We start from the raw sequence: 57,671 nt of genomic DNA on the forward strand, positions 1-57,671 counted from the left end.
GAGAGGACGTTTAGACGCAAGAAGGACGCTGAAGAGCTTAGTTGCGGATTTGAGGATAATTAATAATTAATAATTAAAAATTAGAGGAAGGGGGTCATCAAGTTCCCCACCCAGCCTACGAATTTCTTCCATCCGGAACGCTTTTTCCAGACTTCGGGAGTGAGCAGTGTACTGTTTTGCACGTCCCGTTCGAACATGGCATTCAGCTCATTGGTGATCTTGGGGTCGAAGATGAAAGCGTTTGTCTCGTAGTCATAGCGCAGGCTGCGGCTGTTGAGATTGGCAGTACCCACCGTGCAGAAAGTGCTGTCTACCATCATTATCTTGGAATGGTGGAAGCCGCCGTTGAAGAGATATATCTTGGCTCCTTTCTTCATCAGCTTGTGTGCTATGTAGAATGAGGCATCCGGAGTAAAGGCTATGTCCGACACGGCAGGTATCATGATTTCCACTTCAGTACCTTTTTTCAGTGCGTTCTTGATTGCCTTGCGGATTGATTTGGTCGGAACGAAATAAGGATTCACGATTCGGATGCTCTTCTGTGCGGCTTGTATGGAAGCTGCATAGGCATGGCTGATGGAGCGTGGTGTTTCGCGTGGCGTGCGGTCCACGATGGCTATTTCTTCGGCAATACTGTCGGGCAGTTGCTGAGTATCCGGGAAGTAGGCAGGTCCACCTACGTGTTGTCCCGTTTCCCGGTTCCACATGGTCAGGAAGATGCCCTGCAGATAGCGCACGGCATCTCCTTCAAGATGTATGTGCATATCGTGCCATTTACCGATTTTAGGCAATCCGTTGATGTAGTAGTCGGCAATGTTCATGCCGCCGGTATAACCTATCTTTCCGTCAATCACTACTATTTTCCGATGGTCGCGGTGTATGGCATGATTCACCCAGGGAAAAGTGATAGGATCGAACTTAACGATTTCGATGCCTTGGGCGCGGATGGATTTCAGATGGCGTTCTTTCAATGGTTGGTTGTTGGACCAGTTGCCGAAGGCATCGAACATGGCGCGGACTTCAACTCCCTCCTTGACTTTCTCTGCCAGAAGGCTGAACAAGGCATTGGCTATGGAGTCGTTGCGGAAGTTGAAGTATTCCAAATGGATATGATGCCGGGCATGGCGGATATTCTCGAAGAGATCGACGAACTTGTCATGGCCGGTCATCAGCAATTTCACTTCATTGTTATAAGTGACGGGGGCGCCCATTTCCTTCAAGTAATTCATGACAATGGAATCGCTTGTTGCTTGCGCCCCGGCATTCCCAATAGAAAAAACGAATAATATGATGAATAGAATTTTTCTCAAAACTTTCTCCTCTTAGTTAGTTTTATGAGGGGACAAAGATACGATTTATCATTGAAAAACAACTATGCCATAGATGAAATCTTGCGGTAACCGAAATAGAGCAATACCACTCCGGCAATGATTAACGACTTGGGGTCAAGCTCCGAAGCTCCGCTCCGGATGGCAGTATCGAAGGTTTCGCGCAAGGTGTCCAGTATCAGCTGCACTCCGTCGAGGGAGACGAACAGTACGAGGGCCAGAGTAAAGCAGAATGCTGTCCATATCTGCGCCAAGTGGCGGCTACGGTCGGGCAGATGTCGCAGTACGCGGCGGCTGAACCCGTTATCGGCTATTTCCTGCCGGTGTTCGGCAAAGAATGAAGTCAGGAGTTTATCATCATTTTCCATCATAACCATTTTGTTTTAAGTAGGAAGCCATTTTGTCTTTCGCCCGCGAGAGGTGGCTTTTTACCGTTCCCGCCGGACATCCGGTGATACCTGCAATCTTTTCGATGCTTTGGTCTTCCATGTAGAAGAGCGTGATGCAGGTGCGTTCCATTTCCTTCAGTGTGGCCAGGGCACGGTAAATGTCCATGTGCTGTCCCACGTCCTGCTGCAGTGTGCTGCATTGAGCGTCCACTCGGTACGTATCCAAATCGTCCGTTTCTTTCCGGCTGCGAATATAATCATAAAAAACGTTATAGGCAATACGGTAGAGCCAGGTTGAGAAGCTGGACAGATTCTTGAACGAAGCGATGTTTGTATAGGCCTTGATAAACGTATCTTGTGCCAGGTCGTCACTCAACTCGCTGTCGCCGCAGGTCTGGTGCAGGAAGAACCGCCGCACGGGCGACTGGTACTTCTTTACCAACTGGTCGAAGGCCCTGGTGTTGTGAAACACCACGACCTGTGCGACTAACGATATGTCACCCATCTGACTCATTTTTCTTCGTTCTTCTTCTGTTGGCTGTAGAAAATCACCAATTGTCCGAAGCCGGTGAACATGACGAGTAAGCCGATACATCCGAGACCGAATTCTCCGGTAATGGCCCAAAGGAAGATGAACAGGCCGATGCCGACGAATATGTTGTTGATGCCTTTGCTGCGGATATCCGTTGCTGCGGCTTCTTTGAAGAAGTTTTCAGGCAGTTGCTGTCCGCTGGCCAGGGCCTGTTCCGCCAGGCGGTACTTGGCTTTCCGGTTTTTATAGCGGAAGAAGAATACTACGAATATGATGAGTAGCGGCAGTCCGAATACAAAGACGATGGCTGTTACGGCAATCACGGTCTCCGAGGTCTTGCTCCCGAGGTCGAACCCGTTCCAGTCCATACTGCTGTGGTGGGTTCTCCATTTTTCCGGAGCATCGCTACTGCCGGTACCGTTTTCATAAGTCATGATGCTGAGTGTGTCTGTTACGGTTTCTCCATTGATGACAGTGTCTCTCAATTCGATGACTCTTTTCTTGTTCCCCTGACCGTCGTTCTCTGTTACGGTTCTGTTTGCGCCTTGCACCAGTGTGCAGAACATCATGGCGAGCATTAATCCAAAAATGATACGTTTCATAATCTATGGTCTTTTAATTTGTTTCTTTGTTGGTTAGACGTGTCGTCACCTTTATAAAGTTGCAAAGAGAAGATATTTTTTTTAGAAAACCGGAAATAAGGCGATATTTTTCCGTGAAAATGTCTTATTGTCTTTTTTCCGGAATAACAAGAAGTAGGTATTTGCGACTGTAAATAGAGGTAAATATACAAACCGGGTTGTTTCTTATTGTAAATACTGTTATCTTTGCGCATCTGTTTTTATTGGGAAGTCTTGATGAAGTTGAGGAATATAATGAAGTGTTTCCTCCCTCTGCTGTTCATTGCCTATCTGGGAGGAATTACGCTGTTTACCCACTCGCATGTGGTGAATGGTGTTATCATTGTGCATTCCCATCCATTCAAGGGCCAGCATGAGCATACAGAGGTGCAGTTGGAAACCATTTTCTATCTAGCCTCTTTCGTCTCTTCTTCCCTTCCGTTGCTTCCGGTTGCCGCGACGGTTTTCCTTGTTTTGTTGTGTGTACTGAGCATTCTTACCACGGAATGCATCAAGTGTGTAAAGCTTCGTGGCGGTATTTGCCTGCGTGCTCCCCCTTCTTTTTTTCAAATCCGATAGATTAAGGCAATTCCGTTGTGGGATTGCGTCAACCTCATTGATTAACATATTATTTTAGAAGTACATGAAAAAATATATATTTTTTGTGGTGGGAGCAGTATGTCTGTTACTCTCATCAACCGTTTATGCCGAAGATTTGAAGAGTACCGATGCCAATATTGTCGGTCATGTAATAGAAAAAAGTACAAGGGAACATTTGCCTTATATGACAGTTTCGCTGAAAGGCACCACCATCGGGACCATGACCGATGCCACCGGTCACTATTTCCTAAAGAATCTGCCTGAAGGTGAGTTCACGTTGTCCGTCAGTGCCGTAGGTTATAAGTCGCAGGAGCGCAAAGTCGTTCTGAAACGTGGTAAGACCTTGGAAGAGAACTTTGAGTTGGAAGAAGACATGGTGGCACTGGACGGGGTGGTAGTCACAGCCAACCGCAATGAGACTGCCCGGCGCTTGGCACCCACTTTGGTCAAAGTGGTCACTCCTAAACTGTTTGAGCAGACAAACTCGCATACTTTGTCGCAAGGACTGGCCTTTCAGCCAGGTGTGCGGGTGGAGACCGATTGCCAGAATTGCGGTTATTCACAAGTGCGCATCAACGGGCTGGATGGGAAATATACCCAAATATTGATAGACTCACGTCCCATCTTTTCCTCTCTGGCCGGTGTGTATGGGTTGGAACAGATTCCCGCCAACATGATAGAGCGTGTGGAAGTGGTGCGTGGAGGTGGTTCAGCCTTGTTCGGTTCTTCGGCCATTGCCGGGACGGTGAATATCATTACGAAGGAACCGATTCGCAATTCCGGTTCTTTCTCGCATACCATTTCCAATTTCGACGGTTCCGGCTCGTTCGACAACAACACGACCCTGAATCTTTCCTTGGTTTCTTCGGACAGTAAGATGGGGGCTTATGTGTACGGCCAGAGCAGGCATCGTTCGGCATGGGACTCCAACGGAGACGGTTTTTCCGAATTACCGAAGCTGAAGAACCAGACTGTCGGTCTGAATGCTTACTACCGGACAAGTGCCTATTCCAAGCTGAGCCTTGAATACCATCATATGGAGGAATTCCGCCGTGGTGGAAGTGGCTTCAGCCTTCCCCCTCATATAGCCGAGGATGCCGGATTGAACGGTACCGGGGCGCCCGGACTGGTGGAACAGCTGAAACATTCCATCAACACGGGTGGGCTCAAGTTCACGGCTTTCTCCAAAAACCAGAAACATACGTTCAGTACCTATGCTTCGGCTCAGCACATCGTGCGCAATAGTTATTACAGCGCTTATGGAATGACTACGGACTTTACCGGTGTGCTGGGTGCCCAGTATATTTATCATTTTGACAAGTGTCTGTTTATGCCTGCCGATTTGACCGGAGGCATTGAGTTCAATCACGACAATCTGCATGACAAGGCAACGGACGTACAGAAGTATCGTGATGCTGCTTTGGCCGAAGATCCTACGGCAACGGGTGACCGCTTGCAACAACTGATTGAGAAATATACCCCCGCCCCGTTGAACCAAGTGGTGAATATAGCAAGCGTCTATGCCCAGAATGAGTGGAAGAACGAACAGTGGAGTTTCCTGATTGGCGGGCGCGTAGATAAAAACAGCATCATGGACAAGGCTGTTTTCAGTCCCCGTGCCAATATCCGTTACAATCCTACTCAGGATGTGAATATCCGTTTCAGTTATGCTGAGGGATTCCGTGCTCCACAAGCGTTTGATGAAGATCTGCATATCAGTAATGTGGGTGGAGAGTTGGTTTCCATTGTCCGCGCCAAAGGATTGAAGGAAGAGCGTTCGCGCAGCTTCAATGCTTCGGTAGATTGGTACCACTATTTCGGAGATTTCCAGGCAAACCTACTGGTGGAAGGCTTCTACACGAAACTTTCCGACCCGTTTGTCCTGACGCCTCCGGTGAAAGACCCGGATGGTAGCGCTTATCTGATACAGACCCGTATCAATGGTTCGGGAGCTAAAGTGTATGGCGGCACATTGGAAGGAAAGGTTGCCTATAAGGATAAGGTTCAGTTGCAGGCAGGGCTGACGCTTCAACGAAGTATCTATGACTCTCCCGAAGAATGGAGTGCGGATGAGGAGCACTTGTCGGAGAAAGAACGTTACAGCGACAAGATACTGCGTACTCCCGACGTCTACGGCTACTTTACAGCTACCTATATGCCGGTTAAAGCCTTCTCAATAGCTTTGAACGGCAATTATACCGGGCGGATGTACGTTCCCCATTTGCTTTCGGAGGTGAACGGTGAGGCGGATGTATTGGTAAAGAGTCCGGACTTCTTTGAGCTTGGAACAAAGATAGCTTACGACTTTGATTTTCAAGGGTTCTGTTTGCAGCTCAATGCCGGTGTACAGAATATATTCAATTCTTATCAGAAAGATTTTGATAAAGGAGCGAGCCGCGATTCCGGTTATATCTACGGACCGGGTGCACCGCGTTCCTATTTTGCAGGGGTGAAACTCAGTTTTTAAAAAGAGTATTGAACCGTGCTTTTTGTTTAGCCCCGTAGATTGGTGAAACGTATTTTGCACTATCTTTGCTGCCATAAAACAGTTCAAAGCATGAAGCTACCCTCATCTTTCACCGATTATACACGCGCCCTCTTGGGTGTGGAAGAATATGAAAAGCTGGCTGCCGCCCTGGAAGGGGAGCAGCCGGTCAGTATCCGACTGAATGAAGATAAATTACCGGAATCTTCATTCAGTCTTTTTCGTTCCTCTTTTAGGCATGTCCCTTGGTCTACTGCCGGATACTATCTGGACAAGCGGCTGACATTCACTTTTGACCCGCTGTTTCATGCAGGCTGCTACTATGTGCAGGAGGCTTCGTCTATGTTTGTGGAGCAGGCTTTGAGGCGGTATGTGGGCGAAGGACCGGTGGTGATGCTTGACCTCTGTGCGGCTCCCGGCGGGAAATCCACGCATGCCCGTAGCGTGTTGCCCGCAGGCAGTCTGCTGGTGGCCAATGAGGTAATCCGCAACCGCTCGCAGGTATTGGCGGAGAATCTTACGAAGTGGGGGCATTCCGGTGTGGTGGTCACTAATAATGACCCGGCAGATTTTTCTTCCTTGACGGACTTCTTCGACGTCATATTGACGGATGTCCCCTGCTCTGGCGAGGGGATGTTCCGTAAAGACCCCGTTGCGGTAAGTGAGTGGAGTGGGGAGAATGTGGAAATCTGCTGGCAGCGCCAGCGTCGCATCGTTACGGATATCTGGCCTTGCTTGAAGTCCGGAGGCATTCTCATCTACAGTACTTGTACCTATAATACAAAGGAAAACGAAGAGAACATCCGTTGGATACGGGATGAATTCGGGGCGGAGGTATTGCCGTTGGAAATTTCTACTGACTGGAATATTACGGGTAATCTATTGTCGGGAGAGGACTTTCCCGCCTATCGTTTCCTGCCCCATCGGACGAAGGGGGAAGGATTCTTTTTGGCAGTTCTCCGCAAACCGGGCGTGAGCGATGGGAATACCTGGGCCGGGCAGGTGAAATCCTGGGAAAAAGGAAGAAAACCTCAAGGAAAAGGAGCGAAAACTCCGGGTGTTTCCAAAGAACAGCTTTCGGCACTGCATGAGTGGTTTGCGGTTCCGGATAATTACGAATTTATCGTCAATGGCAACAACGTCAGCGCTTTCCCTAAAGCGTATCTCTCCGAACTGTCGGCTTTGCGTTCGTCACTCCGTATCGTGCAGGCTGGGGTAGATGTTGCCGAGTTGAAAGGAAAAGACTGGATGCCTGCTCATGGGCTCGCCATGAGTATAGCACTGAATCCGGATGCCTTTGCCCATGAAGAGATAGGCCGCGAGCAGGCCATCAGCTATCTGCGCAAGGAGGCTGTTGTCCTTTCGGAGACTGCTCCGCGCGGCATTGTCTTGCTCACCTACAAACAGATACCTCTAGGATTTGTCAAGAATATAGGTAACCGTGCCAATAATCTTTATCCCCAGGAATGGCGCATACGCAGCGGATATTTGCCGGAAGGGGTGCTGGAATTGGCAACAATAACCGGGTGAAATCAATCACGTTACTGCAAAGCTGCTGTATATATTTTGCAGTAGCACTGCAGAGCTGTTGCAGTGACACTGCAAATATATATGCAGCGCGACTGCAACACATATGCAGTGGTGCTGCAACACATATGCAGTGCGACTGCAAAAAATATGCAGAACTTTGCAGTATGATAATAGAGTAGGAATGTACTATTTTTTATTGTTTCTTCAATGCAGTATTTTGTTTGTTCAAGCATTTTCTATATATAGATAACTGTTTTAAAACTAATACTATTTGCTTATGCTTAAAAAAACGATTACTGCCTTAAGCCTACTTTGTATCCTTGCAGCCTGCCAGAGTGACGACAACTCTTCACCACAACCCAAGCCTCGCAAAGACATTGCCTTGACCCGTGCCGAGCAGGAGATGATGGATTTAGGAACGGATTTCGCTTTCCGTTTCTTTAATCAGGTTTGTAAAACTGAGGTGGAAAAGCCCAATCTGTTCATCTCTCCTTTGAGCGCTTCGCTCTGTCTGTCTATGATTGCCAATGGAGCGTTGGGAAACACACTATCTGAGATGACAGATGTCCTGGGCTTTTCGGGCTATTCGTTGGAAGAAATGAACAACTATAATAAGAAGCTGGTGGAGGCGTTGCTCGATTTGGACAATACCACACAGTTGGGAATTGCCAATTCCATCTGGATAAAGAAAGGGTTCGGTGTTCATGACGACTTTGTAAGCGTAAACAAAAAGATGTATGACGCGCAAGTGCAGGAGCTGGATTTTGCCTCTCCCAAGGCTCCGGACATTATAAACGGCTGGTGTGCCGGGAAAACGAATAATTGCATCCCCAAAGTCTTGAATGAGATTCCGGAGACGGCGCGTCTTTATCTGTTGAATGCGCTTTATTTCAAGGGGATTTGGAAGAATCAATTCAAAAAATCGGATACGGCAGAAGAGGCTTTTACGAATGCTGACGGAAGCAAATCGACTGTACACATGATGAATCTTCGTGACGAGAGATTCAACTATGCCGAGAATGAGTATTTCTCAATGGCAGAGTTGCCTTACGGCAATGAGGCTTTCAGTATGGTGGTGCTCTTGCCGGCAGAGGGAAAATCGTTGGATGAGTGCCTGCCGCAGCTGAATGACGAGCGCTGGGGGGAATGGAACAGTAGTTTATCAAGCTCTGCCTTGAACCTTAAGTTACCCCGGTTTGAAATGGAATATGATAAAGAACTCATTGACGATATGATGGCAATGGGAATGCAGGAGGCTTTTACTCCATCGGCCGATTTTTCCGGAATGGCGGATGAGGATTTGTTTATCAGTTTGCTGCAACAGTTCACTTATGTGAAAGTGAATGAAGAGGGGACGGAAGCTGCGGCTGTAACTGTCGGAGGAATGGACGTGGCCGCTCCCGGACCAAGTACGGTAATTCCGTTCTATGTGGACCGTCCTTTCATCTTTCTGATAAAGGAGAAGAGTACGGGAGTTATTCTGTTTATGGGTAAAGTCACAAAACTATAACTACAATATATTGAAATAGAAAGAGCTGTCTGTCAACCGCAGACAGCTCTTTCTATTTATAACCGGCTCTTGTATATCTGTGCCATTGCCTTCTGATACTGGTTTTCCAGTTGCAGGAGGTTTGTCTTGCTTTGATAGACAACCGATATTTCAACGAAGTATTCAATCATACTGATTTGTCCTCCCATAAGTGCTTGTTTCAGTAAAGAAAGGTCTTGCTGTTGATGGAAGGTGCGCTCGTATTCCTCCATGGAAGCGTGCAGGTTCTTGGCCTCTTCATAGAGTTGCCACAAGGCAGAGCTGGCTTGCAGTGCGGCGTTCTCCTTTTGGTAGTCAATGTTGAGCGCTTGTGTCTTGGCTATCTTGACCTTATTGCGGTTTTCGAAAAGCGGGAAAGAGAAGCCTACTACTACACCGTTTAGCGGATGCCCCGATTCGGTATTTCTACGGTAACCCAGTTCCAGTTTGGGCAGCCAGCCTTGCTTGCTTGCCGAAATCTGTTTCCGGGCGGCAGAACTTTCACCCTGCAAGGATTGCAGGGTGGGGTCTGAAGCCAGCAGTTCGTCGGCCAGCGGGTGGAAGTCGGCCGGCAACGGCACTGCCGGGTATTCTGTCAATCCGAGTGTTTGGGCGTCGGGTGTGGTATCGGGTCTGGGACGTCCCGGTGTGAGCGGCTGGTTTCCGTTGAGGACAAGCAGCTCTTTCAGTTTATTGTTAAGTGCCGTCTGGTTCATGCGGGCTTCCGTGCGTACATTCAGCAACTCCAGATTAATCTTGTTGGTTTCCAGTGCATTGGCATCTCCCGTTTCCAAACGCCGGGTGTACATGGCCGACAGTTCCTCCGCATTCTTCAACCGTTCGTCGAGCAGGGCTTGCTGGCGTTGCAACATGATGATGTCCAAGCATACTTCCTTCGCTTGCAACAATATCTGCTGGCGGAAGGCGGTGGCTTGTGCATCCAGTGCATTTGTCTTGAGTCGGTTCATCTTCCCTCGGGTGGCGTAAAGCGTGGGGAAGTCGAAGCTTTGCGAGATGACCATTTCGCCGACTGTCTCGTCACTGTTCTTGGAGTCCCAAAGGTGGGCGTATGACAGTGTAGGGTCGGGGAGGTTGTTGTTTGTCTTGTTCTCCAGTTTTTGTGAGGAAATGAGGTGGGAGTTAGCCTGCAATTCCTTGTTGTTGGCCTCTATCTGCTGGAGCACGGCATCAATGCCGGACGTTTGTGCGCTCATCCCCGCAAAAGCGAGGATGGCGGCGCTGAATATGAAAAATCTTTTATTCATTGTCTGACGTTTTAGGTTGTTGGTTATGGTGCATCATCAGGTAAACAATCGGAATGATGAAACCGTTCAGGAACGTGGATGTTAAAAGGCCGCCCAAGATAACCTTTGCCATCGGGCTTTGTATCTCGTTGCCCGGCAGGTCGCCACTGAGAGCCAGCGGGATAAGTGCCAGTGCACTGGATAGGGCGGTCATCAGGATTGGATTCAGACGGTCGAGCGAACCGCGGATAACGCTGTCGTAGACGCCATAGCCTTCTTCCTGCTGCAAGTGGTTGTAATGGCTGATGAGCAGCATTCCGTTTCGGGTGGCGATACCGAACAGTGAGATGAAACCGATGATGGCGGGGATACTCACTTCTCCCGTTGTGATGAGCAGGGCGAATACACCGCCTATCAATGCCAGCGGCAGATTGATAAGGATGATGGCACTCTCCTTCACACTGCGGAATTCATGGTAGAGGAGCAGGAATATCACCACGATGGACATGAACGAAGTAAGTGCCAGCGTGCGGCTTGCTGCCTGCTCGCTTTCGAATTGTCCGCCGTATTCGATGTGGTATCCTTCCGGCAGTTTGATTTGTGCGTCTACCTGGGCTTGTATATCATTGACTACACTTCGCAGGTCGCGGTCGGCCACGTTGGCGGAGATGACGATTTTACGCTTTACATTCTCGCGGCTGATGGTGTTCGGACCCATGGCCGAGCGGATTTCCGCTACATAGTTCAGTGGAATTTTCTGTCCGTCGCCCGTATCAATCATCAAGTTGCGTATTTTTTCCATTTCGTCGCGTAGGTTGTCTTTCACGCGTACGGTCAGGTCGAAGCTCTTTCCCTTTTCGTAAACTTGGGAAACGGCTTCACCGGCCAGGCAGACATTGACAAACTCCGAAAATTCGGGCAGTGAAATGCCGTATTTGGCAAGCATTTCCCGTTTGGGTGAAATGACAAGTTGCGGACGCTCAATCTGCTGTTCCACGTTCAGGTCGGCAATACCGGGAATCCCCTGGATGGCACTCTTGATTTCATTGCCCAGAGTGAACATGCGGTTCAGGTCGTCGCCGAACAGTTTGATGGCGATGTTCGCCTTTGTACCGGATAGCATGGCGTCTATACGGTGGCTGATAGGCTGGCCTATTTCCACGTTTGCCCCTACAATGGTACCCAGTTTTTCGCGGACTTCTGCCACGAGCTCGCTGCGCGAGCGGTCTTTCAACTCAAACGGTGCCTCGATCTCAGAGACGTTTACTCCCAGAGCGTGTTCGTCCAGCTCTGCACGTCCCGTTTTACGGGCCACGGTCTGTATTTCGGGGATGGAAAGCAGCAGCTCCTCGGCACGGTGCCCCATCTTGTCGCTTTCTTCCAGGGAAATGCCTGGAAGCGAGGAGATATTGATGGTGAACGAACCTTCATTGAAAGGCGGCAGGAACGAGCGGCCCAGGGTGAAGAAACAGCCGAGCGCTACTACAAATAGTCCGATAGTACCTCCCAGTACCCCTTTCTTATGCCCCAATACGAAAGTCAGTGCAGAACCATACCATTGCTTCATCTTGCGTGCTACGGCAGAATCGCTGTTTTCGTTGTTTTGTTTTTTCGTTTTCTCTTTTCCCAATAGATAGGAGCAAAGTACCGGCGTTACGGTCAGTGCCACAACAGTTGAAGCCGCCAATGCCACAATGAACGCAATACCCAGTGGTACCAACATCCTACCTTCCATACCACTAAGGAAGAACAGTGGTACGAAGCTGACAATGATAATCAGCGTTGAATTGAGGATAGGCATACGCACTTCTTTCGAAGCATTGAACACCACTTCCAGAATAGGAAGTTGCTCGCCGGCAGGTTTCAGTCGGTTTTCGTGCAAACGCTTGTAGACATTCTCCACGTCCACGATGGCATCATCCACCAGCGAACCGATGGCGATAGCCATACCTCCCAGGCTCATGGTATTTATCGTAAAGCCCATATAGTGCAGGGCAAGGATGGAGGCAATCAGTGACAACGGCAGTGTCACCAGCGAGATGACTGTGGTACGTATGTTGGCAAGGAACAGGAAAAGCACGATGACAACGAAAATACCTCCCTCCAACAACGACTTCTGAACGTTTCCGATGGAACTTTCGATGAAACGGCTTTGACGGAAGATGTCTGTGGAAACCTTTACGTCCGCCGGTAGATTCTTCTGCAGGTCTTGCAGGGAAGCTTCCAGTTTGTCTGTAAGCTCCAGCGTGCTTGTGGCGGGTTGCTTGGTGACTGTCAGCAGTACGGCATGCTTACCGCGTTCCGAGGCGGTACCCAGTTTAGGAAGTTTGGCTCCGACTTGAACGTCGGCAATATCTTCCAGCAGGATAGGGGCGCCGGAGACTCCGTTGCTCCGCACCACGGCCTTGGCTATCTGGTCTACCTTGTCGGTAGAAAGTACGCCGCGTACGATATATTCATTGCCATATTCATAGAGCACTCCACCATTGGCATTCAGGTTCATTTCGCGGGTGATGTTCATCACTTCGCTCAATGTTACGCCGTAATGGCGCATCCGTTCCGGGTCCAGCTGCACTTGATATTCCTTGATGTCGCCACCCAGTACGGCAACTTGTGCCACACCGCCCGTAGAGAGCAGGCGGGGACGTATGGTCCAGTCGGCAATGGTACGCAAATCCAGCATAGAGGTCGAATCTGCTGTCAGACCTACAATCAACATCTCGCCCAAAATGGACGATTGTGGGCCTAGTGTCGGCTTGCCTACGTTGGCCGGTAAGGATTCGCTGACGACTGCCAGCTTCTCACTGACAATCTGCCGGGCAAGATAGATATCTGTATCCCAGTCGAATTCTACCCAGACTACAGAAAAACCGTTCGTTGAGGAAGAGCGTACACGGCGCACACCCGTTGCACCGTTTACAGCCGTTTCTACGGGAAAAGTGACCAGCTGTTCCACTTCCTCTGCTGCCATACCATTTGCTTCGGTCATGATGACCACGGTCGGCGCATTGAGGTCAGGGAACACATCCACTTCCGTATGCATGGCGGTATAAGTACCGCCAATCAGCAACAGCACCGATGCTACCAGCACCAGGATGCGGTTCTGAAGAGAAAAACCAATTATTTTGTTTAACATCTTTTTATTTACTATTTACAATGTACAATTGGGCTGCGCAATGTCAGCCGCACTTGCTGTTTTATCTAATATTTCTTGTTTATCTGACTTTACACTCCCCATTCGTCACGTAACCCTTATACTGCATAGCGAAATGGTACTTTGTAAATTGTCAAATTGTACATGAGATTAGTGTTCATGGCTATGTGCCGGAATAGCATTCGTTGCCGATGCCAGCTTCACTTGATAGGCTCCTTGGGTTACGACGCGATCGCCTGCTTTTATGCCGGAAAGGATTTGTACACTTTCGCCATTGTCGGCACCCAGGGTGACAAGCTGTTTTTTGTAGCCCTCTTCATCCAGTTGCAGGTAGACAAAGAAGCTGCCTTGTTCCTCGGTCAGCGCACTGTGAGGAAGAGACAACACGTTCTCCATTGGTGAGGATAATAGGAATACTTCTACAAACGAGCCGGGAATAACGTCTCCCTTATTGTCGAATTCAAAAGTTACGGGTACATAATATCCGTTCTCACCCGAAGCCTTTCCATAAGAAAGCATGCGCCCGCCCAGTTCTTTCAATGTATATACCTTATTATTATAAGGAGTACAGAAGTTGGCAGAACCGATGCTGTTTAGGTAAGGATAGTACTTTTCGGATACATCCGCACGCAGGAAAAGCTTGCGGTTCTGGGTGACGCTTACCAACGGCTGGCCGACGCTGACGTAGTCCCCTTCTTTCACCAACAGATTCTTCACATAACCGCTGATGGGAGAAACAACAGCCTGGCCGCTTGCCGAATGGTTCTTTGCGACTGCCTCGTAACTGATACGGGCATTTTCGTAAATCTGTTCGGCTTGCGCGAATTCCTTTTCAGATACGATTTTGTTGCCTACAAGCGCTTTCATACGCTCGTATTCTTTTTTGGAAACCTCGTAGGCTATCCGGGCTTTCTGCACCGGGTCTCCGTCGGCCATGTTTTTGGATGACAATACCACCAAAGGAGTACCTTTGCTGACACTCATTCCTTCGATAACTTTTCCCTTGAAGGAAACCACGCCTGCTACTGTAGCTACGGCTACGCTCTCGTCTCCCTGGGCTGCCATCACCTGGCCGCTGGTCTTGATGACTTGATGGAAACTACCCGGTTCAACAGTGCTGACTGCTACGCCGGCAGCTTGCGCCTTTGCTGGTGGCAGGATGATTTCATCGCTTCCTCCGGCATGGTTTTCCTGCTCTTCGTGCTCATGGTTGTGTCCCTCATGTTCGTGGTCATGTCCCTCGTGGTCATGTCCGTCATGATTGTGCTCTTCTGTTTCGTGATTATGTCCTTCGTGGCTGTCTCCGGACTTACTGTTACAGGAGCCTAAAAGGAATAATCCCAAGACTCCCATGAAAATAACTTTTTTCATGATGATATTTGTTCTTACTTTTTGATTTTGAATACAAAGTTAGGGCATAGGGCGTGCAACCAAATTGCATTGTTCCTTATGCCGGATAGAAATCTGTCCCGGTGATGTTCCGGTAACAGTTAAGCAAGAAGAGACGGAGGGGCACGAAGTCCCGTAGCACATATGATAAATGTGCTATGAAGAGATTCCAGATAGATACACTCCTGCCTGCTTATGTCAAACTCGGGTAGGATGAGTAACTTGGAAAAAGGTTCAATGAGTAGGGTAACTGCCCACAAGGCATCCGGATGTGAACACACATCATTGGAAGAGCTGGGCGTCTGTTGTACAAAGTGGGTTGTCATGCATCCCGTGTCGCAACAGCAGTGCTCGTTGCCCGGGCTATGACGGTGTCCGCAGCAATCGGCGGTGATATCATTCTTCATGCATATCATTCCGTCGGCATGATGATGGTGGGGAATGACGGGTATCACCAGCATTATCAAGCTGATGAAAAAAAGAATATAGGTTATGTACTGTTTCTTTTTCATTCCTCTATCTTTGGACGGATGCAAAGATAGAGGTTAAGGACTTAATTACCAAATAGAAAATGCTAAAAAGGTTTGAATAACATATTCAATCCCTCATTCATGCTGGGGTGGGTGAAAATGAAGTCCCGCAGGAAATGGTAACGCTGTCCCGTTTTCATGATTGATGCTACGGTATTGATTACTTCTGGTGCATCGGCACAAAGTAGGGTACAACCCAGAATCCGTCCGGTATGGATGTCTACAATAGCTTTGAGCATACCGTCTATGCTGTGTAGCGTACGGGCACGTGGAATCATGGCAGCAGGGATACGTGCCACATGTATGGAATAACCGTTCTTCATCGCTTCCTCTTCCGTCAGTCCTATATGTGCCAGCGGTGGGTCGGTGAAAATGGCAAAGGGGATTGGATACCGGTCTTTTGTACTCCTTTTTTTGTTTTCAAAGAGTTGATTACGGATGATACGGAAATCATCGATGGACAAGTAGTCGAACTGTTCGTCTCCTTTTACGTCCCCCAGGGCCCATACGTGTGGGGCTGTAGTCCGTAATTGGTTGTCGACAACGATGGCTCCCCGCTTGTCTGTTTGTATACCCGCTTTTTCCAGATTCAGCTCTGCAGTCATAGGCTTGCGACCGATGGCTACCAGCAAGGCATCTCCTTTCAGGTAGTAGGGAGTGCCGTTTGCACTGTCCGTATAGGTCAGAGTTATTCCTTCGGCTGTGTCGTACACGGATTGGACACGGGCGTTCAACCGGACATTGATACGTTTTCGGTTCAATGCTTCCAGCATGGAGGCGGCAATGTCGCGGTCCACTTTAGGCAGAAAGCGGTTTCCCGCTTCCAGCAGTGTGACATGGCTTCCAAAGCCTGCATACATAGTGGCAAACTCCAATCCGACAGCACCGCCGCCGATGACGAGCAGGTGTGCGGGCAGTTTGTTCGATTGCAGCAAGGTCTCACTGGTATATACGTACTTGCTCTCCTTGAGTCCGTCGATGGCAGGCAGGATAGGGGTGGACCCGGTGTTGATGAATATCTCTTTTCCCTCAAGAATCGTTTCGTCCTTGCCGGAGACTATACGGATTGTATTTTCGGACAAGAAAGAAGCAGTTCCGTCATAGAGGGTTATATTAGGCTTGTTTTTTACATTTTCATAATTTTTCTCACGCAGGAAGGATACAAGCTTGTCTTTCCGCGCCACGGCAAGTGCATACAGTTTGGACTGGTTCTTATAATCGTCATAGTATCTTTTTTCCGCATATTCCGATTCGTGAATCAGAGCTTTGGTAGGGATACATCCTACGTTTACACATGTTCCTCCGTACATCTGAGGGGAACGTTCCACGATGGCTACTTTCCAATTCCGTTCGGCCAGTTCGGCGGCCAATAACTTGCCGCCCTTGCCGAATCCTATTATGATGGCATCATATTGTTTCATTTTAATATCTCTTAGTTAAGTGTTTAGTAAAATGAAAACAATATGTATCGGCCATTTGTTCGGACGCCGGGTTTAGCAGATGCTTATCGTTCCAGTTCGCGGAGGGAGTCCATTTTCTTCTTTTCAAGGAATTCGTAGATGCCGCTCAAGTGCTCTTTCACTTGTTTGTTGCCGAATTCATATACCTTGCTTACCAGTCCGTCCAGGAAGGCACGGTCGTGGCTGACGAGGATAAGGGTACCGTCAAAATCCAGTAACGCTTGCTTCAGGATATCTTTGGTTTTCATGTCCAGATGGTTGGTCGGTTCGTCCAGTATCAGCAGATTCACCGGTTCGAGCAAAAGCTTTATCATGGCGAGGCGTGTGCGCTCTCCACCGGAAAGCACCTTGACCTTCTTCATGGACTCTTCGGGGCCACCGAACATGAAGGCACCCAGCAGGTCGCGTATCTTGTTGCGGATTTCCCCTTTTGCCACATCGTCGATGGTCTGGAATACGGTCAGGTTCTCATCCAACAATGAGGCCTGGTTTTGTGCGAAATATCCAATCTGCACGTTGTGTCCTATCGTGAGGGTGCCTTCATGTTCTATTTCCTTCATGATGCACTTCACTAACGTTGACTTTCCTTCCCCGTTCTTACCAACGAAAGCAACCTTGTCTCCCCGTTCTATGGTGAGGTTGGCATTCTTGAAGACCACATGGTCACCGTAACTTTTCCCTACTCCCTCCATGATGACGGGATAATTGCCTGAGCGGGGAGAAGGAGGGAATTTGAGGCGTAACGCTGAAGTGTCTTCTTCATCCACTTCCAGCAGTTCCAGCTTCTCCAGCATTTTTACGCGGCTTTGCACTTGCAGGGTTTTGGAGTAGGTGCCTTTGAACCGTTCGATGAATTCCTTGGTTTCGGCAATGAACTTCTGCTGGTCGTCGTAGGCTTTCTGTTGCTGTTCGCGGCGTTCCTTGCGGAGTTCCAGGTATTTGGAGTAGTTTACTTTGTAATCGTATATCCGTCCCATGGTCACTTCAATGGTACGGGTGGTGATGTTGTCTACGAATTTACGGTCGTGGCTGATGACGATGACAGCCTTTCCATTGCTGATAAGGAAATCTTCCAGCCATTGTATGGATTCTATGTCCAGATGGTTGGTAGGCTCGTCTAGCAACAGCACGTCAGGCTTTTGCAGCAACAGCTTGGCAAGCTCGATGCGCATGCGCCATCCACCGCTGAAGTCACTGGTCTGGCGGTTGAAGTCTTCGCGTACAAAGCCCAGCCCGAGCAGTGCTTTTTCTACATCCTCCTCGTAATTGGTGGAGTCGATGGCATAGAACTTTTCGCTTAAGGCGGAGACATTCTCGATAAGTTCCATGTAGCTGTCGCTTTCGTAGTCGGTACGCGTTTCCAGTTCCTTGTTGAGGCGCTCTATTTCAGCTTCCATTTCATGCAGGTGGGCAAAGGCTTGCGCCGCTTCCTGGAATACGGTACGTCCGTCTTCCGTCATAAGGTGCTGTGGAAGGTAAGCTATGACACTGTCTTTGGGGGCTGAGATTTTTCCACGGGTAGGTTGTCTTACACCTGCCAGGATTTTCAACAATGTACTTTTCCCCGCTCCATTTTTACCCATCAGGGCGATACGGTCTTTTTCGTTGATAACGAAAGATATGTCACTGAATAAAGTAGTTCCGCCGAATTCTACGGCCAGTCCGTCTATAGAAATCATTATATATTTTTTTAATGAGCTGCAAAGATAGTGCAAATCTATTATTTTTTATATCTTTGCCCCTATATAAACAAAACGCATAGGTCATGGAAATAGAAAAAGTGTCAGGAGATTACCGTCCGCTTATTCTGGTTGCGGAAGATGATGATAGTAACTTTAAACTGATAAAGGCTATTATCGGCAAGAAATGCGAGATACTATGGGCAAAGAATGGTGAGGATATTGTAAATTTGTTCGAAGAGAATCGCGACAAGGCGGAAGCTATTCTGATGGATATAAAAATGCCTATTATGAACGGGCTGGATGCTACGGTGATTATTCGCAAGAAGGATAAGGAACTTCCCATCATCATGCAGACCGCTTACGCCTTTACTGCCGACCGCGAAAAAGCCTTGGAGTGCGGAGCCTCGGAAGTGTTGGTAAAACCCATCACTCTGTCTGCTTTGCGTACATGTCTGAGCCGTTATTTACCCAAATTGGTTTGGTAAGGCTTTACTGATAATAAAAAGGGAACCGGATGACTAAGTAATGAATATATCATCCGGTTTCCTTCTTTTTATTCTTGTGCATTGTCTTTTCTCTCTTCCATCTTCTTTTTTACAAATTCGATTTTGAGATTGGCTTCTTCCATATTCTTCTTTATTTCCGTCATGGATGACAGCAGTTGTGCCAGTTCGTAGACGCTGGCAAGGGCCTGGCGGTCGGCGGCAGTCATGGTGATGGAATAGGGACGTTCCCCTTGATAGTTGACTTTGATATTCTTGTCCTTGTTCAGATAAAGGAACCCCATGACGTTTCCGTCTTCTCCCAGTTTGAAGTCTGCCTTTTCAATCTTTTCACCGAGGTCAGTGGTTTCGTAGCTGTCTTTGGCGGCGGGTGTTTCGGCAAAGCTACCATCGGGAGCAGTGACTTTGACGGCCACATGGTGGATATTATGGGCTCCGCAATAAATGGAAGTCATGCTCATGACTCCGTTTTCGTCTACCTGGAAGCGAAGGAAAGAGCGATGCAGATTTTTTTCTATCACTTGGGAAGGATGAAGGTAATTGCCGATATTCTGGTATTCGGCATCTTTTTCAAAGGTGTATTTCCCTTTGATTGCATCGAAATCCTTTTGCTTGGCTTGAAGCATACTGTCCAGATAGACCAGGCTCTTTTCCTGCTCTTTCAGTTCCACTTCCTGCATCAGGCCGATGCCTGCACGGCGAGTTTCAAACGCTTTGGGATAGAGCATCTTGATGCTGTCAATCAGAATCTTCGCTTCATTGTAGTTGCCGAGTTCAAACGCTTCGCGGGCAGCTTGTAGTTTTTCACCGGCCTTCTTCTCCACATCTTCGCAAGAGAAGAGTGTACAGCATAGGCATGCAAGGAGTATTACTTTTTTCATATTTGTTGTTCTTGGAGTTAGAGTCCACAAAAATAGAAATAATATCTTTATCTTTGCAGCATTTTAATGTGCAAATGTGCTAATAGACCATTAACACATTTGCGTATTCATTACATTAGCGCATTATTTATGATAGATTTGACGGCAGAAGAACTGAAGCAATATTTTAGTGATGATATATTCAAGCGGATATCCGAAACGGCTGATGAATTGGGATTGGAATGTTACGTAGTCGGTGGATATGTACGTGATATTTTCCTGCAACGTCCTTCCAAGGATATTGATGTGGTGGTGGTAGGCAGTGGCATTGCCATGGCCGAGGCGCTGGGTAAGCGTCTGGGGCGTGGGGCGCATGTTTCCGTCTTCAAGAATTTCGGTACGGCACAATTGAAGTACTATGGTACGGAAGTTGAGTTTGTGGGTGCAAGAAAAGAATCGTATACACACGATTCCCGCAAGCCTATTGTAGAGGACGGTACATTGGAGGATGACCAGAACCGCCGTGATTTTACCATCAATGCACTGGCTGTTTGCCTGAACCGGGTGCGTTATGGCGAGTTGGTCGACCCCTTTGGCGGTATTGGAGACTTGAAGGAAAAGACCATCCGGACTCCCCTCGACCCTGATATAACTTTCAGTGATGACCCTTTGCGCATGATGCGCTGTGTCCGTTTTGCCACCCAGCTGGGATTCTATATTGACGATGAGACATTCGATTCTCTGGAGCGTAATCGCGAACGCATCTCCATCATCTCCAAAGAACGCATTGCAGACGAACTGAACAAAATCATCTTGTCACCTATTCCGTCTAAGGGATTCATTGAGCTGGACCGCTGTGGTCTGCTGGAACTGATATTCCCGGAACTTGTTAGGCTGCAAGGCGTGGAGACGCGCAATGGACGCGCCCATAAGGACAATTTCTACCATACGCTCGAAGTACTCGACAACATCAGCAAGAAGACCGACAACCTTTGGCTACGCTGGGCAGCTCTTCTGCATGATATAGCCAAGCCTGCCACCAAGCGTTGGGAACCCCGTGCGGGCTGGACGTTCCATAACCATAATTTCATTGGCGAGAAGATGATACCCGATATTTTCCGCAAGATGAAGCTCCCTATGAATGAGAAGATGAAATATGTGCAGAAAATGGTGAGCCTGCACATGCGTCCCATTGTGATAGCGGATGATGTAGTGACCGACTCGGCAGTGCGTCGTCTCTTGTTTGAGGCAGGTGATGATATAGACGACCTGATGACACTGTGCGAAGCCGACATTACTTCCAAGAATATGGAGCGTAAGAAACGCTTCCTTAATAATTTTCAGTTGGTACGCCAGAAGCTGAAGGATTTGGAGGAACGCGACCGTATCCGTAATTTCCAGCCTCCGGTCAGTGGTGAAGAAATCATGAAGACTTTCGGCCTTTCTCCTTGCCAGCAGGTAGGTGCCTTGAAGAGTGCCATTAAGGATGCCATTTTGGACGGCATCATTCCCAATGAATACGAAGCCGCCCGTGCATTTATGTTGCAACGGGCGGAGAAGATGGGGCTTAAGGAGTTGTGAGTTATAAGTTGCATGTTATGTACCATGCGTTATAACTCATAACTTATAACTCTTCTTTTTCTACTTGGAACTTGCGGCTTACTTTCATCAGGTTGATGGTGTAGGTCACTACGTTCTGGGCTTCTTGTATCATAGTCAGGTATACCATGCTGACTTTGATGCTGCCGCTCTGGCTTTGGATGCGTTGCAGCTCTTCGCGTTTCAGGTGAGACAACTGTCCGTTGAGGTCGTTGGCTTTGCGAATCTCTGTTTCCAGTTCATCATAATTGTTCGTTTCCAGCTTGTGGCGGCATACTTGTAACAGATAGCAGATGTCTTCGGCTACGTCTGTAAATTCTCCTTTCTGAATGGCATCCAGCGGATTGAAGTTATTGTCTATGTGCTCTAAGCAAGGTTCGCAAAGACGGCCTACGCTGTACACCAGTTCGCTGGCAAAGTCGTTGCCTTGATAGTAATAGAGTCCTTTTTCCAGTACGGTATTGTTGTCGAGACGGCACATGGCAAGTGTTCCGGTACGCTTCATCTGCTTGATGAGTTGTTTTTCGAATTTTACTGAGCCCATGGCACGACGCAGTCCGCGTAGATTCTCGTGTAGGAAGGAAGTGACGGTACGTTCAAAATTCTCTTCTGTGAATTCTATAATCTTCACCAGTTCTTCACGGGTATGCTTGCGGAGCAATTCGATGACTTCATTGTTGTCCGTACTCTTCATCAACTGTTTCAGGGTCTCGTTGCCTTTTTCTTTCTCCTTGCGCTTTTTGTACATCACTTGGCTACGAATCAGCATGAAGACTGCCAGACCAATCAGTGCCAGGATGGCAACCGTACCGCCGAAATGGATAATCAGTGCTACGAAGAAACAGATGGTGAACGCTGCTCCGGCAGTGATGAACCAACCGCCGATAACGCTGAGTACACCCGTAATGCGGAATACCGCCGAATCACGTCCCCAGGCACGGTCGGCAAGCGATGTACCCATGGCTACCATAAAGGTGACGTAAGTGGTGGAAAGGGGAAGTTTCAAGGAAGTTCCCAAGGCGATGAGCAGACCAGCCAATACGAGATTGACGGAGGCGCGAACCAAGTCAAAAGCGGCGCCGTCGGCTATGATGGCTTCATCCTTCTGGAAGCGTGTGTTCATCCACCGCTTGCTGCTTTCAGGCATCGTTTTGGATATTCCGTTAGCCAGAGTCATGCTGAAGCGTACCAGCGTACGGGCTATCGGGGTACTTCCGAAGTTCTCTTCACCGTCATCCTGGCGGGCAAGGTCCACGGAAGTCTTGATAACGTTGTGGGCTTTCTTGGATGTGCAGAGTGCATAAACCATAATGGCGCCTGCACCGATAAGGAAATACCACGGGGTTTTGGCTGCACCGAGGAGTGAGGACATCAGGAATCCGTCGGGGCCGGCGGCCGTACCATTGGCTGTATAGTCAATAAATGAGGAATATCCTGCGAGGGGGACACCGATAAAGTTCACCAAGTCATTGCCGGCAAAGGCAAGAGCGAGGGCGAAAGTACCCATCAGAACCACTACTTTGAAGACATTTATCTTGCACCAATGCAGTATCTGCATCAGTATGGTGAAGAATACAAAGAAACCGGTTATCAGCAATGCGGTATTGTCGTGTATCCATTGCTTGTTTTCAGGGGTCATGAATGAGCTGTCTTTCAGCCCCTTTATCAGCATGAAGTAGATGATGCTGGTGGCAGCTATACCACCGAACAGCGCGATGCTGTATTTCATGTTCTTCTTGTAGTTGAAGGTGAACACGATACGTGCCAGCCACTGTACCAGCATACCGAAGAAGAAGGCAATGGCTACGGATACAAAAATGGCCATGATGACAGACAGCGCCTTGTCTGTATTGATGAGGTCGCCCAGTCCCAATGTATCGCTGTTATAGACCTTGATGAGCGCCAGTGCGAACGTACCTCCCAACAGTTCGAACACCATGGATACAGTGGTGGAGGTAGGCATTCCCATAGTGTTGAAGACATCTAATAGCACGACGTCCGTCAACATGACGGCAAGCAGAATGCACATGATTTCGGCAAAGTAGAAGTGCTCCGGTTGATAGATGCCGTGTCGTGCAATGTCCATCATGCCATTGCTGAGTGCCGCACCGATGAAGACGCCAATGCCTGCAATGAACAGTATGGTTTTGAAAGATGCTGCCTTTGCTCCGACAGCCGACTGAAGAAAATTGACCGCATCATTACTGACACCTACCACGAGGTCGAAAATCGCGAGTACGAACAGAAAGATGACGATACCCAGATAAATTGTTTCCATAGACATGTATTTTATTTCCGGCTGCAAAGGAAAGAGTTTGGTGTTGCAGGGAAATGTCATACATGTTACAGAAATGTTACAAAGCGATTGACGATTGATAATTGACGATTGATAATTATCGTTAATCCTTAATCCCTTGTTTCAAGTATTCGTAAAAGCTATATTGCGACCGTACCTTCTCCTTTTGCGGTCGCGACGACTTCCAGCGGTTTCGCAACCGGTCGTCCACAAAGCAGGCTTTCCGTTTGTCCGACAGTTGTATGGATAGCATATCGATGAGCTCTTGCTTCAAGTCCGGGTCCAGAATGGGGGTGACGGCTTCGATACGGCGGTACAAGTTACGCCGCATCCAGTCCGGCGAGCCGAGGAAGAGCTTGGGTGCGCCGCCGTTGCCGAAGTACCACACACGGGCATGTTCCAGAAAGGTATCCACGATGCGTGTCACGCGGATGTTGTGGCTGTACTCCTGCCCGGGGATGAGGCAGCAGATGCCGCGGACAATGAGGTCTATCTCTACACCGGCTTGCGAGGCTTCGTAGAGGCGGTCTATCATGGCGGGGTCTTGCAGGGCATTCATTTTTAGGATAATCCGTCCTTGCTTGCCTTGCCGGGTCAGTTCTATTTCGTGATTGATGAGGCGGTTCAGTTCAGGAATCAGGTTGAAGCGGGCCACAAGCAGGCGGTGGAACACTGGATTTTCCTTTCCCTGCAGAGTACGGAACAAGTTGTGCAGGTCGTTTACAATCACTGGGTTGCAGGTGAATAGTCCGCTGTCCGCATAGAGGGTGGCGGTCTTTTCGTTGAAGTTGCCGGTGCTGATGTAGGCGTAGCTTGTCAGTTTGCGCCCTTCCTTATCGCGGCGTAGCACGAGGGCTACTTTGGCATGTACCTTTAGTCCTGGTATGCTGAAAATGATGTTGATGCCGGCAGCTTTCATCATCTCGGCGGTGGCGAGGTTGTTTTCTTCGTCGAAGCGGGCTTTCAGTTCCACAAAGACGGTGACTTTCTTTCCGTTCTGTGCGGCGGCTATCAGGGTGTTGATGACGGTGGAGTTCTCTGCCACGCGATACTGGGTCACCATGATTTCACGCACGGTGGGTTCGTGGACGGCTTCATATAGAAAATGGATGAAGTGGTCGAAGGAGTGGTAGGGATAATGCAGCAGCAGGTCCTTCTTCTCCACATAGCGGAAGATGGATTCGCGTTCGTCCAGGCAGGTCAGCTTCATGGGCTGGGGTTTCTTGATGGGACGTACGCTTTGGTTGGGATTGGGCAGATGCCGCAAATCCTCCATGTTGAGGTGCTTGTCTCCCGGCACCAGCTCCCGGCGGTCTATGCGGTAGGCATCTACCAGAAAGTCGAGGAAGTCCTGGGGCATGGCGCGGTCGTATACAAAACGGCACACGGCGCCTATCTTGCGTTTCTTTACCTTCTTCTTCACCTGCTCGATGATTTCGGAGGTATTGGCGGCATCGTCTATCAGAATATCCGCATCGCGTGAAATCTTGATGCAATAACTGCTGTCCACTTCATAACCGGGGAAGATGGTATCCAGATTGGCCTTGATGATGTCTTCAATGAACATCAGATAATAGTCTTTCCCCACCTTGGGCAGCTGGATGAAGCGCGGCACTTTGCTGTACGGCAGTTTCATCACGAAATACTGGATGCAGTTTGGAGAACTGGCGGGAGCTCCTTTCAGATGAAGCCGTACGGCCAGATAGAGACGGTTGTCGCGCAGGAATGAAATCACCTTGTCCTTGCTTACGGGCACCGGGGCCAGATAAGGGAATATCTCTTCGCGGAAGAAGCTGCGCACAAAGTCGCGGTGAAACGGTTCTACGTTGCGGCTTTGATAAAATATGATGTGATGTTTCCGCAGGGCGGGCAGTATCTTCTGTTCGTAGATGCGGATACGTTCCTCCAGTTGGCGATTGACTTCTTGGTTGATTTCATCTACCAGTTCGGCGGCAGACTGCATAGTCTCTTCATCGCTTTGCGAGGCTCCGGTGGCTATGGCCTTATGGTCGGCTACGCGTATCTTGTAGAATTCTTCCAGATTGGAAGAGTATATAGAAATAAAGTTGATGCGTTCGTATAGCGGCAATGTCTCGTCTTCCGCTTCCAGCAGTACGCGGTAGTTGAAGGAAAGCCAGCTGATGTCACGTTTGAAATATCTGTTGTCCATGGTGTTAAGGTGTTAATGTGGCATATTAGCACATTACCACATTGTATTCTTCCCAAATATAATTACCTTTGTCTTAATAAACAAAGGAAAGATGACAAAAGTTGGTTTATTATCGGATACGCATGGCTACTGGGATGAAAAGTACCTGCAATATTTTGAGGGCTGTGACGAAATATGGCATGCCGGTGACATCGGTTCGCTGGAAGTGGCACAGAAGCTGGCGGCTTTCCGTCCCTTCCGTGCCGTGTATGGCAATATTGACGGGCAGGAGATACGGCAGCTCTATCCGCAGATTCTCCGTTTCACGGTGGATGGGGCGGAGGTGCTGATGAAGCATATCGGCGGTTATCCCGGCAACTACGACCCTTCCATCAAGGGCAGCATTCTGGTGCGTCCCCCAAAGCTGTTCATCAGCGGGCACTCGCATATACTGAAGGTGAAGTATGACAAGACGTTGGATGTACTCCACATCAATCCGGGCGCTGCGGGCATTCAAGGTTTCCATAAGGTGCGTACGATGGTACGCTTTGCGGTTGATGGGGGAACGTTTAAAGATTTGGAGGTGATAGAACTTGCTGACCGATGATGTAGTTTGTTTATTTTCAATGGATTGTATTTACCGATTGCTTGCGCTATAGTGTAAAAGCCGTTACATGCTAATGTAAAGGTCGTTACGCTATTGGGTAAAGGCCGTTACACTATTTGGTAAAGGTCGTTACACGCTGAGGTAAAGACCGTTTCATCAAGGGGTGACGGCCGTTACGCACTGAAGTAAGCAAAACAATGTACCGGAGTAAGCAAAGCAATGAAGTAAAAAGATGAAACCAAGCCTTCACTTAATCGAATTTTTCCATTATCTTTGTACCCGAATAGCAAGTAGAGCCGTGGGGCATCGTCCTCCTTCTTATTTTATTCTCCATTTTGAAGTATCACCGAAAAAGAACTGAAATATGAAAGGAATTATTCTTGCAGGTGGCAGTGCCACTCGTCTCTATCCGTTGTCCAAGGCTATCTCCAAGCAGATAATGCCCGTCTACGACAAGCCGATGATATACTACCCGCTCTCTACACTGATGTTGGCGGGGATTCGCGAAGTGCTTATTATCTCTACTCCACGTGACTTACCCATGTTCCGCGAGCTGCTGGGAACCGGTGAAGAACTCGGTATGTCCTTTTCCTATAAGATACAAGAGAATCCCAACGGACTGGCACAAGCCTTTGTGCTGGGTGCAGAGTTCTTGGACGGCGGACCGGGCTGCCTTATTCTGGGCGACAACATGTTCTACGGTCAAGGCTTCTCCGCCATGCTGAAGCGTGCCGCTTCCATAGACAAGGGTGCCTGCATCTTTGGTTATTACGTCAAGGACCCCCGTGCCTACGGTGTAGTGGAGTTTGATGCCAACGGCAAAGCCGTCTCGCTGGAAGAAAAGCCTGCCAATCCTAAAAGCAACTATGCCGTCCCCGGACTGTACTTCTACGACTCCACCGTGACAGAGAAAGCCGCCTCCTTGAAGCCCTCTGCTCGCGGCGAATACGAAATTACCGACCTCAACCGTCTCTATCTGGACGAGGGCACGCTGAAAGTGGAGCTCTTCGGCCGTGGCTTTGCCTGGCTCGACACCGGCAATTGCGACAGCCTGCTGGAAGCCAGCAATTTTGTCGCCACCATCCAGAACCGTCAAGGCTTCCGCGTGAGCTGTATCGAAGAGATTGCCTGGCGCAAGGGCTGGATAGATGTAGACCAGCTGTATCGCTTGGGTGAACAGCTTGGCAAGACCGAATATGGCAAATACCTGATGGAACTGGCTGAATCGAAGCGATGAACTCTTTGTTCCCCAAAAAGAGAAGGAGAATAGTTCTCCTATAAAGGCCCGCTGACTTTAATTTTTAATTTATAATTTTTAATTCTCATGAAGACTTATCTCGTAACCGGTGCCGCCGGTTTTATCGGCGCCAACTATATTAAATATATCCTGGCAAAACATAATGATATTAAAGTGGTGATACTGGATGCCTTGACCTACGCAGGCAATCTGGGCACCATTGCCAATGACATTGACGATGAACGTTGCTTTTTTGTAAAAGGTGACATCTGCGACCGCGTGCTTGCCGACGAACTGTTTGCCAAGTATAAGTTCGATTACGTAGTGAATTTTGCTGCCGAGAGCCACGTAGACCGTAGCATAGAGAATCCCCAGCTTTTCCTGATGACCAACATCCTGGGTACACAAAACTTGCTCGATGCCGCCCGCCGTGCCTGGGTCACGGGTAAGGACGAGTCCGGTTATCCCACTTGGCGCAAAGGCGTTCGTTACCATCAAGTGTCTACCGACGAAGTTTACGGCTCACTTGGTGCCGAAGGCTACTTCACAGAGCAAACCCCGCTCTGCCCGCACAGCCCTTACAGCGCCAGCAAGACGAGTGCCGATATGGTAGTGATGGCCTATCACGATACCTATAAGATGCCCGTCACTATCACCCGCTGTTCCAACAACTACGGTCCTTATCACTTCCCCGAAAAGCTGATTCCGCTTATCATCAAGAATATTCTCGAAGGCAAGAACCTCCCCGTCTATGGCGACGGCAGTAACGTGCGTGACTGGCTCTACGTGGAAGACCACTGCAAAGCTATCGACCTGGTTGTCCGCGAGGGTGTGGAAGGCGAAGTCTACAACGTAGGCGGTCACAACGAAAAGACCAATCTTGAAATCGTGAAGCTGACTATTGCCACCGTCCGCCGCTTGATGGAGGAAGAACCCCGTTACCGTGCAGTGCTGAAGAAACAAGTAAAAGCCGCCGACGGCACGATTGACATCAGCTGGATAAACGAAGACCTTATCACCTTCGTCAAAGACCGCCTAGGTCACGACCAGCGTTATGCCATCGACCCCACAAAGATTACCAATGCCCTGGGCTGGTATCCGGAGACGAAGTTCGAGGTCGGCATCGTCAAGACCATTGAATGGTACCTGAACAACCAGCCGTGGGTGGAAGAAGTGACCAGCGGTGATTATCAGAAGTATTACGAACAGATGTATGGAGGTAGAGGTTAAGGTTTAGGGATTAGGGTCTAACCGCTAATCCTTAACCTCTAACCTCTCAATTCAGCGCCACCGCTAACAGTAATCCTAAGAACAGCATATTGCGCGACGTCTCGCCCAGTATGCTGTTCAGCTTTTTACCGCTACCTATCTGTATCATTTTGCGCCACGTCAGTGCGTGCATATAGAGATAGACGCAGGGAGCCCAGATAAATTCCAGCGGAGTCAGCTTGCCCGTGTAGACAAACCAGAAGCAGAGCAGCACGGCGGCGATGCCCAGTGCCAGATACATATTCTCACCGAACTTCTTGCCGTAGCGTACCACCAGCGTACACTTGCCGCTCACGGCATCCTGCTCGCGGTCGCGATAGTTGTTCACCATCAGCAAGGTGTCTATGGCGAGGCCACTGACGAGCGACAGCACCACCACATCCATATTCAGCGTATAGGCCTGCACGTAGTAGGTGCCGCATACGGGCACGAAGCCGAAGAACACCAGCACCAGTACGTCGCCCCAGCCCCGATAGGAGAGCAGCGTGGTATAGAGGAAAGCAAACAGTATGCACACCACGCCCAGCACCACCAGTTCCCAGCCTCCGTGGGGCAGCTGCCCCCAGACGGTGAACAGCACTGCCAGCCCTGCCAGGCACGACAGTGTCAGTGCGATGCCGATGCCGGTTTTCATGGCTGCCGGCGTAATCCAACCTTCGGCGCAGGCGCGCTGTGGCCCCAGCCGGTCTTCCCGACGGTCGGTCCCTTTCTGGAAGTCGAAGAGGTCGTTGATAAAGTTGGCGGCAATCTGCATGCCGCAGGCAAAGAGGGCGCACAGCAGGGCGGGTGCGGTCTTGAACTGTCCGTCGCTGAAGGCAAGGGCACTGCCCAGCAATACCGGGATGATGGCTCCCGTCAACGTCTTGGGGCGGGCGGCGAGAAACCATGCGTAGGGTGAATTCTGTTTAATCTCGTTCATCGTAGTTCCAATTTAGTTCGGCATCTGCCAGCAAAAATACTGAAAATCCCTATATTTGTACCCACTTATGATGAAGAAGTTAGTCTACATATCCATTCTTTCTCTGCTGCTCTTGTCTTCCTGCCGTTCCAAGCGGATGATTACCGTGTCGTTGCCGCAGCCAGTCATGCAGGCAGACAGCACGCAGCTTGGCGATACTATCGGGTTGCCTGCCCGCCTTTCGCCGATGTTCACCTTTGACCAGTCTGATTTGCGTAATGTCCGCCGCCAGCCGGCGAAGGGCGAGGTAAAGAAACAGCAGATAAAGAAAACGGCACCGGTACAAAAGGTAATTGTGCAGCGAGGTACAAGAATCACATCGAAAACCACCCACGTAGGCTCGGCCTATAAGGGCGTCAGCCGCATTAAGACGTACGACTTCACGCATCGCGACGTGCCTGCCGCCTTCGAGGGCTTCCGCATCGCCTTTGTCTCCGACCTGCACTACAAAAGCCTGCTGAAGGAGGAGGGATTGAAGGACCTGGTCCGCCTGCTCATAGACCAGAAGGCCGACGTGCTGCTGATTGGCGGTGACTTTCACGAAGGCTGCCAGTACGTGCCGCCCGTCATGGCTGCCCTGGCGCAAGTGAAGACGCCGTTGGGCACCTATGCCGTGCTTGGCAACAATGACTACGAGGCTTGCTATGACGACATCGTGCGCGAAATGAGGCATTATGGCATGCATCTGCTGGAGCATAAGGTGGACACCCTGCGGCGTGGCGGTGAGCGGATTCTTGTGGCGGGCGTGCGCAATCCTTTCGACTTGGGCAAGAACGGCACATCGCCCACACTCGGCCTTTCGCCCGACGATTTCGTAATCCTGCTGACGCATACGCCAGACTATGCCGAGGACGTCCCGGTGACAAACTCCGATCTCATCCTGGCCGGACACACGCATGGCGGGCAGGTGACGCTGTTCGGGCTTTATGCACCGATAGTCCCCTCGCACTACGGGCAGCGGTTCCTCTCCGGGCTGAAGTACAACTCAAAGAACATCCCGATGATTGTCACCAACGGCATCGGCACTTCGCAGAAAGCCATCCGCATGTTTGCTCCCGCAGAGGTGGTGATGATTGTGCTGCACCGGCTGACGGACTGATTTATTCTTCGGGCATCAGCACCACTCCCAGTTTCTTCTTGCCATCCATCTTTACCACCATCGGCTGGTGGAAATGTACATGCCGCAGGTACTTCGTCTCGTGTACGGCAGGCTGTGCATTCAGGAATTCCTGGTTGTATACGCCGTCATTCATAAAGGCGTTGATGGTAAAGTATCCCACTCCAAAGGAGGTCAGGTTCTGGAAGAAGTGGGTTCCCTGGCTGGGGTCTACCCGGTAGTTGGTCAGTCCGGCTTCCACTATCACGCGGGCAGCGCTGATGTGCGGCCACTTCACGGGGATGCCGAGCCAGGTGTCACTGCTACCCCAGCGTCCGGGACCTACAAGGACATAGTTGCGGCCTTCGTCCAGGAACTGCTGGTTCAGCTTCTCTATCTCCCAGGCAATCTCCTGGTTGTGGGAGGCACTATAGTCGTCTGTCTTCACATAGATAATGTCATGTATCTCGTTCATGATGCCATGTCCCAATGAGTTGTTGGAACGGAGCAGTACCTGGTCGTCCGGAATGGCGGTAAGGTCTTCATCCAGCATCTCCTTGGTGTCGACTATCGGGCGGATTTGCAGCAGGTAGAAGGTGCCGGTTTTGTCCTTCTCGCGGCTCATGGTGGCGGCAAACTCTATCTCTACGGGACGGCGCATCTCCTGCTCTCCGTATTTCAAAGCCAGTTGCAGGATGCGTGGCAGGGGGAATACGTCGTGTTGCAGGATGTTGGCAAAGGTGATGACTTTGCGTCCGCCGGGATAAAGCCCGTCGCGGATAATCTGGTCGTAAGGGTCGTAGGTGGAGGCTATGTAGTTCAGTGCTCCGTCCTTTTCCGCTTCTTTGACGTGCAGTTTCAGCAGGTTGAAGCCGTCGTCGATGGAGAAGTCGTGACCGGCATTGCGCAGGTCGAGGGCATAGAAGCGGGTCTGAGTCTCTTTGAGGGCAATCTCCATTTCGCTGGTTTGCAGCACCTGGTTGGGGTGATAGGGCGAGAAGCGGAGCGTCATGCCACCGTCCACGATGTATTTACCTAAACCGAGCGCCAGATTGACGATACCTTCTTCTGCCTTCTCGTCGCCGATGGGGTAGTAGTTGAGCGAACGTGCCACACCGGACATGCTGGGGTAGTAGCGGTCACCATACTGGTTGCCCACTACCTCTTGCAGGATGACAGCCATCTTTTCCTGGTCGATAACGTTGCTCGTTGCCTGCATGTATGCCTTCGAGTCGCGGAAGTAGACCGAAGCATATACTCCCTTGATGGCATCGCTCAGCATGCGCAGCATCTCGTACTTGTCGTCCAGATAGGGAATCATGTAGGTGTTGTAGATGCCGGCGAAGGGTTGGTAGTGCGAGTCTTCCAACAACGAGGACGAACGGATGGCAAGCGGCGACTTCACCACGTCGAAGAAGGTGAAGAAGTCCTCCACCAGGCGGTCGGGCAGCTTTGCTTTGAGGAAGTAGCGCAGGATGACGTCATCGTCGGCATCGGACAAGGCTATCTGATACAGATTGTTGGTATCCATAAACTCGTCGAACACATCGGTACAGAGCACGATGGTCTTGGGGATGGCGACACGGGCATTCTCAAACTCTTCGAACTCGGGGTGATGCTTCACCAGGTTGTCGATGAAAGCCAGTCCGCGCCCCTTGCCTCCCAGCGAACCGTCGCCAATACGGGCAAAGTTGGAGTATCGGTCAAAGCGGTCGCGCCTGAAGACTGCCACTACTCCCTGGTTTTTCATCTTGCGGTATTTCACGATAGCCTCGAAGATAATTTTACGGTGGGCATCCACGTCTTGCAAGCTATTCCAGGTGATGGGCCGCAGGAACTCTGCCACGGGAAACATGGCACGTGAGTAGAGCCAGCGGCTGACGTGGTTGCGGCTGATGTGGTAAAGGAATGATTCTGCCGGAACAGCAAAAAGAATGTTCTGCAGCTCTTTGAGATTCTTTACGCGGGCAATCTCTTCCAGCGTGTCCGGGTTGCGGAAGATAAAGTCGCCGAAGCCGAAATTGTCTGATACAATACGGCGCAGGTCCACATCCATCTTTTTGGAATTCTTGTCGATGAAGGCGGCATCGTATTTGGCTGCATACGCTACGTTGTCCGATTCGCTGGACTGTATGATAAGGGGTACAAACGGGTCTTCCTTGCGGATGGCGGCACAGAGCTTGATACCGGCCAGTCCGTCCTTCTCGCCCCGTTCTACGCGGGGGAAGCGTACGTCGGTGATGACACCTAATATATTATTCTTATATTTTTGGTAGATGCCAAAGGCTTCTTCATAGGTACGTGCCAGTACAATTTTGGGACGTCCCCTCATGCGCAGTGTGCGCTGGTGGGCATTCAGTGCTTCAGTAGAGAATTCCTGGCTCTGCTTCAATACGAATTTATACAGATTGGGCAGGATGGAGGAGTAAAAGCGGATGCCGTCTTCCACCAGCAGGATGAGCTGCACACCCACTTCGTTGACGTCGTGCTCCAGGTTCATCTTGTCCTCTATCAGCTTGATGATGGAAACCAGCAAGTCGGTGTTTCCCAGCCAGCAGAACACATACTCAAAGGGACTGAGGTCTTCATTGGCAATACGCTTGGTGATGCCGTGGCTGAAAGGGGTAAGTATCACCATCGGAATCTGTTCATACAGGTTTTTGATGTATCGTGCCACGTCGAAGCTGTCGTTGTCTCCCGTGCCCGGCATGCAGATGATGAGGTCGAAAGAGATGGAGGACAGCTGTGTCAGCGCCTCCTCGCAAGTGGAAACCTGCGTGAAACGGGGAGGGTAGCGCAAGGAGAGCGAAGTGTATTCATTGAATATCTTTTCGTCGATGCGGCCGTCATCTTCCAGCATGAAAGCATCGTAAGGATTGGCTATCAGAAGGACGTTGAAAATGCGCCGTGTCATGAGGTTGGCAAACTGTGTGTCCTTGAAATAGAGCTGGTTTAATTTGAACTTACTGAGCATGGCTTCTCATGATTTGTTGGTTTCGGAAGGCAAAAGTAATAGAAATCGAACCTATTCGGATAGTTTTTCGACCGTTTTTTTTATATTTATGCGTAATATTGCATCCGAAAAACAATATATGACCTATGTCTGCTCCATATCCGTTTCCATATAAATCCGTTGCATGTACATTTCTGCTGTTATGGGTGTTCGTTTTTTTGTCCGCTGACTTGTTTGCCGGTTCATTCCGCACCTTGGGTATCAAGGAGGGATTGGGTAGTCGGCAAGTATTCCAGATAAACAAGGATTCAGCCGGATTTGTCTGGGTGTATACTCATGTCGGGATAGATCGTTATGACGGGAATGAAATCAAGCATTACAAGTTGGACGGAATGGTTGATTCCAGGGACAATATCCAGTCTTCCACTACCATGATGTGTGATAAGGAGGGTATTGTCTGGGTTGCATTGAAGAATGGAAAAATCTATGCATACAACAAACTGACGGACTCTTTCCAATTGCGTGTGGACTTGGCCGATTACCTGCCTTCTCCGGTATTGTATAATATGCTGTTTGATGACGAAAACCGTTTGTGGTTGTGTATGTCGAAGGGGCTTTATTCTTGGGAAGAAAGTGCAGGGCTGTCTTTTGCCGGATTGAAGGGGCAATCTGTCCGTTGCATGGTCCAAATGGAAGATGAAGTGTTTTTTGCAGGCACCGACAAGGGTGTCTTCCGGCTGACGAGGGTAGGAACGGCAGGTTCTTCGTCTTTTGAGACGAGGCCGGTTGGCCTGCATACAGAGATGCATGTGGAATCGCTCTATGTCTTCGGAGCGAAGCTGTTCATCGGTACCTTTTCAAACGGCGTATTTGTGCTTGACGGTCCCGAAGGGCAAATACATTCCTTGAATGACCGGATTCCTCATGTACCTATCCGTTCGTTTGCAAGGACAAAGGATAATTTGCTGCTGGTGGGAGCCGACGGTGCAGGTGTTTTTTGCATGGATGTCGCTACCGGAGAACTTTTGAACCATTATATGAATAACGGGGATGATGACAAAAGCTTGAGTGGTAATACGGTATCCGATATTTGTGTGGATGAATCCGGAGTTGTATGGATTGGCACTTCTACGAATGGCATCAGCTATCTGGATCCGGAGATGCCGGATGTCTATAGAATCAGGCACGAACGCAATAATGATAATTCCCTGAAGTCGGACCATGTAAATGTGATGTTTCAGGACTCGGAGGGAGATTATTGGTATGGTACAAACAACGGCGTCAGCCTCTATCAACCTCGGTCACGCAAATGGACCCACTATCTGGACGGTACGGAATATAGTGGCAAAGTGGTATTGGCGCTTGCCGAAGACTCCGGGGGAAACATCTGGGTAGGTGGCTATGGTATCGGTGTCTATTGTATTGATAAACAGACCGGACGGGTACAGAAGAAAGAGAAAAGAAATGCACATCCGGAGAAGGGAATGGCCACCGACTATGTTTATGCCATTTATGCGGAAGGGGATTATGTCTGGTTCGGTGGTATTGAAGGAGAGTTTACCCGTTACGATATACGGACGGATACTTATACATATTACCCGATTGATTGCATAGGTGACATAAAGCCGGGTAAGGGGGGCTCATTACTGATTGCCGGTTGCAGCGGGTTGGCCGTCTTTGATAAGAAGTCGGGAGACACGCAGTGGCATCAGACGTTTGGAGACATCTCTCTGCATTATCCTGTCCGTTGCCTGATGCAGTCCTCATCCGGCGATACCTGGCTGGCTACAGACGGGGAAGGCCTTATACGTGTTGGGCCGGATGGGAAAGAGGCGCATGCCTATACCGTAGATGACAATCTGGTTTCCAATTCCATCAACAGCCTGCTGGAGGATAACGAAGGGCGTATCTGGTTCAGTACGGAGAAGGAATTGTATTGCTTGGACTGCTCCCGGGATATTATCATCAGTGCCAATGATTTTTTGGATGTCAGCTGGGGATATTACAATCCGAATGCTGCCCTTAAGTTGAAGAATGGATGTCTTGCTTTCGGCACCGCAGAAGGGGTTCTTTCCTTTCTCCCGTCTTTGGACTTGGGGACTCATGCACCCGTTGAGCTGATTCTGACAGACTTTAAACTGCTTTATGAATCGGTCAAAGCGGGAATGAAAGGCTCTCTTTTGCAAACGAATATCAATGATACCCGGAAAATAGATTTGAAGTATAATCAAAACTCCTTCTCTATTTCCTTCTCTGCCATCAACTTTGCAGTCCCGCATCGTATTAGGTATGAGTATAGGCTCGAAAATCACAATGAAGAGTGGGAACACTCCAATTCAGTGCGGAACGTGAGCTATATGAATCTCTCGTCCGGTAAGTATGTATTCCGCTTGCGGGCATTTGATAAATACACCGGGCAGCAGGTGGGAGAAAGAAGTCTGGATATTGTCATTCATAACCCTTACTGGGTTTCGTGGTGGGCGCTGTTCATCTATTTCATTTTGTTGTCTGTCTTTGTCTACATGTTTGTGCAGTATAGGAGGCATAAGGTGAACGAGGGGCGTATAAGGGACAAGATACGTTCCTTTATCAGTATAGCCCATGATATCCGTACACCGGTTACTTTAATAAAGGCTCCGCTGAGCGAGCTCGAAGCGCAGGAGGGACTTCCGGAGCAGGGTAAGAAAACCGTTGCGGTGGCTATGAAGAATGTGGAAAAACTGATGGGAATGATTACTCAACTGCTTGAGTTGCAGAAAACGGAACTGCATGCCGAGGAGTGTCTGAAGGTTTCTCCATACGACATTAAGGCTTATCTGGAGGAAAAGATGGCGGAGTTTCATTTAGCCGCCATGCAGAAGAGCGTCGGGATAGAGTTGGAGGTGGAGCCGGATATGCCCAAGGTTTGGATTGACCGGGAGAAGATGGATCATATCATAGACAATCTGCTCTCCAATGCCTTGAAGTATACAGAGAAGGGAGTCATTCACATACTGGTGAAGACTGCAAGAAAGAAGTGGACTATTGAAGTGAAGGATACGGGTATCGGCATTCCAAAAGAGGAGCAGGGCAATATTTTTCACGAATATTATAGAGCCCAGAATGCCATGAACTTTGAGGAAACCGGTTCGGGCATCGGTCTGATGATTACGCGCCGCATTGTGAAACAGCATCACGGCACCATCTCTTTCAGTAGCGTGGAGGGACAGGGAACTACGTTTACGGTAACTTTCCCGCAGAGGATAAAGGCGAGCGTGGCGGTGGAAGCGAAGGCTGACGGCCGGGAAGAAGCTCAGGCCGCTACCGGGGCTGTGCATGAAGAAACGGAACGTGCCGGGAAGAATGTCCTTCTTCTGGCGGAGGACGATGCGGATATGAGGGAGTATCTGGTGGACAGCTTGTCTTCCGAATATAAGGTAGTTGCCGTGCCCGACGGCGGAAAGGCATTGGAGACGGCAAGGGAAATCAATCCTGATATCATTATCTCGGACATTGTGATGCCGGTACTGGAAGGTGATGAATTGTGCCGGATTCTGAAATCATCGGTAGATACAAGCCATATACCTATTATATTACTGACCGCACTGAGTGAGAGGGAAAATATCATCTTCGGACTGGAGGCCGGTGCCAATGACTACATCATCAAGCCTTTCGACTTGTCTGTGCTGAAAGTGCGTATCAGGAATATTCTTCAGAATAGGCAGCATTTGCGCGAAACCGTGTTGGCGATGGATGCGCAGCCCGAAGAGACAGACTATACCAGCCAGTTGGACAAGGAGTTCCTGGACAAGGTTATGAAAGTGATTGAGGAGGAGTTGTCCGATTCGGAATTCTCCATCAATGACTTCTGCCGGATGCTGGGCATGAGCCGCACTTCTGTCTACAATAAGATAAAGACGCTGACCGGGCAGGGACCGAATGACTTCATCCGCATTGTCCGTTTGAACAAGGCAAAAGAGCTGCTGGTTTCCCGGAAATATTCGATAGGGGAAGTGGCGAATATGGTCGGATTTTCTGACCCGAAATATTTTAGTACATGCTTCAAAAAGCAGTTTGGCACCAGTCCCAGCAAAATTTAGAGCCATGAAGACTGCTTTTGAACCACCGCTGACAAGTATTAAACCTTTTTTGTCAGAGAATAAACCCTTGTCTCCCTGATAGTGCGTAATATTGTGGACAGTAAACAATATTAAAAAACGCATATAAAAAATGGAAACGTATTTAGGTCTTGATTTAGGAGGCACGAAGTTGCTGATTGGCGAAATGGATAGCCGTGGCAACATTTTGAGGTATAAGAAATATGACTCCGGTTACTTTAATCAGCAGGCTGCGCTGGAAATCATCAAGTCGTCGCTCGATGATTATATCCGTACCGTGGGCTGGTATGACCAGAAACCGGTAGCGATGGGTGTTGGGCTGATAGGGCGTGTAGATCCCAACGAAGGTGTCTGGCTGCAGATTGACCCGAGCAGGACACAGCGGATTGAGTTGGCAAAGGAACTGTCGGACATATATGGCATGCCTTGCCATATAGACAATGATGTGAAGAGCGCTACAAGAGCCGAACGCGTCTGGGGATTCGGACAAATTTCCAAAAACTTCATATACGTAAATGTAGGTACAGGCATTGCCGTGGGTACGGTGATAAATGGGAGACAAATCCGTGGCAGCCATTTCAATGCCGGCGAAGTGGGACACGTGCGTGTAGGTGTGAACATAGGCATTAAATGCGGTTGTGGACGGATGGACTGTGTGGAGGCGATTGCTGCCGGCATAGGTTTTGACAATTGTGCCCGTCTGCTCCGCAACCAGTATGAGACCGGCCTGCATATTCCGGCTGAAAAAGGGGAACGGGTGATTGTGAGTGAGGTGTTTGCACTTAGTCAGAAAGGTGACCCTCTCTGTACGGTGCTGGTGGAGAATGCAGCTGAGGCGCTTGCCAATCTTATCATGAATCTGGTACGTGTGATTGACCCGGACACGGTGGTGTTGGGTGGAGGCATTGTGGCCGACGGGTATATGCACGAGAAGATTCTGGAGAAACTTCATCCTACGACCATGCGTTTTGTCAGCAACGGGGTTGTCATTACGAAACTGAATCCCGGATTTATCGGGCTTCTGGGGGCCGGTGCGGTGGCGATGAACATGTGATTAGGAATTAATGATTAAGAATATGAAAATAACAATAACAAAGAATGAAAAGGAGTTTGACTGCACGGCTGCATGGCGCATCATCGGGCAGATGTTGAATGAACCGGAGAGTGTGATAGGACTTTCGACGGGACGTACTACCGGTAATCTTCATCGGTTGGTGGGAGAAATCTATACTAAATATCCGTTTAAGGTGGATACCGTTACTTTCTTCGGATTGGATGAGGTAACGAATGTGCCGCGCGAATATGCCGGAGCATGCTACACGATGCTGAAAACGGAGTTGATGGATACATTGGGCATCAAGGAAGAGAATTTTTTGATGCTGCCTACCATTTCTGGTGATTTTGAACAGTCATGCAGGGATTTCCAGCAGGAAATTGCGAACCGTGGCGGCATTGATTTGCTGATTTTAGGGTTGGGTGAGAACGGGCATCTGGGATTCAACCAGCCGGAATCTCCCTTTGGCGGTGAAGCATGGGTGACCCGGATGAATGTGGAACTGGAAGAACGCATCCGTAGAGAAACGGGTACTCCCCCCGATAACGAGCTGGGAGGAGCTACTTTGGGAATAAAGAACATCATGCAGGCACGCCGGATTGTGCTGGTTGCCAAAGGGACTAATAAAGCGGATATTGTCAAGCGGATGCTTGAAGGGCCTGTGACAACAGATGTTCCTGCTTCCATCCTTCAGCTTCATCCCAACTGTGAATTTCTGCTGGATGAAGCGGCGGCAAGCATGCTTAACTGCTAAGTCGCCTCGCAGGTGGCTGAAAACTACTTATTCGAATTAATAATCAAAATACTATGACACAACAAGAAAAACAAATAAACTATATGGGGCCATTCATCACGATGGTATTCCTGTTTTTTATTGTAGGTTTCCTTACGACTGCCAATACTCAGTTTCAGGGTCCTCTGAAAGAAACTTTTCTTTCGGAAGTGGGCGGGTTGAAAAATACTTTTGCTACTTTGATTACTTTCTCCTGGTTCCTTGCTTATCCGGTTTGTGGAGGGGTAGGCTCGTCGTGGATTAGCAAATACGGATATAAAGGAACATTGATGCGTGGATTGCTGGTGATGATTGTGGGGCTTGGTTTGTTCTTTGCCTCTTCCTATTTCACAGTACACTTTCCTGAAGCGAATTGGCATGCAGGAAATAATGTTATCCCTGGAGGGTTCTTGATTTTCTTACTGGGTTCTTTCGTGGTAGGGGCTTCGGCCACCATTCTGCAAGTGGTTATAAATCCTTATCTGACGGCTTGCCATGTCAAGGCTACCCAGTCCATTCAGCGTTTGGCTATAGGCGGTTCTGCCAATTCTGTGGGAACTACGCTTGCTCCTTATTTCGTGACTGGTGTCGTGTTTGGCGGTCTGTCTATGGAGGACATTCAGATTGACCAGCTGATGGTTCCGTTCCTGGCATTGATGGCTGTTATTTCTTTGATTGTATTGTTGTTGATGAAATTGTCTTTGCCCGATATCCAAGGAACCAGGGTAGAGAAGGGAGAAAAGCTGGAAAAAAGTGTATGGTCCTTCCGTCATCTGACATTGGGCGTGGTGGCTATCTTCTTTTATGTAGGAGTGGAAGTCTGTATCGGGGCCAATATCAATCTGTATGCCATCGAGATGGATTATGCTTCTCCGGCACTGATGGCTACGCTCTATTGGGGTGGTATGCTTGTGGGCCGCCTGGTGGGGAGCAGCCTGAGCAGGATTTCTCCCCGCGTGCAGTTGACGGTTACTACGGTATCGGCAGGACTACTCGCCCTACTGGCCATTCTTCTGAATAATCCGTGGCTGCTCACGGCAGTAGGTCTGTTCCATTCCATCATGTGGGGAGCTATCTTTACTTTGTCCGTTGCCCATTTGGGAAAATACACTTCGGTGGCTTCGGGTGTGTTCATGATTGGAGTGGTAGGCGGTGCCATATTGCCCTTGTTGCAAGGAGTGCTTGCCGATGTTCTTGGAGGCTGGAGATGGTCATGGCTCATCGTTCTTTTTGGAGAAGCGTTTATGCTGTATTATGCATTGATAGGTTCACGGGTCCGTCAGACCTGCGATAATTTGTAATTAAAGATAGTACTTATGAAAAAAATTAGAATGATGATGGCTGCCGCTTTGGGCGTATTGGTTTCATGCGGTAGCGTTAAGTCGGGAGAAGAGGTCGTTGCGGCTTCCCGCGATTCAAAGGTTGTGGTTGCTTATGTCACTTCGTGGAGTGAGGTGATGCCCGACCCGCAGTACATGACGCATATCAACTATGCGTTCGGTCATGTAAACGAGAGCTTTAACGGTGTCAAGATTGATAATGAGGAACGTTTGAGACAGATTGTTGATTTGAGGAAACAGAAGCCGGAGCTGAAAGTGCTGCTTTCCATCGGCGGCTGGGGAAGCGGACGTTTCAGTGAGATGGCTGCCAATGATGAATATCGCCGTGCTTTTGCCGCGGACTGTGACCGTGTGGTGAAGGAGTTCGCTTTGGATGGCATTGACATCGATTGGGAATATCCCACCAGCTCTATGGCAAATATATCCTCGTCACCGGACGATACGGAGAATTTTACACTTCTGATGCAGGATATCAGAGCTGCCATCGGCAATGAAAAGGAACTGACACTTGCCACCGTAGCTTCTGCCCGTTACATTGACTTCAAGGCTATCTTGCCTTCCGTCGATTTTGTGAATATCATGGCTTATGACATGGCTTCTGCTCCCAAGCACCATTCGGCGCTTTATCCGTCAGGACATAGCGGTGACATTACTTCGGACGGTGCCGTTACTGCACACTTGAAAGCGGGCGTACCGCCTTCCAAGCTGGTGATGGGTATGCCCTTCTATGGTCGTGGAGGTGACGGTTATCCCAGCTTCCAAGACTATAATAAGGTAGGGAATACGGATACCCAATATACTGAAAAGTGGGATGAGGTGGCTCAAGTGCCTTATCTGGCCGATAAGAATGATACGTTGGTATTTGGTTTTGAGAATCCCCGTTCACTTGCCATCAAGTGTCAGTATATTCTGGATAAAGATTTGCTGGGAGGCATGTATTGGGATTATAGCGGAGACAATGAGCAGGGTGATTTGCGCCGTACGGTAGCAGAAAACCTATTGGGCAAGCCGCACAAGGCGAAGGTACTGGTGTTGACGGAACGTGGCGGACAGCACGGAGGATTTACGGATGCCGGTTTGAGGTGGTTGGCGGCCGAAGGTGCAAAGGGGAATTTCAGTATTACCGAGATAAACAATGCCAGGAACATAACGGAGGCTTACTTGTCGCAGTTCAGCCTGGTTATTCAATTGGATTTCCCGCCTTATACTTGGCCGAAGGAAGCGGAAGATGCGTTCGTCAAGTATATAGAAGAAGGCCGTGGCGGCTGGATAGGTTTCCATCATGCTACTTTGCTGGGCGAGTTTGACGGTTATCCCATGTGGCAATGGTTCTCTGATTTCATGGGTGGTGTACGTTTCAAGAACTACATAGCTCCGCTGGCCGACGGTACGCTGATTGTGGAAGATAAACAGCATCCGGTAATGAAGGATGTTCCGGCCTCTTTCGTGGTGCCCGATGACGAGTGGTATACTTATGACAAGAGTCCGCGCCCTAATGTACATGTATTAGCCAATGTAGACGAATCGAGCTACACGCCTGCATCGGACATCAAGATGGGCGATCATCCGGTGGTTTGGGTCAATGAAAGCAAAAAGGCACGCAATGTTTATTTCCAGATAGGGCATAGTAGTAAGTTGTACGAAACGGAAGGGTTTACGACCATGTTCAGAAATGCCATTAACTGGACTTTAGAAAGGTAATACTTTTTATAATCAATGGATTTGGAAGAAAACGGGTACGTACAGAAACGTATCCGTTTTTTTATGGGTTTAAACTTTATCACTTTAAGTTTAAAATAAAACGTTTTTTATGGATGTGTTAGTAAATGAACTCCTTATGAGAAATATTCAACTTCCATTTCTTGTTTAGTACGTAATTTCGCTTATCGAAGTATTGGAATTTGTATCAATACAATATGAATAACTTTCTATTTTATAAACTAATACTATTATCATGAAAAGAAAAAGAGTCCTTTTGCTGCTTTGCATTCTCAGTTGCACTTTGCAGCTCTTCGCACAACAAATTAATGTGCAGGGTATCGTTTATGATCCTTCCGGAGAAACGGTTCCGGGTGCTAATGTCAGTATGAAAAGTAATCCGGCTGTGGGTACTGTGACGGACATTGATGGGAATTTCAGCCTGAAAGCTTCTGTGGGTGATGTGTTGGTCTTCACTTTTATCGGTTATGAGCCTATTGAGTATAAACTGACTGCTGCAGATACAAATCTGAAAGTCCGTTTTACTGATTCTTCTGAGTTGCTGGACGAGGTAGTTGTAGTAGGCTATGGTGTACAAAAGAAGAGTGTACTTTCGTCTGCTGTGAGCCGTGTTACCAGTGAAGAGTTGGATAAAGGTAATCCTACAAATATTCAGAATGCTTTGAAAGGTAAAGTTTCCGGTGTACAGATTATCTCTAATTCAGGTCAGCCCGGTGCGGAATCAAAGATTCGTATTCGGGGTACCGGTACGGTCAACAACTCCGATCCGCTTTATATAGTAGACGGCATGCCGTCTGAAAGTGGTATCAGTCATTTGAATCCTTCTGATATTGAGTCTATTGAAGTGTTGAAAGACGCAGCTTCCGCCGCTATTTACGGAGCCCGTGGTGCTAATGGTGTTGTACTGATTACTACGAAGAAGGGTACTAAAGGAAAGGCTACTTTGAACTATGAATTTACGTACGGTATTCAGAATCCTTCCAAGAAGGTGGATTTGCTGGGTAGTGCGGATTATCAGATGTTGATGAATGAAATGGCTGCCAATGCAGGTAAGGACCCTTATTTCCCGACTGTTTCCAGCGTCAATACCGACTGGCAAAAGGAACTGCAGAACAAGAATGCTCCTATTATGAACCACAAGGTTTCGTTGAGTGGCGGTACGGACAACTCTACCTATTATGCTTCTTTCGGTTATGTAAAGCAAGAAGGTATTTATGCTAAAGGACATGCTGATTATGAACGCTACAATGTACGCTTGAATTACAATAATGTATTACTGGACACGAAATCACGAAATTGGTTGAATAAGATTAGTTTTGGTGCAATTGCAAGCTATTCCAAGTCAATCCAGACTGGTAATACTATTGGCAATAGTGAAGCAGCAGGCTTGATTACTTCCATGAATATGTTGCCTCCTACCGAGCCGGTTTATCAGACCGACCCTGCTATACTGGAGCAATATGCCGTAACTTATCCAAATCATGTCATTGCTCCCAACGGCCTGGCATACAATATCATCGAGATGCGTGAAATAACCAATCCGCTGGCAGCCATGCAGGTCAGTCATAACCAGAGGACTATGCCGCAGAATTTCGGTGCGAACTTTAACCTTGATGTCGACTTGTTGCCGGGCTTGAAGTTCAAGACTACCTATGGTGCGGAATGGGTATTCAATTCCATCAAGAATGTAACTCCGGTTTACGAGCTGAATGCTACCAGTAAGAATGCTACTTCCAAAGTAGAGGATAAGAAAAGGGAGTCTTCCTACTGGCAGTGGGAAAATGTGCTGTCGTATACGAAGTCTTTCGGCCGTCATAATATAGGTGCACTGTTCGGTACGAGTATGTCTTCCTACCATTACTCCAATTTGGAAGCGGAAGATTATAATCTGCTGGTGGTGGATATAGACAAGGGATATATAGACACGGCCACAGCGCCCGAAGAACAGTCCAAAGTATGGGGTGGGGCGGAAGATCACCGCATTGCATCCGTATTCGGACGTATCAACTATAATTATGATGAAAAGTATTTGTTCGAAGCGGTAGTGAGACGGGACGGTTCGTCAAACTTCAGTCGCGAACACCAGTATGCTACATTCCCTTCGGTTTCTTTGGGTTGGGTGTTGACCCGGGAGAAGTTCATGGAGAACAGACCTTCCTGGTTGGATTTTGCCAAGATACGTCTGAGCTGGGGACAGAACGGTAATGAACGCATCGGCTCCTTTGCCTATACAAGTATGATGAGCCAGGGTAAGAATGCAGTCATAAATGGAAAGGTATATACAGGTATGCTGCCCAGTGGCTATGCCAATGCAGACTTGAAATGGGAGACCTCCGAACAGACCGACTTGGGTATTGACTTGCGTTTCTTCAACAGTGCATTGACATTCTCTGCCGACTATTTCGTGAAGAAGACGAAGGACATGCTGCTTTCCATGCCGATTCCTCTTTATACCAGTTATGGCAGTATGACGGTCAATTCGGGTACAGTGAAGAACGAAGGTATCGAGTTCGAAGCGTCCTATCGCTTTAAGGTGGGTGAAGTGAATCTGGGTATCAATGGAAATGCTTCTTATGTGAAGAATACTGTAACAGACCAAGGTCCCGACCGCGTCGGTCTCAATAATATCGGTGGTGGTATGGGCGGCCAGGTCAGTTGGAGAGAGAACGGGCGTCCGTACGGCTTCTTCTACGGTTACTTGCATGATGGCATTTTTCAGAATCAGCAGGAGATAGACAACTATACCTACGTAGATTCTAACGGAAAGACTCATTTGATACAACCGAATGCCAAGCCCGGAGATATCCGTTTTAAAGATTTGGATGGTAAAAATGGTCTTAATGGCGATGACCGTACTATGATAGGTAAGCCGAATCCCGACTGGACGTATGGATTTACGCTCTCTGCCGATTGGAAGGGGCTGGATTTCAGTGCATTCTTTCAAGGAAGTATCGGAAACGACATTTATAAACTGTACAGACGTTCCAATGTGACTTTTGGTAACTACGACAAATCCTGGTTGAACCGTTGGCACGGTGAAGGAACTTCCAATTGGGTACCACGTGTGATAGATGGTGACAACAATAACTATCAGGTTTCAAACTTTTTTGTGGAAGATGGTTCGTATATGCGTTTGAAAGTGTTGCAGATAGGTTACAGTCTACCCGGTCAGATGTTGCAGCGTGTCGGTATCAAGGGGCTGCGTTTCTTTGTGCAGGGCGAGAATCTGTTTACAATCACCAATTATAGCGGTTATGATCCGGAAGTGGGAACACGTGATGGATTTGACGGGGGAACATATCCGCAAGCACGTACTTATACCATCGGTGCAAACATAACATTTTGATTAATCTAAAAATTAGATACAATGAATAAGATATTAAAAGTATTGGCTTTGGGTGCGATGGCTTTGTCGACCATAGCTTGTTCAGATTTTCTGGAAGTGAATCCGAGAACTCAGGTATCGGAAACCGAATTCTATAAGACGGAAGACGATATGATGAAGGGCTTGTATGCCGTGATAAATGAAATGCAGACCCGCATGCCGGAGGTTTGGTCTTACTCTTCTTTGCTGGGCGATGAGTCTGAAACCGGTGGTGGTATCGGTGAGGGATCTTACAAGACGAAATGGGATACTTTTACCTATGACGCGACTTCTTGTTTCGGTGCATGGGGCTATGGTTCTTGGTGGAATGAGTGGGATTTCGGCTTGTTCAATGGAGTCATTGCTGCCAATCTGTTGATTGACAAATTGGCCGGGTGCAACCTCAATGCAGACTTTGTCAATTCCATTTCTGCCGAAGCGCGCTTTTACCGTGCCATTTTCTATTACCATCTGTTTATGGGGTATGAGCAATTCCCGCTTATCAAACATTATCTGGCAGCCAGTGAAATGTATAGCGTTGCCAAAGGAACCCGTGAAGAAATTTATGAGTTTATGATGGGTGACTTGGATGACGAAGTGACTAAGTATCTGCCCCAGCGCAGTGCTACACAGCAGGGACGCGTTTGCCGGGATGCTGCCAAGCTGCTTCGTGCTAAAATTATTTTGTTCCATCGTGATGAGACTAAATATCAGGTGGCATTGAATGACATGAAAGAAATAATCACCAGTGGAAGATACCAGTTGAACCCTGATTATCAAAGCTTATGGGTGAAAGACGGAGAATGGTGTGCGGAATCTATCTTTGAGGTATGTTATGCCGGCAATAACTCCGGTGAAGGGTTTGGGCTTGCACGTTCTTTGGGCGGTCGTAACATTGTTGACCCGAGAAGTGCCGAGCAGGGTGGATTAGGCGAAGGTTATGGGCAGAACACCATGCCGAGTACTGTTTACAACATGTTTAAGGAAGGTGATACGCGCCGTGAGGGAACAGTCATTGTCTATGCGGACGAGGCTAAAAAAGTGGCAGAAATGGTGGCCAAAGGTGAACTACCGGCAGGAAGTGCTTTCCAAGTCAGTGACCAGCAGGAAAATTACGAGGGTCTGGGGCACTATAAGATTCATCCGAGAAAGGAGACGACGTCTACGGTGAATCCTACGGATAACTATTATAACTCTTGGCGTATTTACCGTTATGCCGATGTTTTGCTGCTGGCTGTGGAGCTTGATGTACGTATCAACGGAACTGCCAGTGCTGATGCGCAAGGTTGGTTCGACCAGGTCAGAGACCGCGCTTTCAAAGACAAAGAGCATCGTATCAACTTGGCGGGAAAGAGCAAGCAGGAGTTGTTGGATATTCTTTTTGAAGAGCGTGGGTATGAGTTTATGGATGAAATGCAGCGTTGGTTTGATATTCTGCGTTTCGATAAAGGAACAGAGATTTTAGGTAACAAAGGTTGGACGGAGAAGTTCAGATACTTTCCAATTGACCAGTCGGAAATGGATAGAGCTAAAGGTGGCTTGACACAGAACCCTGGCTGGTTATAAGTTTTGATTGTTTTTTTCTGAAGAGTCCCCGGTATTTCCTTGTGAATAATACCGGGGATTTTTTGTTCCTTCACAAAGTTTGTTTTGGCAAAACATCTGTCATGCTATCACGCAAATGGGTGTATTGTTTTGATTATAAATCAATTAAAGCGTGATAGATACCCGTGACAGATAAAAAACGTTACAACCATCTATCACGCTTTCCAATCTTTCTAAAAGATGATGCCTCCTATTTATTGGGTGAATCGTAAAAGTGGCTATTGTCTTAGTTCTCAACATGAAACTTTTAGTTTTGAGACTAAATACGAGAAGTTTTGATTGGGAAAATAATTGGTTTCATTAAGGGAAACCTTTAGTTTCCTTTCGTAAAACTAAAAGTTTCAGCAAGTGAAACTTTTGGTTTCAACGATATGAAACTGTCATTCCGGCCCGTTGGGAACCGGCAAGGGTATCTATATAAAACGACCGAAACAGATACTTTTCGAAGGAAAAGTATCTGTTTCGGCATAAAAACGTAGTGTTAACATAGGAAATAGGGGAATTATCCCCTATTTATTCTCTTGATTGCTGTTATGGAAACCGTTTTATTTGAGGAACGGGTTGCCGCTTTTGTCTTTGCTCACTACCCAGCGGAAAGCATTAACCAATAGCAGGTTCTGTGTACCGTCGATAAACTCTTCGTCACCATGCCCCATATTCAGGTAAATCATTCTGTAATTCTTGTTGGACCATACGATGGGGAAGTCGCCAAAATTCACTACATCCTTGATACCCAGTGGATAGTTCTTGGGAGATAGGGACAAGAGTACCTCTACGTCCTTGTTCTGGCGGGGGCTGGGAGTCCATTGGTACCATTCGCTGGCGGGGGCCACGAATGATGCAGGCAGATTCTTGGTAACGGGATGTTCTTCGTTGTCGACTTCGACCAATACCGGCTGGGGAGGCCAGTTGTTGCAATAGAACACCCCACCACCAAGAAACTTAACGAACCAGGGCCAATGCGTGTTTTTGTCGTTGTAGGCTGCTGCGTGGAAACCTACCCAACCGCCTCCGTTTTCCATGTATTGCTCAAAAGCATCGCGTTCGGCCTTGGTGTTGGGGGATGTGTTAAGCATGATAATGACATTGTATTCTTTCAGTTTCTCGTATGGGTATTTTGAAAAATCGGTAGTAATATCCAGAACAAAGCCGTCACCGTAATTGAGCTTCTTGAAGAAAGTGGTTGCTTGTTCTGCAAATTGTACGTGTGCTTCTTCCGCATGTTGCGTGTAATAAATCAAGGCCTTGAAGCGAGGAGCTTTGGCATAGTTTGCCGGATAACCTTCGGGGACTTGTGCGTACGTCAGCAGGGTGCAAGCCGTAAACAATAAAATAAACAGATGTTTCATAATTTGTAATTTATAATTTATAAGTTATTAATTCTCCATTATCTAATATTCCGCAATCAGAGACAGCCATTTGCCTGCCGAGGTAATCCATACCTCTTTATAACAGGCATTGTTGGTTTGCGGCCAATAGGGGACATCGTCGTTACCCAGGGTACGGATACCAACGGGCATCTCTCCTGTCATTTCTCCCGAAGAGAAGGTATTCAGTTGCGGATAGTTGTGTCCTTCTCCATAAATCAAGGATTGTCCGAAAGGATTCTTGCCTACGGTCCAGTACAACTGTTCCAGACCGATGTTGAGCAGTTCCTTGTCCTTCAGGAAGTTTCCGCAGATGGCGGCGGACTTTCCGTTGGAAAGATGGATGGCGGTATTGCCGTTGAAAATGTTGAACCACACGGGGAAACGTTTCATGTAGTGCTCTTTGTCCAGTTGTACTCCTCGTTTAATCTGTTCCGTGTACAGTTCCTTGGCATTGGCAGGGGGAAACAGATGGAGGGCGTAGAAGTTGGTGGTATCCTTATATTCCTCTGCATGGTAAACACCGCTTGGAATCATACCGTAGGGATGGGTATACTTCATCATTCCTTTCAGATACTCTCCATATAGTTGTATGGAATTCACCCATTTAGGATAATCGGGGTGCTCCTTCTGGGTTTCGCAAAGCATCACCATGGCCTGCATATAGACCTGCTCGCGCGACTGGTGTATGTAATGTACGATGGATTTGCGGGATTTGTCCCGGTAGAAGAATCCGCGTGTCCCGTCTTTGTCTTTCAGCGGTTCCGTGCGCTGGCAGTCGAGGGTGTAGCGGATGTATTCGGCGGCGATGTCCGCATAAGAAGGTTTTCCGGTCAGCTTGTATAATTGGCTTGCCGACCAGGAGATGGTAGCCATATACTGACTTTTCGAAGTGTTGTAACTGTGTTCGTAAGGCTGGACGAACTGGTCGAAGCTATCTTTTTTGAACTTCTCCATAGCAAAAGCGAAATCTTCTTCGGCCACGCGCAATAGGTATTCCTGCAGCATCGGGTCGTTGTCCAGCGTCATGGAGGCGTAAGCTTCGTATCCGGCATAGAGAAAGTTGTCAAATGCCATGTTCTGTACACGTACGGAAGATATGTCGTCCAATGTATTGAACACACCGTCTTGCCAGATAAGCAATCCCATGCTGCTGGCGCGGTAACCATCGCCGTAGCGGTTCTTTAGGATGAACTCTACTCCCCATTCCGCCTCTTCACGCAGGCGGGCGGCGAGGGCTGGGTTGATATTTCTTTGTTTATTATAGGCTTCGAGCAGAGCAAAGGTCACGTCTCCCGTCTGCAAGGTTTGCTGGGACAAGTCTCCTGCATCGTGCCATCCGCCGGAGTAGGAGATGCTGCGTCCGTCATGTCGGGACATGAGGTCTACGTGGCAGGTGGAATGCTTGCCGGGAACCGGATGTCCACAGCGCTGGCAGAAGATGAAGTTCAGCACTTTCCATTGTGAATCTTCCCAAAGTCTTTCTCCAATCCGGAAGGTGGGAGTTAGCGATGTTCCGACCTTCAGCTGATACTCTCCGGGATTATTGAAGGAGGTGAAATCAATAAGGCCAAATTCTCCGAGAGTGGTTTTCTCTTTTCGGATGTCTCCTTCGTAAGCTATTTCTCCGGTTGGGGTAAGCAGTTGGAAGCGCTTTCCGGCGTCTATGGTGAGGTTTGTGTTGATGAGGGCGGTTTTGGGGTGGTTGACGGCATAGCCGGTTGTCGAGTAGGAGATTTTTCCATCGGCAGGTATCCATCCGCTGACTTTCTCAGGGGCTTTCACCGTTTGCAGTTGTAGATTGTCCAGGTAGTAGATAGCTGAATCTCCTGTAGTCCGATCTTTGCCTTTGAGGGCTGTGCTGAAGGTGATGGACATCACCTTGTCGCGCTGATACTCGTCTATTTCGAGGAAGCATTGGTTCCACTCCTTATTAATAAGGTTAATGAGGTGTGAACCCGAAGGCTGATTATATCCTTTCTTGGCAGGAGTATCTGCATTGCGAAACGTGAGGTTCATGTTGACGATGCGCGCGCCGTCGCAATCGGGATAGATGGAGAATACGATGCGGTTGTACTTCTCCAGATTGGCGCCGTCTAGATGATAGGTAACACTGCTGTTTCCGTAGGTGGCATAGTCTGGGTCGGAAGGAGAGCCGGTCGCCCTTTTCCCGGTGAATGTGGGGAATTGCAGTTTGATGCTGCCTTTGCCGGAAACGGTCTTTTCCGTACTGAAGGACATGCTTCCTGCGCCGGAATGACTCCATCCCTCTGTACCTGCCGAGCGGGTGAGAGGAGCGCTTTGCAAGACCTCCTTTTTCCATCCGTTGGTTTCGAAAGAGTTTTCAATATCCAGGGGGAGGGGTTGATGTATCAGTCCGCTTTCGTGGAGTTGTCGTTCCAGTTTGGGGTCTTGGGTCAGACGTGTCTGACCGTATGCGGCAATACTGCCGAGAGATAAAAGGTATAAAAATAATAATGTCTTTCTCATGTTGATGTCAACCTTTGGTTTCGGTTGCAATGTTAGCCATTATTAGGCAGAAGGAGGTTTGAAAACTGCCATAAAAGCTTTAAAAGCTATCCGAAGTAGAGGAAATATGAATTTCGGTAGATGTATAATCCCTATGATGTACGACTTATAATGCCAAAGAAAATACTAAAATCGTATTTTCATAACAGAAGAAAATTGTAACTTTGCGAAGTTATGTCACAATGTTAACCTATGATGCGTATCTTGATTTTAATAATAATGCTGTTGCCATGTTCGCTTGGTATGTATGCATCTGCAATAGATAGCCTTTTGTCTGTTCTGGATAAGACTATCGTAATGCGTAGACAATACGAGGAAGAAAAAGAACGGTATATTTCTTTGATAAAGGATGAGTTGAAGCAAGGGAGGCTTACTGACATGGAGCGTTATCTGATACAAAATCGTCTTTTTGCCGAATATAATTCTTATATTAGTGATTCTGCATTACATTATATAAATGAAAATATTCTTATTGCCACACGGCTAAATAATAGGCAATGGATAAATAGTTCTATATTAAATAAAGTACATATTCTAAATACTTCGGGCCTTTTTGTTGAAGCAATGGAATTGCTGAAATCGCTTCCTCGTAACACGTTGGAGGGTGAAAATATAGTGGACTATTATGTATGTTTTGAAAACCTATATCTCTATCAGGCAGAGTACGCCACTGATCGGAACTACGTGAACAATTATCTTCGGATAGCAAATTTGTATAGGGATTCTATAATCAGCCTAGTACCGGAAGATACTTATAGATATGTAGTCGTGCATGCACCTCAGCTCATTGACCAGGGAAAAAGTCAGGAGGCTATATGTTTATTGAAGAATTTTTTACCTCGGTTGAAATCCAATACGCGTGAGTATGCAGTAGCTACTTCAATTCTGGCTTTTGCTTATCATGTCGTGGGGAACAAGCAGAAAGAAATGGAAGCACGTATTAGCAGTGCCATTGCTGACATTAGGGCAGTGGTGAAAGAAAATTATTCTTTGTGCGCATTAGCGGAATTACTTTATGGAATGGGCGATTTGGAACGTGCTAATCACTATATCAAGATTAGTATGGAAGATGCTAATTATTATACTACTCGGTTGCGTAGTTCGCAGAATTCCAAGATGCTTCCGCTCATAGATCGTGCTTATCAGCAAGAAAAGGAAATACAGCAACAGCGGCAGAGAATGTTTATTACAGGCATATGTATCCTTTCTGTTTTCCTTCTATTGACAGTACTGTGTGTGCTATGGCAAATGAAAAAATTGTCTTATGCCCGTAAAAAAGTTGTTGCTGCCAATTCCCAATTGAGTATATTGAATAGTGAATTGAAGAAGCTGAACAAGTCTCAACATGAGGCTAATGAACGATTATTGCATACTAATCAGACTCTTACGGAAGCCAATCATATTAAGGAAGAGTATTTGGGACGTTTCCTCAGTTTAAGTTCCTCTTATATAAGTAAGATGGAAGAATATCGCCGCATATTGAACAAGCAGGCTGCTGCCGGTAAACTTGAGGAGTTATATCGTACATTGAAGTCCGACCGTTTCATAAATCAAGAGTTGAAAGAGTTCTATCACAATTTCGATGTATCTTTTCTTAAGATATTCCCTAACTTTGTAGAAGAATTTAATCGTTTGTTGCCAGTTGAAGAACAATTGCATCCTAAAAATGAAGAATTGCTTGTTACCGAACTGCGCATATTTGCACTGATTCGTTTAGGTATTACAGACAGTGCGCGTATTGCAGAATTTTTGCGTTATTCCATAACTACCATCTATACTTATCGTTCCAAGCTAAAAAACAAGTCTCTTTGTAAAGAGGACTTTGAAGAACGAGTGATGAAAATAACTTCTTTTTGATTTTATCCTCCTTTTGAGGCTTTCTTCTGCCTTAAAAAGTCTAGAAATGATTTAGAAATTAGTAGCAATAGCATTTTCGTAATGCGTTGTATTATAGTTGATTGCCTGTTGCAGGACTTTAGATTTTTATCTCAGCCCAAATCGTGCGTTTGTTTTGATAATACATTTGCATCAATCTATTTATTGTTTAACTAATTTCTAATAAGATGAAAAAGAAAAGTCTAAAGAGATGCCTTAAAAAGCGCATGATCCTTTTACTGGGTTTTCTTATGATGACTGGTGTTGCTGTTGCGCAACAACTTCAGGTACAAGGAAAGGTGACCGATGCAACGGGTGAAGGTCTTATCGGTGCAAGTGTATTGGTAAAGGGTACAACTTCGGGGGTGATAACTGACATTGACGGTAACTATGTGTTATTGAATGTCAATCCTGATGCAATACTTATTTTTTCTTATGTAGGTTACCAAACGCAGGAACTGAACGTATCCGGTAGAAACAAGATTGATGTTGTCTTGCATGATGACCAGCAGGTGTTGGAAGAAGTTGTAGTAGTGGGTTACGGTTCATTGAGTAAAAAAGAAGTTTCCAGTTCCATTGTACAAGTGGATAAGAAAAATTTTAATTTGGGGGCTATGAATAACCCGATGGAAATGGTATCGGGAAAAGTCGCGGGCTTGAATGTCAATACGCAGGCAGCTGCCAATCCTAACTCCAGTTCTTCATTACAAGTACGTGGTGCAACATCTGTTTCTGCAAGTAATAGTCCTTTGATTGTCATAGATGGTGTGGCAGGTGGCGATATCCGTAACATCGCTGCACAGGATATTGAATCTATTACGGTATTGAAAGATGCGGGTTCAGCTGCTATTTACGGAACGCGAGGTGCTAATGGTGTGATTTTAGTTACAACGAAACGTGGCTCGGGTGAAGCTGGAAAAACGGTAGTCACATATGACAGTTACATCGCTTTTAATGTAGCCAAGCCCTCTCCGGATATTCTGTCGGCTGATGAATTCCGTCGTTCGAGACGAGGTACAGACTATGGAGCCGACACTGACTGGTATGGACTGATTACTCGTGATGTAGCATACGACACAAACCAATATATATCTATTGATGGTAGCACAAAGAATGGTTTCTATGGTGCTTCCTTCAATTACAAAAGTGCCAATGGACTTGACATCGTGAGTGGTCGTGAAGAATTTGGAGGTCGTTTTTCTATGGAACAGCGTGTACTGGAGAATCGCTTACAATTCAACGGTTCGTTGAGTGCACGTCGTGTAAATGAAACCTGGGGAAATGATGGTTTCTTCGATAGGGCACTCACAATGAATCCTACAATGCCGGTATATAATGCAGACGGTTCGTATTATCAGCCTACTTCTCCTACGGGTGCAACCAATCCGGTTGCGGAGCTTGCTTTGAGAGATAACAACGGCCAGCGTATGTATTTGTTGGGTACGGCTGAGGCTAAACTGAATATTTTGCAGACAGAAAAGCATTTGTTGAATACAACATTAAGTTACTCATTGCATTACAATGACATGAAGCAACAATATTATGCTTCGTCTGCCGGTTCGGAGTCCTATTGGAATGGTTATAAAGGACGTGCGGAAATGAAGTATCAGAAATGGTACACCAATCGATTGGAGTGGTTGGGAAATTATGCACTGAACTTGGGCGACCACAATATTAAGGCTGTAGTGGGCTATACTTATGAGAAGTCTATCTGGGAACAGATTGGTGGTAGTAACAACGACTTCTCTTTTGATAATACGAAATATTGGGATTTGGGCAGTGGCTCTTATCTGAAGGATGGTTTGGCAAGTTTATATAGCGGTCGCTCTGAATCGACACTTATTGGCTTCTTTGGTCGGTTGAACTATAATTGGAAGGATATGCTTTTTGCATCGGCTTCGTTGCGCTATGAAGGCTCTTCCAAATTTGGTGCTAACCAAAAGTGGGGGTACTTCCCAGCAGCTTCTTTGGCTTGGGAAATGATGGAGATGGGCTTTATGAAGAATACCCGGAAAGTGTTGACCAGTTTGAAACCGCGTGTTTCTTTCGGAATTACCGGTCGTTCGGATTTTGATGCTTATAAATCACTTTCTACTTACAATACCAATGGTAGTTATCTCTTTGACGGGCGTTGGGTAACGGGCTATGCTCCCTCTAGTAATGCTAATCCGGATTTGGCTTGGGAAAAGAGCGTTGCGATTAATCTGGGTGTTGATTTTGTTCTATGGAATCGTTTACGTGGTTCAGTGGAGTATTTTGACCGTAGTTCTAAAGACTTGCTTTATACGTACACGGCACCTCAACCGCCTTTTGTCTATTCCACTATTTTGGTTAACGTTGGAACAACGAAAAATACCGGTATAGAAGTATCTTTGGATGGTGATATCCTTACTAAAACAGCAGTGAAGTGGACGAGCGGAATCAATTATTCTTATGGGAAGACTAAGTTGACCAAACTTTCTAACGATATTTACAAGGCATCTTATCTCGACCTTTACTTAAAACCGGGTACTGGTTCCAGCGAATATTTCTTCCGTGTGCAGGAAGGGGGAGAGATAGGGCAGTTCTACGGTTATGAATATGCAGGTGTTGACGAAAATGGCAATATGCTTATTTTGAATGATAAAGATGAGCAAATACCGATTTCTCAGGCTGATGCCAAGTATAAACGTTATATTGGCAATGGTGCTCCCAAGCACTTCTTGTCTTGGAGTAACAACCTGACTTGGAGAAATTTTGATTTGAGTGTATTCTTCCGCGGTACATTCGGTTTTGATGTATTCAATATGCGTAAATATGGTATGGGGCTTCAGGGATGTGGTACAGATAATGTTCTTCGCTCTGCGTATCTGGAAGATAAGAATATCCGTACCGGTGGTGGAGTAATATCTTCCTATTTCCTGGAGGATGGTAGCTTCATAAAACTGGAAAATGTAACCTTGGGATATAATTTTACTCCTAAGAACCGTAAGTTACTGGATAATATGCGCATATATCTGTCTGCCAAGAATCTGTTTACCTTGACCGGATATTCTGGTAATGACCCTTCAATTATAGACGTGAATGGTATCCAGCCGGGAGTAGATAGTAATAGTGCTTATCCTACAGCAACTCAATTGAGTTTAGGTGTGACTCTTCGCTTCAAATAAATGAGAAACAAATTATTAAAAATATGAAAGATATGAAATATATAAAATGTCGTTGGTTATTGGCGATGATTATGTCATGTTCACTTTTCTCTTGTACTAATTTGGACGAGGAAGTGTTCGATCGTGTGGATGCCGGAATTTATTATCAAGATGAGACGAGTGTTCAGGGGGCAGTGGCAGCCATCTATTCGAAAGCTGCATATAGTTATTTGGAATACTTCTGGTATTTGCAGGAGTTTTCTGCCGACCAGGTGGCATGGCGCAGTTGGAACGGTGGACTTTGGGGATGGGATGAGGCATTGAAGTTTGCTTTGTCTTCACATACCTGGACGTCAGAATCAACCATTATTCGCCAAACTTGGGAGAATGCGTGGACCACTATTGGGCTTTGCAATACGCTTATTACAGATTTGCAGGCAATCAGCCCCGCATCTATACGCATGACTGAGGATGCTTTGAATAGTTATATTGCCGAAGTACGTACCCTGCGTGCTTGGGCATACTACAATATCTTTGAGATTTGGGGTGGAGCACTTCCCTTGAACATTTCTTCGGGTGCGGAAATCCCTGGTTCTGCAGATACTGATTTTGATAAGGGGTGCAAGATTATCTACGATTTTATCAGTCAGGAATTAGATGAGTCAGTTACAGATCTTATGAAAGAAGATGGTTCTGGAAAGACTCGCAACCGCATGAACCAAGCTGCCAATCGTATGATTAAGATGCGCTTGTTGCTGAATTCTGAGGTGTTTATCAAACAAAACAGTTATAATGAGTGTGCCACTCTTTGCCAAAAAATTCT

General features: G+C 47.7%; 37 protein-coding genes (1 of these 37 running past the window's edge). 20 read left to right on the plus strand and 17 right to left on the minus strand.

Annotation, left to right across the window (positions count from 1 at the left end; translation table 11 throughout):
- Positions 1-80: 80 nt before the first annotated feature.
- The 4 genes from cls to DXD65_RS10195 all read right to left on the minus strand — a co-directional run bounded on the left by cls (position 81) and on the right by DXD65_RS10195 (position 2,851).
- The gene (gene cls / locus DXD65_RS10180; RefSeq protein ID WP_005833088.1) at positions 81-1,310 is read right to left on the minus strand and encodes a cardiolipin synthase; all 1,230 of its coding nucleotides are present in this window, start codon (positions 1,308-1,310) and stop codon (positions 81-83) included.
- Between the two features lie 62 nt (positions 1,311-1,372).
- Positions 1,373-1,699, minus strand: a complete 327-nt coding sequence (locus tag DXD65_RS10185; protein WP_005827095.1) for a DUF5056 domain-containing protein — start codon at positions 1,697-1,699, stop codon at positions 1,373-1,375.
- Positions 1,686-2,231 carry an RNA polymerase sigma factor gene (locus tag DXD65_RS10190; protein WP_009037971.1) on the minus strand — a complete coding sequence of 182 codons (546 nt, stop codon included), beginning with the start codon at positions 2,229-2,231 and terminating at the stop codon, positions 1,686-1,688. Before DXD65_RS10190 ends, DXD65_RS10185 begins: the two co-directional genes overlap by 14 nt.
- Positions 2,228-2,851 carry a DUF6249 domain-containing protein gene (locus DXD65_RS10195; RefSeq protein ID WP_005833085.1) on the minus strand — a complete coding sequence of 208 codons (624 nt, stop codon included), beginning with the start codon at positions 2,849-2,851 and terminating at the stop codon, positions 2,228-2,230. The genes DXD65_RS10190 and DXD65_RS10195 overlap by 4 nt, the downstream gene beginning before the upstream one ends.
- A gap of 255 nt (positions 2,852-3,106) precedes the next feature.
- On the opposite strand from DXD65_RS10195, the gene DXD65_RS10205 reads away from it, so the two are divergent.
- From DXD65_RS10205 to DXD65_RS10220, 4 genes are all read left to right on the plus strand, one after another.
- Positions 3,107-3,448 (plus strand): hypothetical protein, encoded by a 342-nt coding sequence (locus DXD65_RS10205; protein ID WP_008664012.1) that lies wholly within the window; start codon positions 3,107-3,109, stop codon positions 3,446-3,448.
- A 64-nt stretch (positions 3,449-3,512) separates the two neighbouring features.
- Positions 3,513-5,936: a TonB-dependent receptor gene (locus tag DXD65_RS10210; RefSeq protein WP_005827082.1), complete on the plus strand. Its 2,424-nt coding sequence runs from the start codon at positions 3,513-3,515 to the stop codon at positions 5,934-5,936.
- A 90-nt stretch (positions 5,937-6,026) separates the two neighbouring features.
- Entirely contained in the window at positions 6,027-7,484 is a 1,458-nt protein-coding gene (locus DXD65_RS10215) for a methyltransferase RsmF C-terminal domain-like protein (RefSeq protein ID WP_005827081.1), read from the plus strand.
- A 277-nt stretch (positions 7,485-7,761) separates the two neighbouring features.
- Complete coding sequence (locus DXD65_RS10220) at positions 7,762-8,994, plus strand: serpin family protein (RefSeq protein WP_005827075.1); 1,233 nt, start codon at positions 7,762-7,764, stop codon at positions 8,992-8,994.
- Positions 8,995-9,050: 56 nt separating this feature from the next.
- Here the strand turns inward: DXD65_RS10220 and DXD65_RS10225 are convergent, their stop codons facing one another.
- The 6 genes from DXD65_RS10225 to DXD65_RS10250 all read right to left on the minus strand — a co-directional run bounded on the left by DXD65_RS10225 (position 9,051) and on the right by DXD65_RS10250 (position 18,468).
- Entirely contained in the window at positions 9,051-10,277 is a 1,227-nt protein-coding gene (locus DXD65_RS10225) for a TolC family protein (protein WP_005827073.1), read from the minus strand.
- The gene (locus DXD65_RS10230) at positions 10,270-13,392 is read right to left on the minus strand and encodes an efflux RND transporter permease subunit (RefSeq protein ID WP_057097545.1); all 3,123 of its coding nucleotides are present in this window, start codon (positions 13,390-13,392) and stop codon (positions 10,270-10,272) included. Before DXD65_RS10230 ends, DXD65_RS10225 begins: the two co-directional genes overlap by 8 nt.
- A gap of 168 nt (positions 13,393-13,560) precedes the next feature.
- Positions 13,561-14,781: an efflux RND transporter periplasmic adaptor subunit gene (locus DXD65_RS10235; protein ID WP_005833077.1), complete on the minus strand. Its 1,221-nt coding sequence runs from the start codon at positions 14,779-14,781 to the stop codon at positions 13,561-13,563.
- A 119-nt stretch (positions 14,782-14,900) separates the two neighbouring features.
- A complete protein-coding gene (locus tag DXD65_RS10240) occupies positions 14,901-15,311 on the minus strand; it encodes a DUF6769 family protein (protein ID WP_005827068.1) in 411 nt (136 codons plus the stop codon).
- Positions 15,312-15,373: 62 nt separating this feature from the next.
- On the minus strand, positions 15,374-16,750 hold the full coding sequence (locus DXD65_RS10245) for an FAD-dependent oxidoreductase (RefSeq protein WP_005833075.1): 1,377 nt from the start codon (positions 16,748-16,750) through the stop codon (positions 15,374-15,376).
- 83 nt (positions 16,751-16,833) lie between these two features.
- On the minus strand, positions 16,834-18,468 hold the full coding sequence (locus DXD65_RS10250; protein WP_117887609.1) for an ABC-F family ATP-binding cassette domain-containing protein: 1,635 nt from the start codon (positions 18,466-18,468) through the stop codon (positions 16,834-16,836).
- 86 nt (positions 18,469-18,554) lie between these two features.
- Between DXD65_RS10250 and DXD65_RS10255 the strand changes: the two genes are divergently transcribed.
- Entirely contained in the window at positions 18,555-18,956 is a 402-nt protein-coding gene (locus DXD65_RS10255) for a response regulator (protein ID WP_005827060.1), read from the plus strand.
- A gap of 68 nt (positions 18,957-19,024) precedes the next feature.
- Here DXD65_RS10255 and DXD65_RS10260 read toward each other — a convergent pair whose 3' ends face one another.
- Positions 19,025-19,855: a hypothetical protein gene (locus tag DXD65_RS10260; RefSeq protein ID WP_005827058.1), complete on the minus strand. Its 831-nt coding sequence runs from the start codon at positions 19,853-19,855 to the stop codon at positions 19,025-19,027.
- A gap of 129 nt (positions 19,856-19,984) precedes the next feature.
- Here DXD65_RS10260 and DXD65_RS10265 point away from each other — a divergent pair, with 129 nt between their 5' ends.
- Entirely contained in the window at positions 19,985-21,415 is a 1,431-nt protein-coding gene (locus tag DXD65_RS10265; protein WP_008664002.1) for a CCA tRNA nucleotidyltransferase, read from the plus strand.
- Between the two features lie 43 nt (positions 21,416-21,458).
- On the opposite strand, the gene DXD65_RS10270 is transcribed toward DXD65_RS10265, so the two are convergent.
- Positions 21,459-23,711 (minus strand): inorganic phosphate transporter, encoded by a 2,253-nt coding sequence (locus tag DXD65_RS10270; RefSeq protein WP_008664001.1) that lies wholly within the window; start codon positions 23,709-23,711, stop codon positions 21,459-21,461.
- Positions 23,712-23,832: 121 nt separating this feature from the next.
- A complete protein-coding gene (locus DXD65_RS10275) occupies positions 23,833-25,899 on the minus strand; it encodes an RNA degradosome polyphosphate kinase (protein ID WP_117887610.1) in 2,067 nt (688 codons plus the stop codon).
- 91 nt (positions 25,900-25,990) lie between these two features.
- Between DXD65_RS10275 and DXD65_RS10280 the strand changes: the two genes are divergently transcribed.
- The 3 genes from DXD65_RS10280 (at position 25,991) to rfbB (ending at position 28,952) form a co-directional block, all read left to right on the plus strand.
- Positions 25,991-26,485: a metallophosphoesterase family protein gene (locus DXD65_RS10280; protein WP_005827049.1), complete on the plus strand. Its 495-nt coding sequence runs from the start codon at positions 25,991-25,993 to the stop codon at positions 26,483-26,485.
- Between the two features lie 364 nt (positions 26,486-26,849).
- Entirely contained in the window at positions 26,850-27,722 is an 873-nt protein-coding gene (gene rfbA / locus DXD65_RS10285) for a glucose-1-phosphate thymidylyltransferase RfbA (protein WP_005827046.1), read from the plus strand.
- A gap of 87 nt (positions 27,723-27,809) precedes the next feature.
- A complete protein-coding gene (rfbB, locus tag DXD65_RS10290) occupies positions 27,810-28,952 on the plus strand; it encodes a dTDP-glucose 4,6-dehydratase (protein ID WP_005827045.1) in 1,143 nt (380 codons plus the stop codon).
- A 46-nt stretch (positions 28,953-28,998) separates the two neighbouring features.
- On the opposite strand, the gene menA is transcribed toward rfbB, so the two are convergent.
- Positions 28,999-29,910: a 1,4-dihydroxy-2-naphthoate octaprenyltransferase gene (gene menA, locus DXD65_RS10295; RefSeq protein WP_005827044.1), complete on the minus strand. Its 912-nt coding sequence runs from the start codon at positions 29,908-29,910 to the stop codon at positions 28,999-29,001.
- A 70-nt stretch (positions 29,911-29,980) separates the two neighbouring features.
- Here menA and DXD65_RS10300 point away from each other — a divergent pair, with 70 nt between their 5' ends.
- Positions 29,981-31,048 (plus strand): metallophosphoesterase, encoded by a 1,068-nt coding sequence (locus DXD65_RS10300; RefSeq protein ID WP_034523237.1) that lies wholly within the window; start codon positions 29,981-29,983, stop codon positions 31,046-31,048.
- A gap of 1 nt (position 31,049) precedes the next feature.
- Here DXD65_RS10300 and DXD65_RS10305 read toward each other — a convergent pair whose 3' ends face one another.
- Positions 31,050-34,019: a PEP/pyruvate-binding domain-containing protein gene (locus DXD65_RS10305; RefSeq protein ID WP_005827042.1), complete on the minus strand. Its 2,970-nt coding sequence runs from the start codon at positions 34,017-34,019 to the stop codon at positions 31,050-31,052.
- A gap of 125 nt (positions 34,020-34,144) precedes the next feature.
- On the opposite strand from DXD65_RS10305, the gene DXD65_RS10310 reads away from it, so the two are divergent.
- The 7 genes from DXD65_RS10310 to DXD65_RS10340 all read left to right on the plus strand — a co-directional run bounded on the left by DXD65_RS10310 (position 34,145) and on the right by DXD65_RS10340 (position 47,910).
- A complete protein-coding gene (locus DXD65_RS10310; protein ID WP_008665140.1) occupies positions 34,145-38,077 on the plus strand; it encodes a hybrid sensor histidine kinase/response regulator transcription factor in 3,933 nt (1,310 codons plus the stop codon).
- Between the two features lie 130 nt (positions 38,078-38,207).
- Positions 38,208-39,149 carry an ROK family protein gene (locus tag DXD65_RS10315; RefSeq protein WP_005833057.1) on the plus strand — a complete coding sequence of 314 codons (942 nt, stop codon included), beginning with the start codon at positions 38,208-38,210 and terminating at the stop codon, positions 39,147-39,149.
- A 22-nt stretch (positions 39,150-39,171) separates the two neighbouring features.
- The gene (locus DXD65_RS10320; RefSeq protein ID WP_117887611.1) at positions 39,172-39,903 is read left to right on the plus strand and encodes a 6-phosphogluconolactonase; all 732 of its coding nucleotides are present in this window, start codon (positions 39,172-39,174) and stop codon (positions 39,901-39,903) included.
- A gap of 53 nt (positions 39,904-39,956) precedes the next feature.
- On the plus strand, positions 39,957-41,222 hold the full coding sequence (locus DXD65_RS10325) for an MFS transporter (RefSeq protein WP_117887612.1): 1,266 nt from the start codon (positions 39,957-39,959) through the stop codon (positions 41,220-41,222).
- Positions 41,223-41,237: 15 nt separating this feature from the next.
- Complete coding sequence (locus DXD65_RS10330) at positions 41,238-42,962, plus strand: glycosyl hydrolase family 18 protein (protein ID WP_117748901.1); 1,725 nt, start codon at positions 41,238-41,240, stop codon at positions 42,960-42,962.
- A gap of 253 nt (positions 42,963-43,215) precedes the next feature.
- Entirely contained in the window at positions 43,216-46,326 is a 3,111-nt protein-coding gene (locus tag DXD65_RS10335; RefSeq protein WP_117680572.1) for a SusC/RagA family TonB-linked outer membrane protein, read from the plus strand.
- Positions 46,327-46,347: 21 nt separating this feature from the next.
- Positions 46,348-47,910: a RagB/SusD family nutrient uptake outer membrane protein gene (locus DXD65_RS10340; RefSeq protein WP_117680571.1), complete on the plus strand. Its 1,563-nt coding sequence runs from the start codon at positions 46,348-46,350 to the stop codon at positions 47,908-47,910.
- A gap of 584 nt (positions 47,911-48,494) precedes the next feature.
- Here the strand turns inward: DXD65_RS10340 and DXD65_RS10345 are convergent.
- The gene (locus DXD65_RS10345) at positions 48,495-49,298 is read right to left on the minus strand and encodes a ThuA domain-containing protein (RefSeq protein WP_008665150.1); all 804 of its coding nucleotides are present in this window, start codon (positions 49,296-49,298) and stop codon (positions 48,495-48,497) included.
- Positions 49,299-49,340: 42 nt separating this feature from the next.
- Positions 49,341-51,806 carry a glycoside hydrolase family 9 protein gene (locus DXD65_RS10350; protein ID WP_057258628.1) on the minus strand — a complete coding sequence of 822 codons (2,466 nt, stop codon included), beginning with the start codon at positions 51,804-51,806 and terminating at the stop codon, positions 49,341-49,343.
- 231 nt (positions 51,807-52,037) lie between these two features.
- Here DXD65_RS10350 and DXD65_RS10355 point away from each other — a divergent pair, with 231 nt between their 5' ends.
- The 3 genes from DXD65_RS10355 to DXD65_RS10365 form a co-directional block, all read left to right on the plus strand.
- Positions 52,038-53,702, plus strand: a complete 1,665-nt coding sequence (locus tag DXD65_RS10355) for a DUF6377 domain-containing protein (RefSeq protein ID WP_005827019.1) — start codon at positions 52,038-52,040, stop codon at positions 53,700-53,702.
- Positions 53,703-53,908: 206 nt separating this feature from the next.
- Positions 53,909-56,869 (plus strand): SusC/RagA family TonB-linked outer membrane protein, encoded by a 2,961-nt coding sequence (locus DXD65_RS10360; protein ID WP_005827017.1) that lies wholly within the window; start codon positions 53,909-53,911, stop codon positions 56,867-56,869.
- Positions 56,870-56,901: 32 nt separating this feature from the next.
- On the plus strand, positions 56,902-57,671 hold the beginning of the coding sequence (locus DXD65_RS10365) for a RagB/SusD family nutrient uptake outer membrane protein (RefSeq protein ID WP_005833034.1). The gene runs 1,024 nt beyond the window's last position; the window shows 770 of its 1,794 coding nt (coding positions 1-770); it begins with the start codon at positions 56,902-56,904; its stop codon lies beyond the right edge, outside the window.

Origin of the sequence: Bacteroides sp. 4_1_36 (genome assembly GCF_003466325.1) — a bacterium.
Taxonomy (GTDB): domain Bacteria; phylum Bacteroidota; class Bacteroidia; order Bacteroidales; family Bacteroidaceae; genus Bacteroides; species Bacteroides uniformis.

What these genes read in the sequence shown, in the direction of transcription:
- DXD65_RS10355 (WP_005827019.1), top strand. Translation starts at nt 52,038, where the DNA reads ATGATGCGTATCTTGATTTTAATAATAATGCTGTTGCCATGTTCGCTT.
- menA (WP_005827044.1), bottom strand. Translation starts at nt 29,910, where the DNA reads ATGAACGAGATTAAACAGAATTCACCCTACGCATGGTTTCTCGCCGCC.
- DXD65_RS10210 (WP_005827082.1), top strand. Translation starts at nt 3,513, where the DNA reads ATGAAAAAATATATATTTTTTGTGGTGGGAGCAGTATGTCTGTTACTC.
- DXD65_RS10230 (WP_057097545.1), bottom strand. Translation starts at nt 13,392, where the DNA reads ATGTTAAACAAAATAATTGGTTTTTCTCTTCAGAACCGCATCCTGGTG.
- DXD65_RS10235 (WP_005833077.1), bottom strand. Translation starts at nt 14,781, where the DNA reads ATGAAAAAAGTTATTTTCATGGGAGTCTTGGGATTATTCCTTTTAGGC.
- DXD65_RS10215 (WP_005827081.1), top strand. Translation starts at nt 6,027, where the DNA reads ATGAAGCTACCCTCATCTTTCACCGATTATACACGCGCCCTCTTGGGT.
- DXD65_RS10325 (WP_117887612.1), top strand. Translation starts at nt 39,957, where the DNA reads ATGACACAACAAGAAAAACAAATAAACTATATGGGGCCATTCATCACG.
- DXD65_RS10280 (WP_005827049.1), top strand. Translation starts at nt 25,991, where the DNA reads ATGACAAAAGTTGGTTTATTATCGGATACGCATGGCTACTGGGATGAA.
- DXD65_RS10255 (WP_005827060.1), top strand. Translation starts at nt 18,555, where the DNA reads ATGGAAATAGAAAAAGTGTCAGGAGATTACCGTCCGCTTATTCTGGTT.
- DXD65_RS10330 (WP_117748901.1), top strand. Translation starts at nt 41,238, where the DNA reads ATGAAAAAAATTAGAATGATGATGGCTGCCGCTTTGGGCGTATTGGTT.
- DXD65_RS10340 (WP_117680571.1), top strand. Translation starts at nt 46,348, where the DNA reads ATGAATAAGATATTAAAAGTATTGGCTTTGGGTGCGATGGCTTTGTCG.
- DXD65_RS10190 (WP_009037971.1), bottom strand. Translation starts at nt 2,231, where the DNA reads ATGAGTCAGATGGGTGACATATCGTTAGTCGCACAGGTCGTGGTGTTT.
- DXD65_RS10360 (WP_005827017.1), top strand. Translation starts at nt 53,909, where the DNA reads ATGAAAAAGAAAAGTCTAAAGAGATGCCTTAAAAAGCGCATGATCCTT.
- DXD65_RS10335 (WP_117680572.1), top strand. Translation starts at nt 43,216, where the DNA reads ATGAAAAGAAAAAGAGTCCTTTTGCTGCTTTGCATTCTCAGTTGCACT.
- DXD65_RS10260 (WP_005827058.1), bottom strand. Translation starts at nt 19,855, where the DNA reads ATGAAAAAAGTAATACTCCTTGCATGCCTATGCTGTACACTCTTCTCT.
- DXD65_RS10350 (WP_057258628.1), bottom strand. Translation starts at nt 51,806, where the DNA reads ATGAGAAAGACATTATTATTTTTATACCTTTTATCTCTCGGCAGTATT.
- DXD65_RS10310 (WP_008665140.1), top strand. Translation starts at nt 34,145, where the DNA reads ATGTCTGCTCCATATCCGTTTCCATATAAATCCGTTGCATGTACATTT.
- DXD65_RS10225 (WP_005827073.1), bottom strand. Translation starts at nt 10,277, where the DNA reads ATGAATAAAAGATTTTTCATATTCAGCGCCGCCATCCTCGCTTTTGCG.
- DXD65_RS10205 (WP_008664012.1), top strand. Translation starts at nt 3,107, where the DNA reads ATGAAGTTGAGGAATATAATGAAGTGTTTCCTCCCTCTGCTGTTCATT.
- DXD65_RS10320 (WP_117887611.1), top strand. Translation starts at nt 39,172, where the DNA reads ATGAAAATAACAATAACAAAGAATGAAAAGGAGTTTGACTGCACGGCT.
- DXD65_RS10250 (WP_117887609.1), bottom strand. Translation starts at nt 18,468, where the DNA reads ATGATTTCTATAGACGGACTGGCCGTAGAATTCGGCGGAACTACTTTA.
- DXD65_RS10345 (WP_008665150.1), bottom strand. Translation starts at nt 49,298, where the DNA reads ATGAAACATCTGTTTATTTTATTGTTTACGGCTTGCACCCTGCTGACG.
- DXD65_RS10270 (WP_008664001.1), bottom strand. Translation starts at nt 23,711, where the DNA reads ATGGAAACAATTTATCTGGGTATCGTCATCTTTCTGTTCGTACTCGCG.
- rfbB (WP_005827045.1), top strand. Translation starts at nt 27,810, where the DNA reads ATGAAGACTTATCTCGTAACCGGTGCCGCCGGTTTTATCGGCGCCAAC.
- rfbA (WP_005827046.1), top strand. Translation starts at nt 26,850, where the DNA reads ATGAAAGGAATTATTCTTGCAGGTGGCAGTGCCACTCGTCTCTATCCG.
- DXD65_RS10300 (WP_034523237.1), top strand. Translation starts at nt 29,981, where the DNA reads ATGAAGAAGTTAGTCTACATATCCATTCTTTCTCTGCTGCTCTTGTCT.
- DXD65_RS10220 (WP_005827075.1), top strand. Translation starts at nt 7,762, where the DNA reads ATGCTTAAAAAAACGATTACTGCCTTAAGCCTACTTTGTATCCTTGCA.
- DXD65_RS10240 (WP_005827068.1), bottom strand. Translation starts at nt 15,311, where the DNA reads ATGAAAAAGAAACAGTACATAACCTATATTCTTTTTTTCATCAGCTTG.
- DXD65_RS10305 (WP_005827042.1), bottom strand. Translation starts at nt 34,019, where the DNA reads ATGCTCAGTAAGTTCAAATTAAACCAGCTCTATTTCAAGGACACACAG.
- DXD65_RS10265 (WP_008664002.1), top strand. Translation starts at nt 19,985, where the DNA reads ATGATAGATTTGACGGCAGAAGAACTGAAGCAATATTTTAGTGATGAT.
- DXD65_RS10245 (WP_005833075.1), bottom strand. Translation starts at nt 16,750, where the DNA reads ATGAAACAATATGATGCCATCATAATAGGATTCGGCAAGGGCGGCAAG.
- DXD65_RS10195 (WP_005833085.1), bottom strand. Translation starts at nt 2,851, where the DNA reads ATGAAACGTATCATTTTTGGATTAATGCTCGCCATGATGTTCTGCACA.
- DXD65_RS10185 (WP_005827095.1), bottom strand. Translation starts at nt 1,699, where the DNA reads ATGATGGAAAATGATGATAAACTCCTGACTTCATTCTTTGCCGAACAC.
- DXD65_RS10275 (WP_117887610.1), bottom strand. Translation starts at nt 25,899, where the DNA reads ATGGACAACAGATATTTCAAACGTGACATCAGCTGGCTTTCCTTCAAC.
- DXD65_RS10315 (WP_005833057.1), top strand. Translation starts at nt 38,208, where the DNA reads ATGGAAACGTATTTAGGTCTTGATTTAGGAGGCACGAAGTTGCTGATT.